Genomic DNA, 55964 nt, shown 5'->3' on the forward strand with positions numbered 1-55964 from the left:
GCAAGCCCACCCTGGCCTGACCTGCCTAGGCACCGGCGAGACCGTCTCTCCCACCCGCACCCTCCTGACCCTGCCCCCACAACCAGAACGGTACCTGATCCGGCTCCTGTGAGAGCAGATGCTTAGTATGGGGTAAGGGGGTATCAGACGGATTCATCCGTACCGAAGATACCTGCGCAGGCAGGTATCTGTGGGGTGAACTGGCAAAGAGTATAGCAGGGAGGGCGAGTAAAAAGCACTGGTTTTGTACTTACCTTAATCGACTTCAATATTGACCTACTAGCTTGTTTTTGTTAATAAGATTGGAGCTGGGTTTGGACCCCAGCTCCTTGGAGAGAATGCGGCTAGCGCCTAGGCGCTCGAGTCTCGGTTTGGACCCGAGACTCACCGCTCCTCATTAATGCCATTAAAGCCCCATAAGAGCAAGTCAGAAAGGGTCCCTTCTGGCCAAGGATGGTGCAATATCTTGCTTAAATATGTTGTTTCTGTTCTTGAGTCTTGCCCTAGCGCTCCGGGGCGAGAACAGAAGGTACAAAAAGAGATCTCTAAGTATTTGAAATATATGAAATAAATAAATTCGTGCTTATGAAGCGCTATTATGATAGAAAAGACGAGTACACGGAGAAAAAGAAATGGCACGTAGTCCATCGTACCCTCAAATTTCACTAGAGAATTGTATCGACCTTGTTCGAAAGGTGTACAAAGGCGCTCATACTGCCAGCGTTGATACGCAGGCGGTCATGAAAGAGATGGGTTATGCTGGGAGATCTGGCAGGTCGCTTGCGGCTATAGGTTCTCTAAAACAGTTCGGCCTACTTGAAGGTCGAGATGATGCAATTCGCGTAACGAAGGCTGCCTTAGCCTTATTGGAGCCGTTGAATGAGGCGGAGTTTTCTGAAGCAGTAAGAGATGCCTCAGTTCGCCCAGATCTATTCGCTGAGCTACATCGAGAATTTGGCGATCAACGACCATCAGAGGGCGTGATTCGTTCGATTGCAATTCGTAAATATGGTTTCACGGACACAGGCTCAGAGCGACTGGCCCGAAGCTACATGGAAACAATGGAGTTTGTGCAGCAGTACAAGAAAGCGCCCGAACCAGTAGATGAGACCCGTAGAAGTTCCGAAACAAAAGTACCAACGGAATCCCAGCCAATCATGAAGGAAGTTTCGCCAGGACTAAGCATATCTGAGCCGGTTACGCTTTCACACGCTAAGCCAACTGGCATGGCGCTAGTTTTTCAGTTGAGCCCAACGTCTTCGGCGCAGGTATATTTCAAGGGCCCAGTTACCCCAGCGGTAATTGAGCGCCTCATTAAACACCTTGAACTTTCGAAAGAGGCTTTTGTCGAGGAAGCTTAAGGATCAGCCGCTGTTCTGCTATCCCCTTGTTTCTTCGCACCTCGCCCCCTTCCAATTCCCCCTAAAATGAGCCATAAGCCGCCCCTTGTGGTGGGATATCGGGTCCTGACCCTGCTGGACGACATCCCGGCCGTGGCCTGAGACCGCAGATACTCACCCAAAAACCCCGCCAATTCAGGCGCTTAGATGAAACCCGCCATCAGGCGATTGCAAGAAAGATATACGATGTCGATTACCGCTGAGAAGAAGCAGGAACTGATCGAAAAATTCGCCACCAAGCCTGGCGACACCGGTTCCCCAGAAGTGCAGGTCGCGATCCTGACCGAACGGATCAACAACCTCACCGACCACTTCAAGACGAACAAGAAAGACAACCACTCCCGCCGGGGCCTGCTGGCCATGGTCGCGACCCGCCGGAAGCTGCTTGACTACACCAAGCGCAAGGATGAGGCGCGTTACAAGACCCTCATCGAAACCCTCGGCATCCGCCGCTAGGTAAAAAATCAAGCCCGCCGGGCATAGGGCCGCGGCGGGCTTTTCGTATGTGAAAAGAAAGACATTTTGATGTTTGACAAGAAAACTGTGTCGCTGGAATGGGCCGGCCGCACGCTGACAATCGAGACGGGCCAGGTGGCACGTCAGGCCGATGGCGCCGTCATGGTGACCTATGGCGATACCAAAGTGCTCGCGACCGCATGTTTTGCGAAAAGCGCGAAGCCGGGTCAGGACTTCTTCCCCCTGACCGTCAACTACATGGAAAAATATTACGCATCAGGCCGGATCCCCGGTGGCTTCTTCAAGCGTGAAGGCCGCCCGACCGAAAAAGAGACGCTGACGTCCCGCCTGATCGACCGCCCGATCCGTCCGCTGTTCGTCAAGGGCTTCAAGAACGAAGTCCAGGTCGTGCTGACCGCGATGTCGTATGACCTCGAAAACGATCCGGACGTGCTCGGCATGATCGGCGCCTCTGCGGCGCTGGTGCTGTCCGGCGCGCCGTTCATGGGCCCGATCGGCGCAGCGCGCGTCGGCTACAAGGATGGTGAGTACATCATCAACCCGACGATCGAAGAGCTGGAAGAGTCCGAACTGGACCTCGTCATGGCCGGCACCGCCGACGCCGTGATGATGGTCGAATCGGAAGCCTATGAGCTGTCCGAAGATGTCATGCTGGGCGCCGTCATGGCGGGCCACGAAGCCATCCAGCCTGTGATCGAAGCGATCATCGAGCTGGCTGAGCAGGCCGCAAAAGAGCCGTTCGACTTCGACGCAGAAGACCATTCGGCCGAGCTGGAGAAAATCCAGAACCTGGTCGGCAAGGATTTGTCGGCTGCCTACTCGATCACCGAGAAGCTGGACCGTCAGGCCGCTGTCGGCGAAGCCCGCGACAAGGCCAAGGCTGCTTTTGTCGGCACCGAGGAAGCGCCGGGCGAAATGTCTGGCGACGTCTTCAAGGCGGCCTTCAAGGAAGCCGAAGCGAGCGTTGTTCGCGGCGACATCCTGAAAACCGGCAAGCGCATTGATGGCCGTTCGCTCGATCAGGTTCGCCCGATCGAGGCGATTGCCAGCTTCCTGCCGCGCACGCATGGTTCTTCCCTGTTCACCCGCGGTGAAACGCAGGCGATCTGTGTGGCCACGCTGGGCACCAGTGATGATGAGCAGTTCATCGACGGCCTTGATGGCACGTCGAAGTCCAAATTCATGCTGCACTACAACTTCCCGCCATACTCTGTGGGCGAGACCGGTCGCATGGGCGGTACCAACCGCCGCGAAACCGGCCACGGCAAGCTCGCCTGGCGCGCACTGCAGGCTGTTCTGCCACCGCATGAAGAGTTTCCGTACACGATCCGCCTTGTCTCCGAGATCACCGAGTCCAATGGCTCGTCCTCGATGGCAACGGTCTGTGGTTGCTCGCTGGCCATGATGGATGCCGGTGTGCCGGTGACCCGTCCGGTGTCCGGCATCGCAATGGGCCTGATCAAGGAAGCTGACGGCGTGGCGGTTCTCTCCGACATCCTCGGCGACGAAGATCACCTCGGCGACATGGACTTCAAAGTGGCCGGTACCGAAAAAGGCCTGACGTCCCTGCAGATGGACATCAAGATCGCCGGTATCACCAAGGAGATCATGCACACGGCTCTGGAGCAGGCCAAGGGTGGGCGCATGCACATCCTCGGCGAGATGGCGAAAGCCCTCGACACGTCCCGCGACAGCCTGTCCGAGAACGCACCGCAGATGGAAATCATCAAGGTGCCAACCGACAAGATCCGTGACGTGATCGGCTCCGGCGGCAAGGTCATCCGCGGCATCGTGGAAGAATCCGGCGCCAAGGTGAACATTGATGATGATGGCACGGTGCAGGTCTCTGCGCTCGACAAGGAATCCATCAACAAGGCGCTGAAGATGATCAAGGAGATCGTCGCAGAGCCGGAAATCGGCGAGATCTACGAAGGCAAAGTTGTAGGCCTGAAAGATTTCGGCATCTTCGTGAACTTCTTCGGTCCGAAGGACGGCCTCGTGCATGTCTCGCAAATGGCGAACGAGCGCGTGAACCATCCGAAAGACCTCGTGAAAGAGGGCGACACCGTCTGGGTCAAGCTGATGGGCTTTGATGATCGCGGCAAGGTGCGCCTGTCCATGAAGGTCGTCGACCAGACCACCGGCAAGGAACTTGCCGGCGGTGAAGGCGGCGAAGAGGAATAGGCTCTTCTCCCTTCCGCAAAATCAAAGGCCGCCCCTCGGGGCGGCCTTTTTCGTCTGGGGACAGCCTAGAGACCCTGCCCACCGGAAACTTCGATCCGCTGGGCGTTGATCCAGCGATTGTCCGGCGACAGAAGCGTCGCAATCATCGGGCCGATATCATCCGGCACACCGACCCGGCCAAGCGCGGTCATGTCCGCGAGCTGCTGGTTGAGGCCGGGCGTGTCGCGCACGGCTCCGCCACCGAAATCGGTCTCGATGGCGCCCGGCGCAACCGTGTTGACCGCAATGCCGCGCGCGCCGAATTCCTTGGCCATGTAGCGCGTGAGCACTTCGACTGCGCCCTTGGCGGCGGCATAGATGCCATAGCCGGGAAACACCATGCGGGTCAGGCCGGACGAGATGTTTACGATCCGCCCGCCATCGGTGATCAGGGGCAGCAGGGCCTGGGTCAGGAAGACCACGCCCTTGAGGTGGACGTTCACCAGAGCGTCGAACTGTTCTTCCGTGAACTCGGCAATCGGGGCATTGGTGCCGTGCCCGGCATTGTTGACGAGATGGTCGAAACTGTCGCGCTGCCAGGTTTCCTGCAGGGCAGATTTCACGCTCTCCGCAAAGGCCGGGAAAGTACCGATCTTGCTGGTGTCGAGCTGGAAGGCGCGGGCCTTGCGGCCCATGCCCTCGATCTCGGCGACAAGGGTTTCGGCTTCATTGGCACGGCTGCGATAGGTGAACAGGACATCGCTGCCGCGACGGGCGATGCTGAGCGCGGTGTTGCGGCCGAGGCCGCGGCTGCCGCCGGTGATGAGGGTGATCTGGGACATGTCAGTCTCCTGCTTGGGTGGGACGGCTTATCTAGGCCTCCCTGGGTCAGGCGCGTTGCCGGAAGCTCGCCATTCCTTGCCTGATCCTCCAAATGAAGGTGTGGAGCCTGAAGAAATGAGATAGGGTGATCCGATGACAGACCCCACACTGACGACCGCCCTTCGCTATGCCGAAACCCATGCAGACCCGGCCGGGATCGCGGAAACGCCCATTCCCGGTTTCGTCATCATAAGGGCGACGCACCCGAGCGAATTGCAGCGCTCCATCCTGCAACCGGTCGTCTGCCTTGTCCTGCAGGGCAGCAAGCGCGTGATGATGGGCACCGATGTCTACGATTTCGCCGCAGGCGATTCCCTGCTGATTACGGCGGACGTGCCGACGATGAGCCAGATCACGCGCGCCAATCCTGCGACGCCCTATGTGTCACTGGCGCTTGATCTGGACCCGGCGCTGATCGCGGATCTTGCCGGGGAAATCAGGCCCATCCCGTCAAATGATGCGGCGCCGGTGCGCGTTGATCCGACGGATAGGGAAGTGGCCGATGCGGCCGCCCGGCTGGTGCGCCTGCTGGACCGCCCGGACTCCCTGCCGGTGCTGCAGGCCCAGCTCGTGCGGGAAATGCATTACTGGCTGATGTCGGGCCGTCATGGCGATGTGATCCGTCGGCTCGGTTGGCCGGACGGACATGTCCAGCGCATCGGACGGGCGGTGGCTGTGCTGCGGCGCGACTATGCGCAGACCATTCCGGTGGCGCAGCTGGCCGAGGCAGCCGGCATGAGCGTATCGGCCTTCCACCAGCATTTCCGCGCTGTGACCTCTCTTTCGCCCCTTCAGTTCCAGAAACAATTGCGCCTGATCGAGGCGCGCCGCCTGATGCGGGCCGAGGGCCGCTCTGCCAGTCATGTTGCCTATGCGGTCGGTTATGAAAGCGTGCCGCAGTTCACGCGGGAATATGGCCGCCTGTTCGGCCTGCCTCCGGTGCAGGACACCAAAGCCGCCCGGGACCGCGCCAGCGCCTAGCCCGCAGAGGCAGCATCACTGCATCTGGCGGGAGCTGGCGGCAATAATCCATTGAAGCGACAAGCTGTTTGCCGGTAGACCCTCCGCATCATGGCGAAAAAGAAACCCTTCCTTGTGGCAATGTCCGGTGGCTCAGGCTCGGGCAAGTCGACGCTGGCCGAGGCCTTGCTGGAGCATCTGCCGGATGGCCAGGCCGTCCTGTTCGGCGAGGACGCCTATTATTATCCGATGAGCCATTATGGCGAACCTGCCAACAAGGAAGAATGGACGGCCCTGGTCGGCGGTATCAATTATGATGCGCCGCGCTCAAAGGAAGCCGACCGGCTGGTCAAGGATCTGCGCGCGCTGAAGGCGGGCGAGACGATCCAGCAGCCGATCTATGATTATGAGCGCCATGACCGCAGCAAAGAGACACGCGAAATCAACTCTGCGCCGATCCTGATCCTGGAAGGCATCCATGCGCTGTCCTTCCCGAAAATCCGCTCGCTGATCGATCTGTCGGTCTATGTTGATACGCCGGACGATCTGCGCCTCGCGCGCCGTATCCGCCGGGATGTGACTGAGCGTGACCGATCGCTGGAAAGCGTGCTGCAGCAATATCTCGGCACGGTGCGCGCGGCGCATTACCAATGGACCTATCCGGCCAAATTCGAGGCCGACCTCGTGATCGCCGATGAGGGCCTGCCGGCCTATGGCAATGTCCGCCCGACCGAAGAAGCCATTGAGCGCATGATCGCGCCGGTGCTGGCCCGCCTGCAGAATTGCGGCGCCATCTGACACGTTCCCGGTTCGGGCCGAGTCTGATAGACCGGCTTCATCTGAACAGGAGACGATCATGACCTACAGGCTTTCACATCTTGCTGTTGCGCTGCTGGCGCCGCTGGCCCTGTCGGCCTGTACCGTCGTGGACCGGGACGCCGAACCTTTGCGCAATGTCACGGTCGAGCGCGAGGGGATCGTCGAAACGGGTACGCCGCAGGATGACCGGCTGAATGCGACGCTCTGGGCGCAGCAGGCGGTGGAGTACAAGGCCACAACAGACGGCATCTATGCGCTGGCCGCGATGCGGCTGGATGAGGCGCTGGCCGATCCGGACTGGACCGCTGCGCCGGACCTGCAGGGGGAGGCCTATCAGGATCTGCCGCCCGCGATCATTCTCGACGCCGATGAGACCGTGCTCGACAATTCGCCCTATGCAGCGGCGGGCATTCTCGCGGGCAAGGATTTTAAGTCCGACAGCTGGAATGCCTGGGCGAGCGCAGGCGTCGCGAAAGCCGTGCCCGGCGCGGTGGAGTTCACGCAGGCCGCGGCGGCCAGGGGTGTGAAAGTGTTCTATGTGACCAATCGCGATGCGGAGGTGGAAGAGGGCACGGCGCGCAACCTCGCGGCGCTCGGCTTCCCGATGGGCGGCAATGTCGACACGCTGCTGACCAAGGGCGAGCAGGCGGACTGGACGTCTGCCAAGTCAACGCGCTGGGCCGTGGTGGCGGCGGATTATCGCATTCTGCTGATGCTGGGCGACAATCTCGGGGATTTCACCGATGCCTACAAAGGCTCCCCGGCGGAGCGGCAGGCCGTCTATGAGGCCAATCAGGACAAATGGGGCCGGGAATGGATCGCGCTGCCCAATCCGGAATATGGCAGCTGGGAAAGCGCCCCGTTCGGGCATGATTACAGCCACACCCCGGATGAACGGCGGGATATGAAGCGCGAGGCGCTGCAGCCCTGGCCGCCAAAGCCGTAACACTTCTGTTCATGTTGGCGCCTGTAGACTGGCCGAGACATGATCCTGCGTGCGTTTTTCATCAGCCTTGTCGCGCTTGCGGCTGGCCTCCCGGCCTTTGCCTGTGACCTTGCCCTTACGGCGCGCGGTACGGCTGTGGCCGATTATGTGGAGCAGGTGCAGCCCTGTTTCGCGGACTTGCCGGATGGCTATGCCTTTGACGCGCATATGGAGCAGGAATTCCTGCGGCTGGTAAATGCGGCCCGGAAAGAGGAAGGGCTGCCGGCGCTGATCTATCGCCCGGCGCTGCGCAATACGGCGCGATTCCACAGTCTCGACATGGCCTATAATGATTTCTTCGGTCATGTCGGCCCGGACGGGCGCGAACCGCAGGACCGCGTCTCGGCCTTCGACCGGCGGGCGATCATCCAGTATTCCGCCGAGAATGTCGCCATGGTGGAAGTCGTGCGCGGCCGGTGGAATCTGAAGCGCGAGGCTGTGCGGCGCCTGCACAAGAATCTCATGGAGAGCCCCGGCCATTACGCAAACATCATGAGCGAAGAGGCGACCCATGTGGCGATGGGCGTCGTGCGCACCAAGACCGGGGTCTGGGTAACGCAGAGCTTCCTGAACCTGTCGGGCAGCCTTGCGCGGGATGTGCCGGTGCGGATGCATGCCGGGGACAGGGTGGCGCAGATGCCGGTGCTGAATGGCTGGCGATTCCGGCAGTTCGCCGCCGAATTGCCGAGCGGGGACGTGCTGCCAATGGGGCAGGGCATTCCGGACGGTGTCAGCGGTGACATCCACATTGCCGCCGAGGGCCGAAAGCCCGGCGAGAAACCGCGCAGTTTCTACACCATCCGCCTGCCCGGCCCCTCTGTGACCGTGGGCGGCTAGAGCACCTTCATGATCTGATCGAGCGGCTTTTTGACGAGCGCGTGCTTTGGCACCTTGGCGCCGTCTGCCGGGTGACCTGCGACGAGGATCAGGAAGGGTTTTTCCGTGTCCGGACGGTCGCAGAGGCGGTTCAGGAATTTCATCGGATTGGGCGTGTGCACCAGCGTGGCGACACCTGCCTGGTGACAGGCCGCCATCAGCAGGCCGGTCGCGATGCCGACGCTTTCATGGATGTAGTAATTCTTGCGGGTCTCGCCTTCATGCGCGCCGCCGCGGCGCTGGGCGAAGATGCAGATCAGCCAGGGCGCGGTCTCCATATAGGGCTTGTCGGCATCGGTGCCGATCGGGGCGAGGGCGTCGAGCCAGTCCTCGCCGGCGCGCCCTGAATAGAATTCGCGCTCCTCGGCTTCGGCAGCTTCGCGGATCTCGCGCTTTTTCTCGGCGCTGTTCACACAGGCAAAGAACCAGGGCTGGTGATTGGCGCCGGACGGGGCAGAGCCGGCGGTCGCGACACAGGCTTCGATGATTTCGCGGGGGATCGGCTGGTCAGAGAAGGCGCGCACCGAGCGGCGCGTCGCCATGCTGTCATGAAAAGCGCGGGCTCGGGCCTGCATCCCGGCCTCCGGATAATGCGGAAAGCCGGTGAGCGCGACGTGGGTGTCTTCGGTGGTCTTCATGATGCCCCTCCTTGATCGAAGAGGCATCATTGCGTGTCATCTGCGGTGTGTCAGCCCCGTTTGAAGCGGGCGACTGCATCGGAGACGGGTGTGTCGCCATTGGTCAGTTCGATGATCTCATTGGTGATCTCCGGCACTCCGATCAGTTCGGCGAGCGTGGCGGCGACATTGCCCCGGGCGACATCACCATAGGTGATCGCGCGGCCAGCCATCACTTTGCCATCGCCATCATCATCCTTCAGCGTGCCGGGACGGAGGATGACATAGTCGATTCCGCTGGTGGCGAGGGCCGCATCGGCGCGGCGTTTCATGGCCATGTAGTGTTCGAAGTCTTCCGTCGTGTCGCGGGCGCGACCGGCATCCATGATGACCGAGACGAGATAGATGCGCTTCACGTCTGTGGCGCGCGCCGCCTCGATCAGTTTCTCCGGGCCTTCGCCATCGATGGCCGTGGTCTTGTCGCGGCCACTGCCGGCGGCGCCTGCGGAGAAGACGGCGACGTCGCAGCCGGTCATGGCGCTGGCGAGATCGTCCGCGCTCATGTCGATGATGTTGCCGAAGACGGGCTCGACGCCCTGGTCGCGGAGGTCTCCTGCCTGTTCCGGCTTGCGGTGCAGGCCTTTGACCGTGTGGCCGGCGTCTACGAGTTTCGGGCCAAGGCGGCTGCCAACGCCGCCGGTGGCGCCGATGAGAAAGATGTTGGACATGGGGGAACTCCCGCGGGTGTGTGGATCTGTTCCATCAACAGACCAGCTCAGCGGGAGTTCCGGTTTGGTGGCATCCGTCAGCGATTGTCCATTTCAGGACGCACGAGCTGTAGGCCTCGGCGCGTGATGCGGTAAGGTGATCCGCCGCGTGAGGCGATGGCCCGTTTGCGTTTCAGCTTTCGGAACAATAACGGGTCCATTCCGGCATAGCGCCAGCCATCCCGTGTGAAGCAATTTATTTCCGAAGGCTTGCGCTGTTCGTCGCGAATGATTTCGATATGCCCGCCTTGGGCGAGCAGGTGAAGGATGCGCTGTTCGGCGCGTGAGATGTCCATGTGTAAAGGTCCGAAATTAGGGCGCGGCATGACGGGCATGCAGCGCGCAAAAACGTTTCCGGCACGGATGGCGTGCCAGGCGTCGTTCTTGCCGGCCTGCCTTGCGCTGGAAATCAGCGCCGAAACGGCAGGCCCCTTACCGGGACTCGGATATGGAATGGATCATCAAAACTCCGTTGAGACGGCAAGATGGTCTTGCGGTCTCAACGGGTCAAGATCGGAGTGAAGAAATCAGTCTTCCGGCAAATCCGGGACGCCGACGACGTGGAAGCCGGCATCGACATGGTGGACTTCACCGGCGACGGAGTGGCCGAGGTCTGACAGCAGGTATAGCGCCGCGCCGGCGACGCCTTCCATGCGCGTGTCTTCCTTGAGCAACGACCAGTCGCGGCCGGTCCCCATCAGGCTCTTGCCGCCGCGAATGCCTGCGAGGGAGAGCGTGCGCATCGCGCCGGCGGAGATCGCGTTGACGCGGATGCCCTGGGGCCCGAGGTCGCGCGCCGCATAGCGGGTCGCGGCTTCGAGGGCGGCCTTGGCAACGCCCATGACATTGTAGGAGGGCACGGTGCGCTCGGCGCCGAGATAGGTCATGCAGATCATCGCGCCCCCATCCGGCATGATCTCGCTGGCGCGGCGGGCGCAGTCGATGAAGCTGTAGACGGAAATGTCCATCGCGCGGCGGAAGCCCTCGCGGGTCGTGTTGGCGACCATCGATCCCTGCAGCTCGTCCTTGCCGGCAAAGGCAATGGAGTGGACGAGGAAATCAATCTTGCCCCATTTGTCCTTGATGGCGTCGAACGCGGCATCCATCGACGCATCATCGGTGACGTCGGCCGGGATCATCGTGTCCATGCCGATGGATTCGACCAGCGGGCGCACGCGGCGCTCCAAACTGTCGCCCTGATAGGTGAACGCAATCTCGGCGCCCTGGGCGGCCAGCTGGCGGGCAATGCCCCAGGCGATCGAGTTCTGGTTGGCGACGCCCATCACGATGCCGCGCTTGCCTTTCATCAGGTCGCCTGCCGGCGGGGTCCAGTCATCAGCCATGTGGGGAAGCCTCTCTTCGTGAATATCTGTTTGGTGAACCGCTAGGCATCGCCAGTCCTTCCGTCAAGATTCAGACCGTCTTTTCACCTTCCGCGACGGAATCCCCGCAGCGGCACGTTCAACCTTTCTGGGACGCATTTTGGAGGACGAACAATGAGACATGCAGGATTGGCGATGGCCGCCGCGATGATGGTGATTGCGGCATGTGCGAGCACGGAGCCGACTGCCCCGGCCGCGGCCGGATTGACCGAGCATCAGATGCTGAGCCGCGGGGCAGAGCGGTCTTACCTGACTTATACGCCGCGCAGCCTGAAAGGGCCGGCGCCTCTCGTCCTCATGCTGCATGGCGGCGGCGGCAATTCCGAGAATGGCATGACCATGTCAGGCTTCAATACGCTGGCGGAGCGGGAGGGCTTTGTTGCGGTTTACCCGGAAGGGTCAGGCAAGCGGCGCTTCAAGACCTGGAATGCGGGCCATTGCTGCGCCTATGCTCTGGAAGAGCGCGTGGATGATGTCGGCTTCATCTCAGACCTGATCGACCGGCTGGTTGCGGACGGCGTCGCGGACCCGTCACGGGTCTATGTGACCGGCATGTCGAACGGCGCAATGATGACGTATCGGATCGGGCGCGAGCTGCCGCACAAGGTCGCCGCGATTGCGCCGGTGGTTGGCGCGATGTTTGGCGATGAGGTGAAGGCGGGGTCGCCGGTTTCGGCGCTGATCATCACCGGGGAACAGGATGCGCGCGTGCCGGCGGCAGGCGGGAACGGGTCCGGGCGCGGGCTGAGGTCTGCGCCGAATGACCGGCCCTATGCGCCAGCAGACTATGCCTTGTCCTATTGGCTGAAATCAAATGCGTGCAGCGGTCAGGCGCAGGCGGTTTCGACGCCGGCCTATACGCTGCGCCAGGGTACGGGCTGCGAGGCGCCGACGCTCTGGTACAGCCTGCCCGAGGGCGGACATGCCTGGCCCGGCGGAGGCCGGGGCACACGGCGCGGCGACGTACCCGTCGAGAATTTCGACGCCAGCACACTCATCTGGGAATTCTTCAGCGCGCAGGAACTCCAGCGCTAGAGGACGTTCTTCAGGCCGACTTTCATGTCGAAGGCGGTGTAGACATGCTCATCGTCGACATAGACGCGGCCATCGGCGATGCCGAGATTGAGCTTGCCGCGGCGCACGCGCTTGATGTCGATGACATAGCGGACGAGCTTCTTGTCGGGCGTGATCTCGCCGGTGAATTTCACTTCGCCAACGCCGAGCGCGCGGCCCTTGCCGGGGCTGCCGGACCAGCCGAGCCAGTAGCCGACGGCCTGCCACATGGCGTCGAGGCCAAGGCAGCCGGGCATGACCGGGTCACCGGGGAAGTGGCATTCGAAGAACCAGAGGTCCGGGGTGATGTCGAGTTCGCCGATCACGCTGCCCTTGCCGAATTCGCCGCCATCCATGGTGATCTCGGTGATCCGGTCCATCATCAGCATCGGCGGGATCGGCAATTGCGCATTGCCCGGGCCAAAATAGCCGCCTGCACCTGACTTCAGCAGGTCTTCCTTGGAGTAGGAGCTTTGGGGCGTGTGGTAATCGTGCGGTCCGGACATGGCGGTTCCCTTGTTCAATCAGCGCAAGAGGCTTTACGAGCCTGTGCCGCGCGGCTTGTCAACAGGAAGGGGATGTCGGGCTAACCTGGATTACAGGGCAGCTTCGCTGGTCGTGACACCCCAGAGGGCTGTCACAGGGACGAAGCCCTTGTAATGGCCCGCCTCGATGCGGCACCAATTGTTCGCGCACTTGCCTAGTTCCACCAGGACCGTGGCCTCGATGCGGGCGATCTCTTCGCTGTCGGCGTCGGGCGCGTGATGCATAACCGTGTCCGTCTGGACCATCGCCTTGGTGTCCGGCTCCAGCATCCGGGCATGCACCCAGACTTCTGCGCCGGACGGGTCGCGCACGCGGCGCCAGGTCTGGCTTTCCTTGATGACCAGAAGTGGCAGCCCCTTGCGTTCATAGCGCCAGAGGATCGGATGGTCGCGGCTGGGCCCGGCCCGGCCATTGACGGCATTGTATTTCAGCGTCTCGAAACGCGGCACTTCCTTGCCGGAAAATTTGCTCACGCGGACAGGGGTAACGCTCTGCGCGAACGCCGAGGCGACGGCGAACAGAAGGCCTGACAAAATAATGGCTGCCCACTTCATGTGCAGTCTTTTCCCATGTCTGCGAAGGGCTAGAATTCCACGACCGAATGAATCTTGTGTAAAATATGAAGCGTTGGCGTGCTGTAATCCCTCTGCTAAGGCCCGAATGAGAATATTTGCAAAAAGAGTCCCTATGTCCGCGAAGAAACTGAAAGTCGTCGTCACCCGCAAACTCCCGGCGCCTGTCGAATTGCGCCTCAAGGAATTGTTCGATGCGCGGCTGAATGATGACGATCATCCCTTCACCCAGGATGAACTGGCCGAGGCGATGCAGACCGCCGATGTGCTGGTGCCGACGGTGACGGACAAGCTGGATGGACGGATCATGGCGCGCGCCGGCGAGCAATTGCGCCTGATCGCCCAGTTTGGCGCGGGCGTCGACAATATCGACGTGCAGAGCGCCGTGCAGCGCGGCATCACGGTGACCAACACGCCGGGCGTTCTGACCGATGATACGGCCGATGTCGCGATGGCGCTGATCCTGTCAGTCCCGCGCCGCCTGTTCGAGGGCGCGCAGATCATGAACACGGGCGGCTTTGATGGCTGGACGCCGACCTGGATGATGGGGCGTCGCCTCGCAGGCAAGCGGCTGGGCATCATCGGCATGGGCCGTATCGGCCAGGCGGTCGCGCGCCGCGCCAAGGCGTTCGGCCTGCAGATTCATTATCACAACCGCAAGCCGGTCAGCCCGCGCATCGAGGAGCTGCTGGAGGCAACCTATTGGGACAGTCTCGACCAGATGCTGTCACGCATGGACATCGTTTCGGTGAACTGCCCGCACACGCCGGCAACCTTCCATCTGATGAATGCGCGCCGGCTCGAGCTGATGAAGCCGGAATCCTATATCGTGAATACCGCTCGCGGTGAGGTGATCGACGAAGCTGCGCTGGCTCGCGCCCTGAAGGCCGGCAAGATTGCCGGGGCCGGGCTCGACGTGTTCGAGCGCGAGCCGACGGTCAACGAGGAATTGTTCGGCCTGCCGAATGTCGTGCTGCTGCCGCATATGGGCTCGGCCACGATCGAGGGCCGCACCGAAATGGGCGAAAAGGTCATCATCAACATCAAGACCTTCGCCGACGGCCACCGCCCGCCGGACCGGGTTATTCCCGCGATTCTCTGAGCTATCAGTCCAGCGCGCCAATATAGGGCAGGCCGCGATACTTGCCGGCATCGTCCATGCCGTAGCCGACGAGGTAGCGGCCCGGTGCGTCGATGGCGCAATAGTCGACGCCCTCGGCGCCGCGCGGGGCCCAGGGTTTCTGTGTCAGCGCGCAGGTGATGACTTCGCGGGCACCCTTGGCCTGCAAATGCGTCTTGGCGAAGGCCAGCGTCCGACCCGTATCGAACACATCATCCAGAATGATGACGCCCTTGTCCTTCACCGAGCGGGCAAGGTCGGCGCGCACAACCACGCGGCCGGAACTCTCGCGGGCATCGCGATAGGATTCCAGCCAGATCACGTCGAGCGTCGGATGGATATCGCGCCGGGCGAGGGCCTTCATCAGATCCGCCGTGAAGGGCGTGGCGCCGATCAGGATCGAGACAATGGTCCACTCCCCCGTCAGGCGCGGGGCCAGCGTCTCGGCCAGCTTGTCGATCTGGGCCAGCAGTTCGTCTTCCGGGACAATTACTTCGATCTTGGGCAGGTCGGTCATTCGGCAGGGGTTTCCGTTTCAGGGGCCATCAGGTCTTCGGCTGTGGGTGTTGCCGCTTCATCGCGGGGCGGCATGTCGGCGAGGTCAACGAATTTGAGTTCGATCTCGAAGCTTTCCATCGGCGCCTGTTCGACCACGACCTGGAATGACCCGGCGTCTCCGGCGGCCAGCCGGTCGGGCCGGATGCGGCCATAGGTGGTGGCGACAATGATGCCGCGCTCATCCTTCAGGTCCACGCGCACAGCAGGCGTGTCGACCGTGGAGCGGGAAATGTTGAGCGCCTTGCCGGCCACCGTGACAACGGGAACCGTGTCATTGAAGGTGCGGCTGCGCTGGATGTCTTCGAAGTCGAGCCCGAACCGGTTCACATTGAAGCCGATCTGCTTGTAGATGCTGCCGGCCTCGGGCCAGAGCTTCACCACTTCATTGCGGTACATGATGGCGGCGACGCCGAGCGCAAAGAAGACACCTGCGGTAACCAGCCAGGAGACTAGGGCGGCTGTGCGGCTCTTGCGGCGGCGCTGTTCGCGGACTTTCTCGCGATAGATTTCATGCGCGGCAGCCGGGGTACGCCGGACCGTCTCGTCCAGATGTTTCGGCTCAACGAACCAAGATCCGCCACAGGCCGCGCACTTCACAGTGCGTCCGCTTTCACCGATTGTTGAGTCATCGGCGAAATACTGGGTTTCACAATTGGGGCAGGTGAGGATCATGTCTTGGTGTTTCCCGCAATTCGCCCCAATAATCCATTCGCCCGCGCACAGGACAGGAGCCCATGACTCTTTCCCGCCACGACCTGTTTGACGATGTTGCCGTGCGCCTCGATGGTGTGTCGCTGCGCTATGACACGTCAGAGGATATCCTTAGCGGGATTGATCTGGTCCTGAAACCCGGATCATTCAGCTTTCTGACCGGCGCCTCTGGCGCAGGCAAGACCAGCCTGCTGAAGCTACTTTACCTAGCGCTGAAGCCCTCGCAGGGAGAAGTCTCCCTGTTCGGACGCCCGACCAGCCGCCTGACGCGCGACCAGCTGTCGGCGCTGCGCCGCCGGGTGGGCGTCGTATTCCAGGAATTCCGCCTGCTGGACCATCTCACAGCGTATGAGAATGTCGCCCTGCCGCTGCGCGTGCTGGGCCGGAAAGAGTCCACGTATCGCAGCGATGTCGAGGAATTGCTGGCCTGGGTGGGCCTGGGCGAGCGGATGCATGCGCGCCCGCCGACCCTGTCGGGCGGGGAGCAGCAGCGCGTGGCGATTGCCCGCGCCGTGGTGACCCAGCCCGATATCCTGATTGCCGACGAGCCGACCGGTAACGTCGATCCGGAAATGGGTTCGCGCCTGATGCGGCTGTTCCTTGAGCTGAACAAGCGCCGCGCGACCACCGTCATCATCGCCACACATGACCTGGGCCTTGTGCGCCAGGTCGAGGCACCGGTCTTCCGCCTGCAGCACGGCCTGTTGGTGCAGGATGTGGAATATGGCCCGGCGGCACGTCGCCGGACGGATATTGCGAAGGCGGCGGAATAGGCATGGCCAAGGAAACCCCGCTCCTGCCTGTTGAGGATGCGCGCGAAATGGCGCTGTTCTTTGTCGTGGGCGCCCTCTGCTTCCTGGCGGCGCTGGCAACCCTGTCGGCAAAATCCACCTATGGCGCGGCGCGCAGCTGGACGGCTGAGGTGGAGGGCGAGCTGACCGTGTCGCTGCCGGATGCGGACCGACGCGGCGCGGAATCGGCGCGCAAGCTGATCGAGAGTGCCGAGGGCGTGAAAGAGGCGCGCCTGTTGTCCAAGGCGGAGATCGACGCCCTGCTGGAGCCGAATTTCGGCAGCCGGGGCCTGCCGGAAAGCCTGCCCCTGCCGCAGTTGATCGCGGTGACCGCTGAGCCGGACGCGCAGTTCGTGGGGCCGACGCTGGAGCGGCGGCTCACAGAGGCCGGATTTGCGAATGCCGTGGACGAACATGCTGACTGGGCGGGCGATGTGCGCCGGATGCTGGCGATTGCGCGGCTGGTCGCGCTGACGGCAGTGGCCCTGCTGGCTTCAACGGCTATCGCCGTGATTGCGTTCGCGACACATGCAGCGCTTTTGGCGCGGCGAGACATTGTCGATGTGCTGCATCTGGCCGGCGCGCGGGACCGCTATATTGCCGGCCTGTTCGAGCGGCGCTTCTGGCTGCTCGGGCTGAGAGCCGGGGCCGTCGGGGCCCTGCTTGCACTCGGCGCCGCGGCCGCGATGATCTTTGCCGTACATTCCAGCGGTGCCCGGACCGGCCTGCTGCCCGAACTCAGCCTCGATTTCCAGGATTTGCTGATCCTCGTCCTGACCCCGGTGATCGCCGGGCTGGCGGCGCGGATTGCGGCGCGTATGACCGTCATCCGTTCCCTGAAGAGTGTCATGTGAGCGGTGAAAGACGGTTACGGAAGCGACGTTTCGGTGTGGTACCGGCGATCGTATTGGCCGCGCTGCTTCTGGCGGCGGTGGATTTTGTCCTGTTCGCCAATCGCGCAGCCGGGGCAGATCATTCGCCTGACGTAAATGCCGATGCCATTGTCGCGCTGACCGGCGGGTCGGGTCTGCGTATTGCGGCGGGCGTGGAACTGGTGACAGAAGGACGGGGCCAGCGTTTGCTGATCTCGGGCGTCAATCCGGATGTGCCTGTGGAAGACCTGATCGCGCTGGCGGGCGGCTCGGAAGAGGTCTGGGTCTGCTGCGTCGATATCGGCTATGTCGCTGAGTCGACACGGGGCAATGCAGACGAAACAGCGGCGTGGGCGTATGAGCAGGGCTACAAGAGCCTGATTATCGTCACGTCGGACTATCACATGGCGCGCAGCCTGATCGTGCTGGAGACGGCGATGCCGGATATCGAGCTGATTGCCTGGCCTGTGCGCACGGTGAACGACCCCGCCTCGATCTGGACCGATCCGGATTCCTTCCGGGGTGTTGTCCTCGAATGGGCGAAGTGGCGGGTGACGACCTTCGAATGATGACCTATCTGATAGCGCTATGATGATGTTTCGTTCGATCCTGTTCGTGATCTGGATGTACGGCCTGATGGCTGTGCTGGGGATCCTGTTCCTGCCAACCCTGATCCTGCCCAAGCCGGTGATCTTCTGGGGCATCCGCCAGTATGCAAGGGGCCTGATCTGGGGCCTGAAGGTGATTTGCGGGATCGAGGTCGAGATTCGCGGCCGCCAGAACATGCCGCGCGGAACGATCATCTATGCCGGCAAGCATCACTGCATGCTGGACGTGTTCATCCCGACACTCGTGACGCCGCAGCCCGCCATCATCCTGAAACAGGAATTGCTCTGGTATCCTTTCCTGGGCTGGTATGCGCTGAAAGCGGCGATGATTCCGATTGACCGGGCGGGGAACACGAAGACGCTGAAGAAGATGGTCACCGAGGCGAAGGACCGCGCGGAGGATGGCCGACAGATCGTGATCTTCCCGGAAGGGACGCGCACGGCCCCCGGCGCGGAACCGGCATATTTTGCCGCGGGGATCTCTGCGCTGGCGAAGGGAATCGAGGCGCCCATCGTGCCGGTGGCGACCAATGCGGGCCTGTGCTGGCCGAAGCGAGGCCTGAAACGCAGCAAGGGCAAGATCGTCTACGAAATCCTGCCGCCCATCCCGGCGGGCCTGCCACGCAAGCAATTGATGGCCCGGCTGCAATCGGAACTGGAGTCCGCCACAGACGCTCTTGTCGCTGAGGGGCGCACCGTGCAGGGTCGCCTCGCCCGATAACCCCTCCTGTCAGGACTTCTCAATGGTCGAACCCTCCACCACCCGGAAAAAATCCCGTTTCTGGCTGTACCTGCCCTTTGTCCTGCTTCTGATCCTTGTCGGCGCATGGACAGGCTATTGGCTCTTTGCAAAGGCGCAGATCGACAAGGGCATCGACCAGTGGATCGCGGATGAGCAGACACGCGGGGCGGTGGTCGAGTATACCGCCAAGTCGCTGGGCGGGTTTCCGTACCGGTTTGAACTGGTTGTTGACGATCCGGTCTACCAGCCGGTCGGCGCGTCGCGCTGGGAAGGTGAACAGCTGCGCCTCGTGATGCAGCCCTGGAACTGGCAGCATGTGATCGCCTATTCGCCGGGCCGCAATCTCGTGACCGAGACGGGCGGTCTGCGCCAGACGGTGACGGTGGACAAGACATCGGCGGCGAGCTTTTCCTGGAATTCGGAGACCATTGAGCGGATCGGGCTGCAATTGGGCAATGCCACGGCGCTGATTGATGGCGAGACCTATGCGGCCAGTGGCTTTTCCCTGAATCTGAAACCCCGCGACGGCGCCGAAGACGATCTCATGATCGCGGTGCAATGGGACCGGCTGGTGATCAATGCGGCGCCGCAAGGGGCCGAGTTCCTGGGCGACACGATCGGGCCGTCGCGCCTGATTGGGGAAGTGCGCAGCTTCTTCCCGGCATGGATCCGCAGCGGCGGCGATACGAGCCGGTTCCACCGCGCGCTGGTGGAGGAAGACGGCACGGTCGAGATTGCGCAGGCACTGCTGGATTGGGGCCCGCTGAATCTTGGCCTGAAGGGCGAGATTGCTTTTGACGATGGCCGGGCGAATGGCTCATTTGGCGTACGCATCGACGATGCGGATGAATTGCGCGACGCGCTGGAAGTGTCCGGCCGGTTGGGCCAGCAGGAGAATGCCATGCTGACCATGTTGGAAACCTCCTCCGCCGATGGGGGCTTCCTGACCTTCACCATCAAGGACAATGAGGTGAAGATGGGCCTGATCCCGCTCGGTACGCTGCCGGAGCCGGGCTATTGACCGCGCCCTCACGGCGGAAGCTGACAGCGGCGTGCAAGACGCTCGCCGCTGCAGACCCCGCGCTGGGACGAGCCTATGAGGAATTGGGCGTGCCGGAATGGCGGGTGGGTGACCCCTGCTACGCCGCGCTGAGCCGGTTGATTGCCTATCAGCAGCTTTCCACCAAAGCGGCGGGCACGATCTGGGGGCGGACCGAAGCGATGTTCGGCGAAGTAACGCCGGAGGCTGTGCTGGCCGCAGATCCGGAGGAAATCCGCGCGTGCGGCATGTCGCGGCCCAAGGTGCGTCACATGGTGTCCATTGCCGAGGCGATGACGACCGGCCTGCTCGATCTGGAGCGCGTGTGTACGTCAGACCTCGATCTGGCCCGCAAGGAACTCGTGTCCGTGAAGGGAATCGGCCCCTGGACTGCAGAATTGTTCCTGCTCTATTCGGTGGGCGCGATGGACGCCTTTCCGGTCGGCGATGTCGGCCTGATGGAGGCGCACAAGCTGCTCTCCGAGGCTGAAACCCGTATGGAAATCAAGGAATTCACGGCGCACGCAACCTGCTGGCAGCCTTATCGCGGCGTCGCGGCCCATATGCTCTGGGGCTGGATCAATGACCGGCGCGCCAAGGCGGCCCAGCCGAGCCCTCAGGCCTGACAGTCCGTAAAGCGTTGCAAAACGCCGGAACTGTCATAATCTCATTATGTGAATCACCTAAAGCAGGGGCGAGACGAAAAGGAGCTACGCCTTCAGTCGGTTCGAGCAAACATATTATCTCAGGCTTATGGAGGCGCTCCATGGCTGAGATCATTTCGGCCCCCCCGAGCGGCCGGCCCGCTCTGGTATTGAATGCCGATTTCAGACCTCTTTCCTATTATCCGCTATCGCTCTGGCCCTGGCAGGAAGTGGTGAAGGCCGTCTTCCTCGATCGTGTCGATATCATTGCAGAATATGATTATGTCGTACGCAGCCCGAGTACGGAATTCCGTTTGCCGAGCGTCATTGCGCTGAGGGATTTCGTCCGGCAGGACCGCCCGCCGGCCTTTACCCGCTTCAACGTCTTCCTGCGCGACGGGTTTGAATGTGCTTATTGTGGCACGTCCGAAAACCTGACCTTCGACCATGTCATCCCGCGCTCCAAGGGCGGTCGGACGACATGGGAAAACATCGTTGCGGCGTGCAGCCCGTGCAATCTCCGCAAAGGCGGCAAACTGCTCAAGCAGACGGACATGCATCTGATGCGGCGCCCGGCGCGGCCGAACAATTACCAGCTTCAGGAGATTGGCCGAAAATTCCCGCCGAACCACCTCCATGAGACATGGATGGATTATCTCTATTGGGATATCGAACTGGAAGGCTGATCCGTACGGTCAGGTCCAGTCATAGGCACGTCGTGCCTGCTCTATATGGGCGACCTTTCTTTCAAGCGCTGACCAGTCATCCGATTCCGCAATTGGTTCCCAGACCGCCTCGACCTCCTCAATCAGAAGGCTGACCGGGGCAGGGGCTTGAAAATAGGCGTGCTGCAGACGTTCAGGCCGGACCGGCGTCCGGGCCAGAAGGTCTTCGCGTACCGGGGTGAAGCGATCCTCCTTGTAGAGTGCAGCCTGTGGGGAGGCGGCGGCGCGTGATGCGCTCTCCCGACCGCCAAACCAGTCGAAGAAGGTTTGCGGCCAGCTTGCGCCGGTTTCGGTCATCCAGGCATAGAAGGCTTGCAGGAATTCGGTATCCGTCTGCGGATCGCCCAGCGGGGCGATGCCAAGGAGGGCGTGCGTGTGGGCGACGAAACTTTCCTGATACGCGCGTTCATACGGCTTCAGCCCTGAGGCGAGGTTTTCGGCCTCGGCCAGCGGCAACAGCGCCGAGGCGAGTTGCTGCAAGGCCCAGCCAGCCTGAAGAGGCTGACGGCCAAACCGGTAGAGACCCTGCTGGTCGAAATAGGCGGCGGTGAAGTTGGGGTCGGAGACAGGCAGGAAGCGCCACGGACCGAAATCAAAGGTCTCGCCCGTGACATTGAAATTGTCTGTGTTCATGACGCCGTGTACGAAGCCGGCGGCCATCCACTGGCCGATCATGTGGCCGGTCGCATGGGATATGGCGGAGAGCATATTCACGACCTGCTGGCCCATGTCTGCATTCTCTGCCTCCGGATGGAAATTCTTCACGACATAGTCGACCAGCCGGGCGAGGTCCTTGTCCTGTTCCAGATAGGCGAGGCGCTGGAAGCTGCCGAACCGGATATGGCTGTGGGAGAGGCGGGTGAGCACGGCGGAGCGTGTGGGGGACGGCTCATCATTGCGGGCGAGCTGTTCGCCGGTCTCGATCAGCGCGAAGGGCTTGGAAGTGTTTACGCCGAGCGCTTCGAGATAATTGGCAGCGAGGATTTCGCGGACGCCGCCCTTGAGCGTCAGCCGGCCATCGCCCTGCCGGCTCCAAGGGGTCTGGCCGGAGCCTTTCGTGCCGAGGTCCAGCAGACGGCCCTGATCGTCACGCATTTGTGCGAAGAGGAAGCCGCGACCGTCGCCGAGTTGTGGGTTGTAGGTGCCGAACTGGTGACCGTGATAGCGCAGGGCCAATGGGCGTTCGAGATTGCCGGGCAGGGGATCAAACCGGCCGAAATGTGCGCCCTGGCGCTCCGCATCGAGATCTCCCAGTCCGATGTCGGCAGCCCACCGCGCGTTCCAATAACGCACAGTGCGCTCAGGGAAATCGGCGGGATCGACCGGGTCTGCAATGAAATCGGCAATGTCGAGAATAGGGGAGGAAGAGGTCATGCGCTCTCACATAGGGGCTGAATGCAGAAAGGGCGACCCGCTGGGCCGCCCTTTCCAGGAAATCGCTGTAGAAGCCGATCCTAGTATTCGTAGGTCAGCTCGAGACCGACAAGACGGCCTTTCTTGAGCGGTGAGAAGGTGCCAAAGGCCGGGAGCGCCGGGTAGGAATAGTTCTGCCCGGTCGAGAGCGGGCCCGGGAATGGCAGCTGGGTGTCGTTACCCGCCTGAACTTCGTCGAGGAGGTTCTTGCCGTAGATCGAGGCGGCGAGGCCGTCGATCGGGGTTTCCCAGGTCAGGTTCGCGTCCAGCATATTGGCGGACTGAATCCAGCCAAAGTTGCTGTCGGTGTACGCGATGCGGTCACGATACTGGTAGTTGACCTGACCGACGAGCGCGCCGGAGTCACCCATATCGATGTCCTTGATCAGGCCGACGCCCCAAGTTGCCTGTGGCACGCGGGGGAGGTCGAGGGCCAGATCGCTGGAACCGACAACGCCGTCTGCATCGAGATCGAAGAAGACGTCATCATAGGACGCATCAATCATGCCGAGATTGAACGTGGCGAGCCAGGAGTCTGCGAAGGCGATACGTCCATCAACTTCAACACCGGTGATGGAGGCATCTGCCGTGTTGATGATGTTCTGGACAACACCGGACGCGCCGGCCGTGTTGACCTCACGCTGCATGTTCTGGATCGCGGTGTGGAACACGGCGCCATTGACCTGAATACGCCCATCTTCGCTGCTGGTCTTGAAACCAACTTCGAAGGCATCGACTTCTTCCTCGTCAAATCCGAAATCGCCGGTCTGGTTCACGAAGTCGAAGAAGATCGGGATATCGGTGATGCGGAAGTTATAACCACCAGAGCGGAAGCCCTTGGTGTAGTGACCATAGGTCTGGAGATTGTCAGTCCAGAAATACTGAAGACCGACTTTTGGTGTCCAGTTGGACCATTCATTGTCATCGCTGAAGCCATTTGGCTCCTGTGCCAAACCGCCGGTGATAAGCGAGATCAGGGCGTTGGTGCCGTCCGGCGAGCAGGTGCCGCTGACAACCGAACATTCACCGCGTGGGCGGATGTAGATGACGTCTGCGTCTTTTTCTTCATTGGAGTAGCGCAGGCCAAAGGTGGCCACCAGCTTGTCCGTGAAGGAATAGTCGACGTTCGCGAAGGCACCCCAGACGGTATGGTCCTGACGGCCACCGCCATAGAAGCCCCACGGGATCGTTGCTGGCAGCGCGGCCGGACGGGTCGTCGGCAGGTTACGCGTTTCGGTGTAGGCGATTTCCTGTTCGAAATAGTACAGGCCCGTCGTCACGTCGGCTTTGCCGAATGTACCGGCATAGCGCAGTTCGTCGGAAATCTGCTCCTGTGTGAATTCCGAAACGGAGTGGAACAGGGTGTAGGGCGTCGCATCAATGTCGCCGACCGAGCCGGAATCGAGGTCACGATAGCCGATGATGTTGGTGATGCGGCCATTGCCGAAATCAACATCATAATCGGTGCGCAGCGAGCCGAAGACCGTTTCGGCTTCTGCCAGGCCTGGCTCGTTGATCGAGAAATCGAACGAGTCCCGGTCGAAGTAAGACCGGTTCTGGCCGGACGGGCCGTCGCCGCGGCTGTCGGTGTACTCGATCTTGCCGAGGAAGGTCAGGCGTTCCGTTGGCGTGAATTCCAGGGCGCCGCGATAGGTTGCGGTCTGAAGTTCGCCGTGATTGTCGCCATTGTACTGGTTTTCGAAATAACCGGCATCGGTCGTGTAGGAGGCGCCGATCTTGCCGTTCAGCACGCCTTCGATCAGCGGGCCGGACACATAGCCCTGAACGGTGGCGCTGGCGCCGCCGCGGTCTTCATCAACCGGGCCGTCGACTTTCGCGCCGACCTTGTAGGTGAATTCGTCCGACGGATTGCCGGTGTTCACAACAACAGCGCCGCCGGTCGTGTTGCGGCCGAAGAGCAGGCCTTGCGGGCCGCGCAGGATCTCGATGCTGTCGACGTCAAACAGGTCGACCACCACGCCGGTGTTCACGCCGAGGTAGACGCCGTCGATGAAGACGCCAACGGCCGGATCGATGGATGGGATAGAGGAGTTCACGCCGAGACCGCGAATGGCGAAGTTCGCCGTGCCGCGGGACGTGCCGACATCATCCAGGGAGACGTTTGGGGAGGAGTAGGACAGGCTTTCCAGCGTGGTGACGTTCAGCGCGTCAAGCGTGTCGGAGTTGAAGGCGGTGACAGCGACGGGAACGTCCTGAACGTTCTCGACGTCTTTTTTCTTGGTGGCGGTGACGGTGACCGTTCCAAGCACGCGGTCGATCGCGGATTCGCGGTCGGATTCGGCTTCCTGAGCCTGAGCGTTGGTCGCAATGAGAAGGACGGCAGACGCCGTCGCAAACAACGAATGTTTGAGGTGCATAGCAGTTTCCTGATTGTGTTATTTATAGTTCCGGGAGGGTATTTCGGAGCCCGCTCTTCATGGCGGGTTGCTACAAAAGTAATCCTAATTTCGGCGGATTCAGCCTGAAAAGGGCAACAGGTTGAGGGTTTGTCGTAGACTGTAACATATACGCCACAATCAGGCCCGCTCTGGTGAAATTTGTTCAGAAACTAGGCAGCACTACCCCTGGGGAGACCTTACGACAACGTTGTAACATAAACTGACGTACATGTTTCAGAAGCGAAATATTGCGCTGCACAACAAGATTACCCTATTCCCCCGCGGAAGCAGACATATGCTGTTTCCGAGTGAGACAAGAACCGGACTTCAGATCCGGTCGCTCACATCACGGGAGGAAGTATATGAAACACCAATTTAGAATGTGGATGAGTGCGTCTTGCGTTGCGCTGGCAATCGGTATGCCAGCCGTCGCGCAGGAGGAAGAGACCGGGAGGGAGCTGCGGCAGTCGACCGTGACCGTGACCGGCTCGTTCATCGCGGGCACGCCGGAAGATGCGGCCCTGCCGGTCGACGTGCTGACCGCCGGAGACCTGAAACTCGAAGGCCAGCCTTCGATCACGGAATTGATCCGTAACCTCGGCCCGTCCTCGGGCGTGGATGGGCAGACCAATCAGTTCTCCTCGAACGGCCTGGAAGGTACGTCCAACATCAATTTGCGCGGCCTTGGACCGGCCCGGACCCTGGTCCTGATCAACGGCCATCGCCAGACTTATCACCCTTATTCGATCGGTGAGCAGGCGCAACTTTTCGTTGACACAAACAACATTCCGACTGCCGCTATCGGCCGGATCGAAGTGCTGAAAGACGGCGCGGCGGCCCTGTACGGCTCCGATGCCATTGCCGGCGTCGTGAACTTTATCACCAATCAGGACCTCGACGGGTTTGAAGTCGGCGGATCATATTCGCAATTCGATGGCTCGGATGGTGAGTATGACATCTCTGCCGCTTATGGCCTTCAAGGCGACAATTTCAACTGGGTGACGTCGGTCGGCTACAGCAAGCGCAGCGAAGTGCTGCTGAATGAAAAGGACTGGGCAGTTCTGCCTTATGATCAGAACCCGGTTGGGGGTTGGTCCTCGCTGTCCAATCCAGGGTATTACGCGGTAATCGGTCCACGGCCTGACTTACCGGGCGGCTACGGTGCAATAGGTTCGTTTAATGATTCTGGTTGTGAAGCGGTGGGTGGTACTAACGTTTCGGGAACCTGTCGCTTCCAGTTTACGAATTTCGACAATCTGGTCGAAGAAGAGGAACGTTATCAGGTCTTTTCCGAGTACAACCGCGATATGTCCAATGGAGCGACCCTGCATCTCGAGGCTCTCTATGCATATTCGGATGTGCCTAGCTGGAAAACGTCACCTTCCTATCCGCCGCAAGCACTGCTGAATCAAGATGTGCCTTTCGATCATCCTGGACTGCTGCAATATCTCGCTGAAAACCCTAGCACGACCATACCTAGCTCCGCAGTCGGCTTAAAATTCATCGGCCGTTCGTTCGGCTGGGGCGGCTTCCCCGGCACTGGTAGTTCGCAGGAAGGTTACCGCACGAATGAGACCTGGCGGGCGGCTGGTTCCTATGCCGGTGACTTCGACAATGGGGTCCATTATGATGCGGCGCTCAGCTATTCGGCCACGGAAAGCGAGCGCCTGACCAATGACACCTATATTGTTGGTCTAACCTCCGCGCTGCGTGGTTTTGGTGTCTGTACAGATCCGAATACAGGCGTCGATCCGGCCACGGGTACCGTGCCGTACGCGGCCGGATATACCGGCTCTCTCGTGGCCGGCGGCGGGTCGTGTGAATACTACAACCCGTTCTCGAACGCTATTCCGGCGAATGCCGCGACGGGACAGGCCAATCCGAACTATGTGGCAGGGCTGGAAAACTCCGTCACGCTGGCGGACTGGATCACCGATCCGAGCCTGACCGTCGCCAACACGGACCTTCTGGTCTTTGACGGCGTGCTGTCGGGCCAGAGCAATGTGCAGGCTGCAGGCGGTAGTGTTGGCTGGGCTGCGGGCGTACAGGTCCGCCGCGAAAGCTACAAGCTTGAGCCATCGGCCCTGACCGATCTGGACGTGACGCCGGGACCCGGCGGCACGGGGCCTTATTCGTTCCTTGCCGGGACGAATGCCGCAGATGAAGACCAGACCATCTTCGCCGTCTTCGGGGAATTGCAGGTGCCACTCTTCGAGACGGTCGATATGCAGTTTGCCGTCCGCTACGAGGATTATGGCGGTGACATCGGCTCGACCTTCGACCCGAAAGTGGCCGGCAAGTGGCAGGTGAATGACAGTTTCGCCCTGCGCGGTTCCGCCCAGACCTCGTTCAAGGGTCCGACGCTGAACCAACTCGGCGGGGTCGCGACGACGCTGCAGTTCGTTGCCCCAGCCTCGGCGTTCAAGGCGGTCGACACGTATGGCAACCCGGATCTGAAACCGGAATCGGCCTTCAGCTTTAACTTGGGCGGCATCTATGAAGTCGGCAACTTCTCTGCCTCGCTCGACTATTACAATTTCGACTTCTCTGATCCGGTCATCGTGGAAGAGCAGGCGAATATTGCGGCAGCCGCTGTGGCGGCTCTTCAGGCAGGTGACTTGTCGGCACCGATCCTGAACCGGATCACCTTCAATGATCCAAACAATATTGTCACCGGCACGCAGGCATCGCCCGCCGCCGGGTCGGACATCGCCCGTATCCGCACAAACATCACCAATGGTCCGGACATCCAGACCTCCGGTGTTGATCTGCGGATGCAGAATAGCTGGGATCTGAGCAACACAGCCGAGTTCACCCTGGGCACCGATGCGACCTACATTATCGAGTATGAGGTCGACCCTTACTTTGTTGAAGGTCTCGGTATCGGTGGCGGTGACTATGTCGGCCAGTTCAACCGGTCGAACTTCACCCGGTCCATGCCGCAGTGGAAAGCAAACGTGTTTGCGAACTACGCCCTCGGAGATCACAATTTCCGGGCGGTCATGCGTCATATCGACAGCTACAAGGACGAGCGCGCGGCTGCGGCCCGTGGCGGGGTTGGCGAGAATATCGACAGCCAGACCACATTCGACCTGTTCTACAATTTGCAGTCAGAGGCCTTCGGCGGCTTCGACTTCGGTCTGTCCGTGGTCAACGTGACTGATGAAGATCCGCCATTCGCGGCCTTCGACGTCAACTATGATCCATATACGCACAACCCCTTCGGTCGTACGTTCAAGATCAGCGTGACCAAGCGTTTCGGCGGCAGCAACTGATTGCCATCGAATGCAGCACTGGGGGCGGCCTTCGGGTCGCCCCCTTTTTTTATGTAGGGGTCAGATGGCGCCGAGCGCCCGGCCGGCTTCGACGCCGGCATCCCGGATGGCGATCCGGACAGCATCCGACAGGGCGGTCATGTTCATGAAGCCATGCACCATGCCAGGATGTTCGCGGACGCTGACGCGCACGCCAAAGCTCGCCATCTTGTCGGCATAGGCGAGGCCTTCATCCTTCAGCGGATCCCAGCCGCACAGGACAAAGTGCGCCGGTGGTAGCCCCTTGAAGGCGTTCGGCTCAGCAAACAGGGGCGAGACACGCGGGTCCATGCGCTCGGCATCCTGACCGATATAGGCGTCGCGGAAATATTCGAACAGGTTCGCCGAAATGAAGAAGCCGCCTTCCTGAAAGGTCATCTTCTTTGTGCGGATATCCACGAACTGGACGAGTGGGTAGAGCAGGAGCTGGAAGGCAGGGCCCTTCTTGCCGGTGCGCAACAATTCCTGGGCCAGGAAAGCAGACAGATTCCCGCCCGCGCTGTCGCCGCACACGGCCAGCCGACCGGGATCGATGCCGCAGGTGTCGGCATGGGTCGTGATCCAGTTCCATGCGGCCAGCGCATCCTCATGGGCGGCGGGAAATTTATGTTCCGGGGCGAGGCGGTAGTCGACGGCGATGACACGAGAGCGCGCGCCTTCGGCGAGCCGCTTGCAGATCATGTCATGGCTGTCGAGATCCCCCAGCACAAAGCCGCCGCCATGAAAGAAGACGATGCCGGGGCCGGGCGGAATGCCTGCGCCGAGGGGCGTATAGATGCGTGCCTTCATTGGCCCGCCGGGGCCGGGGATGGTGATCAGGGAGATGTTCGCCATTTCCGGCGCGTCCCGCTCGATGGCGCGGCTGGCGACATAGAATTGCTGACGCAGCCTGTCCACCGAACCTTTCCAGTCCATCGCGGAAAAGTCCGGTAACTGGAATTTGTCCATGAATTGGCGGAAGGTCTGGTCAAGGCTCATGACGGCTAAATGGGGGTAAAACGGGGCCTTGTGAAGACGTCAATACGCCGCCAAGGTGGCAGCATGAAAACCGTTGACGTCTTCTGGTCGTTTCGTTCGCCGTATTCCTATCTTGCAACGAAACGCCTGCGCGCCTTACAGGCGACATGGGATGTGCGGGTGCGCCCGCGCCCGGTCTATCCGATTGCCATACGCACACCGGAATTCTTTTCCGAAGTCCGGCCGCAATGGGTGCCCTATCTGATGCGGGACATTGTCCGCCTGTCGCAATATCTCGGCTTGCCGCTGGGCGCACTCAACCCGGACCCGGTGGTGATGAACATGATGACCCGCGAGATTTCCGCCGAGCAGCCGCATATCGGGCGGCTGACGCGGCTCGGCATCCTTGCCTGCGAGGCAGGCGATGAGGCGGGCTGGGCCTTTCTGGACGAGGTGTCGACCCTGATCTGGTCAGGCGGGGCGTGGACCGAGGGCACTGCGCTCAGCGATGCGGCCACGCGGGCCGGGTTTGACCTGGCGGAGCTGGATGCCCGGCAAGAGTCCGAAGCCGAGCGGCTGGAGGGCGTGATCTCCGAGAACCAGGCCGCGCAGGATCCGCATCATTGGGGCGTGCCGCTGATGGTGTTCGAAGGCGAGGCCTTCTTCGGACAGGACCGGATCGATGTGCTGGAATGGCGACTGGCACAAGCGGGCGCCACGAAGACATAGCCTAAAGCTTTGACAGGCTTTTCAGCTTGCTCAGATCCCCGTCATCGAAATCCGCAGACCGGATGATTTCGGCGAAGGCCCGGCCCTTCGTGCCCTGAGGCAGTGTCTTCAAGGCCGTAACGGCCGTCACGCCGAGCTGGCACATGTCGAGCGAGGCGAGCGCGGATTCCGGGGGGCCATCCGGCCCGGATGCCAGGATGAGCGGCATGATCTGCGGGTCCGACATCAGGGACATGGCGACGCCCTGGAGGGCGGCTTCGTCCTGATGCGTCAGCGCGCCATGTTTGACGGGCGCGGTGCGCGCATCCTCGATGGCCACGAGGGCAAAGCTGATCGTGTCGAAGGTGTAGTCTGACAATTCCGCGCCGAGATCGGCCAGATCGGACGCCGCTGCCATCTGGCCGGACAGGCCGGAAATGGTGTTGAAGTCCTGATACCGGCTTCCGGCACACCAACGATGCCTGGATCTGGACGCGCTTCTCAGCTGGCTGCGCGTCATGTCCAGCCATTTGTCGACATGGCGCATGTCTGCTTGCGCAAGCTTCGATTTGTGCCGGGCAAGTACCTCGCCGGCTGCTTCCATTGCGATCTGTATGTGGTCGTAAGGGTCTGTTATGGCGAGACGGCGATCGAGACTGGCATATGCGTCAGGATCGACCCGGTCGAGCGTGGTGAGAAAGTTACGTGCGGATTGTCCGGAAAAGGCCGCATACTGGGCCTCTATCGTGACTGTGGCGGCCTCTGTCTGCGCAAGCGTCAGGCGATTACCCGCATCCGGCTTTGGAAGGTTGAGGACAGCCAAAAAGGCGCCGGCCACGACGGTCAGCGTGATCGCGCCAAAGACGAGCGTGTTGCCACCTGATGATTTCTTTCCGCCACGTGCGTCAAACGTCATGGTACATCCCCCGATGAGACAAAAAATGTATCGGGAAAATCCTGACAAAGACTTATCGGGTCCATTTGGGCGGATATTCCGCCAAAAGACCAGTGGCTGCGGGACTATGCCGTCAGGCTTCGGCCTCTACCGCAGTCACCACACGCGAGAGGGCGCGCTGCATCAGGTCCTTGTCCAGTGCTTCGGCCATGACACGGATCAGGGGTTCGGTGCCGGATTTGCGCACGACCATCCGCCCACGGTCGCCCAGAATCTCGTCGGCCTCAGCCAGGGCGGCCCGCACCAAGTCCGTTTCCATCGGGTTTTTCCCGTTGAAGCGGATATTGACCAATTCCTGTGGCGCCGGATCGAACACGCGTAACACGTCGGAGGCGGGACGGTTCCTGGACGCTACGGTCTTCAGGACCTGCAGGGCGGCCAGCAAGCCGTCGCCCGTGGTGGAGACATCAGACAGAATGATGTGTCCGGACTGTTCGCCGCCGAGATTGAACCCGTGCTGGCGCATGTGCTCACCAACATAGCGGTCCCCCACCTTGGTGCGGGCGAGCGTCAGGTTCAGGCCCTTCAGATATTCGGCCAGACCCATGTTCGACATGATTGTCGCCACCATGCCTCCGCCGGTGAGACGGCCGGTGCGATGCAGTTCCCCTGCAATGAGCGCCATGACCTGGTCGCCATCCACTTCGGCGCCCAGCTCGTCGATCACGATCACGCGGTCGGCATCTCCGTCAAAGGCAATACCGATATCGGCACCGGACTGGATAACGGTGGATTTCAGATGGTCCGTGGACGTTGATCCAACGCCCGCATTGATGTTCAGGCCATCCGGCCTGTCCCCGATGATTGTCAGGTCTGCTCCGAGTCGGCGCAGGGCAGCCGGGCCGACCTCGAAGGCAGCGCCATGGGCGCAATCGAGGACAATCTTGAGGCCGGAGAAATCAATGTCCGTACCTACTGTTTCGAGGCAGCGTTCAAGGTAGAGCATGGTTGCCCCCGTCATCCGGTGAGGGGTGGCGATGGCAGGCGGTGCGGCGAAGCCCCCTTCGAAAGCGGTCGCCATGCCTGTCTCGATGGCTTCTTCCTCGGCATCGGCCAGCTTGATACCGTCAGGGCTGAACAGCTTGATGCCATTGTCGTCCGCCTTGTTGTGAGAGGCGGAGATCATCAGGCCAAGCGCGGCGCCGGCCTCCCGTGTCATTAGGGCAACTGTTGGGGTGGGGACAATCCCCAGCAGGACGGGTTTCAGTCCCATGCTTGTCAGGCCTGCGATCAGCGCAGCTTCGATCATGCCGCCCGAACGGCGCGTGTCACGACCGATAACGACTTCGCGGCCCCCGTCCGGCGCGAAGGTGCGGGCCGCCGCGATGGCCAGCCTGAGCGCGGTCTCTGCTGTCATGGGGGGCGTGTTGACGCGGCCGCGAATACCATCGGTCCCGAAATATCGACGTACCATGCTCTAAATCCTCCACCCGCGATTCTGGCAGGTTTACCGTGAAAAATCGAGATCGAGACTCAGGCGGGGGTCACATCGCCATAGACGATGAAGTGTGGGTTGTCATAGCCGCGCTCGGTCTTGCCATAGAGCAGGGGCGCGCCCTCTTCTGTCAGGACGCGACCACCCGCAGCTTCGACCACGGCGTGACCGGCCGCCGTGTCCCATTCCATGGTGCGGCCCATGCGGGGGTAGAGATCGGCTTCACCGGCCGCGATCAGGCAGAATTTCAAGGAAGAGCCCGCGCCGACCGTCTCAGCGACGTCGAATTTTTCGAGCCAGTCATTGGTTTCGGCAGAGCGGTGGGATTTGGAGGCAACAGCTGTCAGGCCTGCAGGCGGCGCTGGCCGGATCTTGATGGGCGCGCGGGTGTCGGGCACCGGCTGGCCGGGCGCGACCCTGGCCTGCCAGGCTGAATTGTGACTTTCGGCCACGAACAGCCGGTCCTTGGCCGGGGCGTACACGACCCCCATGACCGGGCGTCCATGTTCGATGATCGCAATGTTGACAGTGAATTCGCCATTCTTGTTGACGAATTCCTTGGTGCCGTCGAGGGGATCGACCAAGGCGAACCGGGCGCCATGTTCCGGCACTCTGCCTTCACTGAAGGATTCTTCCGCAATCACGGGCAGGCCGGGCTCGGCCTCGGCCAGACCTTTCAGGATGAGCACTTCAGCGCGCTGGTCGGCTTCTGTGACGGGGGAGGCATCGCCCTTCCGTTCAACATCGAAATCGCTCTCATAGATGTCCATGATGAGCGCTCCGGCATCGAGGGCAATCCGGGCAAGCTGGTCTGCTGTAATCGTCACTATCTCTGGTCCCCTGATCAAATTCCGGCTCTTCCTGTCAGCCGCCCCTGATGGAGGCAACCCAAAATGCGTGTGACGTTGACGCGGCCGGCTTGCATCGGCAACATCCACGCACTGGCCGCCACAGAGGGTGAAGATGATATCGCGTCGTCACATGCTACTTCTCGGAGGCGCTGCGGCCATGCCGTGGCCCGGTCGGACACAGGAAACCCCCGTCACGCCCAGGATTGCGCTGATCATGGGGAATGCGGCCTATTCCAGCGGCATTGGAACGCTGGCGAACCCGATCAATGATGCCCGTGTCGTAGCCGACGGGATTCGGAATTGTGGATTCCAGCTGGTGAGCGGCGACATTGTCCGCGACGCGGATCGGTCGTCCATGATGAGCGCGATTCGGGACTATGTGAATTTACTGCAGGCGGCCGGCCCGGACGCCTTGGGGTTCTTCTACTATTCCGGCCATGGAGCGGCCCGAGAGACAGGCGGCAATTACTTGATCCCGGTGGAAGAGGCCGACGTGCTGGATGACGGACTGTGGGACGATTCGGTCTCGCTTGATTGGCTGATGGAGAAACTGGACGCGCTGGAGGCGCCGAGCGTGGTGGCGATTGATGCCTGCCGGAACGTTTTGAAATTACCACAAGCTCAGCGGTCGCTTGGTGGGGGCGAATCTTTTCGGGGCCTTCGCCGGACTGCCGGCGGGGCAGGGGAGCGCAACATGTTCTTGTCCTTTGCTACCTGGGAGGGCGAGACAGCCAGCGACGGCCGCGCTGATGACGGCAATGGACCATATGCTGGCGCGCTCGGGACACGGCTCAATGAACCTGCAACCACCGTGCGCGACATGTTCGAACAGGTTCGTCTCGACGTGCTTGAGAAAACGCTGCAGCGGCAGGAGCCGATGAACCTTTCCCGCCTTCAGCGGCGGTCGTCCGATATCAAGATCGGATCCTGGACCTTGCAGGAGGAGGAGGGATTGCCTTCGCAGGATCGGCCGGTCTTGCGGCAGGCGCTGGTTTTCTCGAACGAGTATCGTGAGTCTGACGGATTTCGCCTGCCCAACACGATGGCCGATGGAGAGAAGGTGGCGACGAGCCTGCTGTCGAGCGGCTACGAAACCATGCATGTCCGAAACTCTGACCGGGGCGCCTTTCAGGATGCCGTCTCCGGATTTCAGAATCGCTTGAAGGCGGCGGGCCCGGCGGCCGTGGGCCTTGTCTATTTCGCCGGGTACGGCACTTCCCTGGAGGGCGAGAATTACCTGATCCCGGAGGGTCCAATCCCCTATGACAAGAGTGGGGTGCGGGAGGAGGCCATCAAGCTGGCCGAACTGGTGACACAGCTGGAGACCGCGGCGCAGGCCATCATGGTGCTGGTCGATTGCGGACGGCCGTTCAAGCTTGGAGGTCAAAAGGGCATCGAACCCGGATTTTCGGAAAGCTTTGGGCGTGACAAAGTCGTCATCGCCTATGCCGACGCGCCGGGCGAGCAGCATGATGATGGCGCGGCGGAGTCGCTGTTCGCAGATGCGTTTGCGCGCAATGTGTTGTCAGAAGACCGCATAGACATCGAAGCCGTGATGACACGCGTCTCCGAAGATGTCCGCGATGCAACGGATGGACAGCAAAGACCGTGGTTCCAGACGTCTCTGGAACTCCCGATCTTCTTCCGAGCGGATATTGTCGCGCCGGTAGAGCCCCTGCGAAAAACGCGGAAACCCTACCGAAAGCGCTAATTCATCACATCAAGCAGTTCGACTTCAAACATGAGGTCGGCATTCGGGGGAATGGGGCCGCCGGGCGTGCCCTGCGCGCCATAGGCGATGTCGGACGGGATATACATAAGCCAGCGATCACCGGGCTTCATCATGCCGAGCGCCTCGACCCAGCCGGGGATCAGCCGGTCGGAGGGGAACATTTCCGGCTGGCCGCGTTCGAACGCGCTGTCGAACATCTCGCCGGTCTCTGCGAGGCGGCCCTCATAGTAGACGGCGACCATCTGGCCATTGACCGGGCTGGCGCCGGCTTCATCACCGCTGTCCAGCACGACATATTGCAGGCCGGACTCCGTCTTCTTCACTTCCGGCAGGTCAGGGTTCCACGGTATGTACTTGTCCCACGCGTCGGTGTCGGCCGATTTCGGCTCCAGCACTTCGACGAGTTCGACCTGGAAGACGAGATCATCACCCGCCTTGATGACGTCGCCGCGATTGCGGTTGCCATAGGCGAGGGCGTTCGGAATGTAGAAGAGATAGACATCGCCCTCGGTCATCTGTTGCAGGCCCTGGGTCCAGCCCGGGATGACCTGATTGAGGCGAAACATGGAGGGTGAACCACGATCATAAGAGGAGTCGAACTTGTCGCCGGCCGCGGTGCGGCCTTCATAATGGACGCGCACCATGTCGGTCGGCACGGGGTTGGCGCCGCCATCGGGGCCTTCCTTCAGCACGATGTATTCCAGCCCGCCCATGCCCGTCTCCACACTGGAGCTATCGGAATCCCAAGGCAGGTATTTCTGGAACGTCTCGTCGAGATTTGCCGTGTCGGTACTGCTGCTGCAGGCAGCGAACAGAAAGGTGGCGGCGATAGCGGCTGTAATGGTCCGGATCATGTGACTCTCCAGTGAGCAGGGATGTTCAGTCTGGTTTAGGGGGGTCTCGCCGCCAAGTCACCTCGGCGACTGGTTATGGTCAGAGTGAGCGGGGCGGATAGCCGGCCAGTGCCAGGGCGTCGATGACTTCTTGGGTGTGCTGGGCGTCGCGCGTCTCGATGAGAATGTCGAATTCGGCGCCCTTGGCCGGCACATCCAGCGCGATACGATTGTGCGCGACTTCCATGATGTTCGCGCCCTGGTCCCCGATGATCTTTGAAACAAGCGCAAGCAGGCCCGGACGATCATCGCCAATGATGCGGATCGAGGCGAGACGATGCTCGCGGACCAGGGCGCGCGTCAGGACTGAGGACAGCAGCCGCGTATCGATATTGCCGCCGCAGAGGACAAGACCCACCTTACGGCCCTGGAAGCGCGAGGGGTGGGCAAGCAGGGCGGCGAGGCCGGCGGCGCCTGCACCTTCGGCAATCGTCTTCTCGACCTCGACATATAGCGTGATGGCGCGCTCGAGATGCTCTTCCTCGACGAGGACAATCTCATCAATCAATTCGGCGCAGATCTGGCGGGTCAGTTCGCCAGCTTCCTTCACCGCGATGCCTTCGGCAATCGTGGCGCCGCCTGTTTTGGGCGTCTCCCCGCGCAGGGCGGCATACATGCAAGGATACATGGCGGCTTCGACGCCGATGATCTTGATGTCTGGCTTCAGGGCCTTGGCGGCGATGGCAATGCCGCTGATCAGCCCACCGCCGCCAATCGGCACGACCAGCGTGTCGAGATCCGGGTTCTGCGCCAGCATTTCGAGGGCGATCGTGCCCTGACCTGCGATGATGTCGGGATCATCGAAAGGGTGGATGAAGGTGAGATTGTCGCGCTCGCACACTTCCATGGCGTGCTGCTTGGCCTCGTCGAAGATCATGCCTTCCAGCAGCACGCGGGCGCCATGGCCGCGTGTATGCTCCACCTTGCTGAAGGGGGTGGTCTTGGCCATCACGATGGTTGCCGGGATGCCGAGGCGGCGGGCGTGATAGGCCACGCCCTGCGAATGGTTGCCAGCCGAGGCCGCGATCACACCGCGTTGCTTCTCGTCATCGGTCAGTTTCGACAGCTTGTTCAGCGCGCCGCGCTCCTTGAAGGCGGCGGTGAATTGCTGGTTTTCGAACTTCACCCAGACTTCTGCGCCCGTAATCTGCGACAGTGTCCGGGACAGGTTCAGCGGCGTGCGAACGATCTGACCGTCGAGCAGGCTGGCAGCCGCTTCGATGTCAGCTAGGGTCACGGGCAGGTTGGGGGTCTGGGTATCGGGCATGATGAGCCATTCTTAAGGGTGCAAAACGCGCGCACCCTATGCCTGCGGTCCGGCAAGGGCAAGGCTGGAACTACTCCTGCACGTCGAGGCTGCCGATCCATTCCCGGACGAGCGCGAGGCCGTCTTCATCGACCACGCTGCGGCCGAGTTCCGGCATGGCGATGCCCGCCTCGTCAGAGCCCATGCGGAAGACGAGGATCGACTGGTCGGGTCGGCCCGGTTCCACGACCATGATCCGCCCGCCTGAGCCCCGCCCGGCTGCGGTCGGATGCTTGCCGAGGCCAATTTTAACAGGGTCGGATTCGTACCAGCCGAGCCAGAGGCCGGAATTGGAGGCGGACCCGTCTGCCTTGTGACAATGGGCGCAGTTTATATCGAGATAGGCGCGGGCCCGGGACTCGACCGGAAGTCGGGTGTCCCAGACGGCCGCAACGATGGGCGGATGAGCGGGTATGCCGTCAATCATGCCGCGGCGCTGCCAGTGGGCAAGCTGGTTGATGCCGGCCGGGCCGTCATGGTTCAGGTTTCGCGCCTTCGGTCCGATGGGCAGCACGGCGTCGCCGCTCTGGTGACAGGTCTTGCACTGGTTCTTGTTCGGGACAGCGTAGCGGATAGACAGCGGGGTGCCGGCGGGGTCGATCATGTCGAGATCCACCTGCTTACCGGCGGGTGCGTAGACCGCTTCGGTGCCGGCCGCATTCCAGACATAGGGAAAGGCGGCCCAGCCGTTTTCCTTGTGGATCAGGAGTCTTGTCTCGACCTTGTACTGGCCTGTCTCGGGCGCACGCATGTCTGGTGCAAAAGAGAACGTCTTTACCAGCACTGTGCCGACAGGAAAATCGAAGACGTCGGTTGCGGAATATTTCGCCTCCTGATCTCCGGGCACAAAGACAAAGCGGTGCTTGATCGCATGATCGGAGAACAGCGGATTGACGAGGTCGTAAGCGACGACGCCCTTTGCGGGCTGCGCCCTGGCCTGATCAGCAAACAATCCGTAGTCCGACAGCGCCTTCGCGGGTGTGTCACTCAGGATGATTTCAAGAGAAGGGGGTGCGACTTCGTCCGTGCGGCCGCTGCAGGCAGATACCAGCAGAAGGGCAGCAAGGACAAAGCGCGCAATCATCGGATCGAGGGCTAGCTTTCATCCTGCGGCAGAACGACCGCTGCAGGCCGCTCTACCGGCATGGCCGTTGGGCGTTGGTTCGAGGGTGCGATACTGGCCGGGTCAAAAGGGTACTTGCCGATGCCGAGGTCCAAGAAGCCGACGGACTCGTCTTCCTGGATGGAAATATTGGTGGTCGGAACACTGCCCGTTTCCCAGGTTGCGACACCATCGGCCACAATGGCCGGAAGCTGTCCGCCGATCGCTGCGGCGATCGGTTGCAGCATGCCCTGTGCATCATCGCCGCCGCCCGAATAGGAATTGCCGGTCAGCACGACATCGCGCGGGATCGGATTGTAGGTTTCGTCACTGAATGGCTCGGGATAGGCGGTCAGCAGGACATGCGCGGACCGGTTGTTGGAGAATGTGTTGGAGAATACATGTACGTTGCGGTTAGCCATGATGATGACACCGGTCCCGGACGGCACACCGGCCACGATATTGCCGGCGGGGGCGAAATTGCGTGTATTGTTGTCCATGATCTCATTGTCGAAGATGCGGGTCGAATGCCCACCTGTCTGTGGCAGGTCCGGCAGGTCGAAGACGAGGATGCCGCCCGTATTGTAGCGGGTCGTATTGCCATAGACGTCTGCATGCATCGAATTCTCGATCTCGATGCCCGCCACATTGAACTCTGCGAGAGAGTTACGGACGATGATAATATTGGACTGGCCGACATAGATGCCCGCATCGGAGGCGCCGCGCACAGTGACATTTTCGACCAGCACATCCTGCGATTCGACCGGATAGACGCCGTAGGCGCCGTTGGTCTCGTCAGGGTCGCCCGACCATTCGACGGTCAGGTCGCGATAGGTGATCCGGTCAGCCCCCTTGGACTTGATGCCGTCGCCCTTGGTGTCGCGGATGGCAAAGCCGGTCAGCGTGACCCCATCGGAGGTCACCAGCAGGCCTTCGCCCGCGCCGGTCTGTCCGGCGAAATCGAGAATGGTCTTGTCCTCGCCCGCGCCCATCAGAGTCACGCCGTTGACATCCAGCGACAGACCCGTCTCCAATTGGAAATGGCCTTCGGGGAGGCGGACCGTGCTGCCGGGTTCGGCTTCGATCAGGGCGGTCTGGAGGTTGGTGGCGAAGTCGCCCTCGACGGATACAAGGCCCGCGAGGTCAGGTCCGACCGCATCATCCTTTGAGGCCGGTTGGCCACAGGAGGCCAGAAAGGCCATGCTCAGACAGGCGGAGCCTAGAATGGTCCACTTCATAATCAAACCCTCCCCTTGGTTGATGAAGGAATTTCATACCAAGGGGAGGGAAAGGCAAGAATTAGTTTGGAATGCGTCCTAGTGCACGCTCAACGGTTTGAGGTCGTGCGACCGGGCGGCGGCAAAGGCGGCTTCGCGCCCCTGAACCACAGCCAGGTGGATTCCGTCGGCCGATGCCACGACGAACAAGTCTTCTGGTTCGTCGATCTGGTCGATCGTATTCGCGGGAAGAATTCCCGAAAGCTCTCCGGCATCAAGATGGCGGATGTACACGAAGGCATCGCTTTCAAACGGGTTCGTTTTCAGGTCTGTTGTCATCGTTCCAATCCTTTCCGTCACAAGAGACAGACATGCCGAACTACGGAACGATCTGTTCCACTGTTCCTAATAAAAATGGGGGATAAAGGTTCCCGTTCAAGGACCGGACTGGGGCATCTTGGAGGCAGGGCATCACGATAGTGTGCGGCCTCAGAGGCTAATATTCATGCAGGGTTCAGGAAGTATGACCTTCACGCGCGCCCGGTGCGGGGGCGGGGATGAAAATGGTGGAGCCAGACGGAATCGAACCGACGACCTCTTGCATGCCATGCAAGCGCTCTCCCAACTGAGCTATGGCCCCGAACCGGAAGCGACGCAGTTACATCCGCCGCTTCCGTGATTCAAGTCTATTTTTCATCTTCCTCGTCATCGAGAGTCAGATCGTCGTCGTCATCATCGCCATCGGCGTCGATTTCAAAGTCTGTATCCTCGTCATCGTCGAGCAGGACGTCATCATCATCATCGTCGACACCCTCTTCATTGAAGCCGGCCGGTACTTTGGCAGGTGTATCGCCGTCTTCGTCGTCTTCGGAGGCACCTTCGAGGATTACTTCCTCTTCGTCGCCGCCAAGTTCTTTCGCGGTTTCTTCGTCGGCTTCATCATCCTCGTCGTCATCGCCATCATCATTGCTGCGCGCGGCGGTGTCGTCTTCGTCCTCATCATCCTCGTCATCATCTTCGGTCTTGACCGCAGCCTTTGCGGCCTTGGCTTTCACCTTGGTGATGGTGGTGCGGATGACTTCGTCTTCGGGATCAAACTCCTCGCCGCATTTCGGGCAGGCACAGGGGCGTTTGTTGAGGTCGTAGAAGCGTGCCTCGCAGGACGGGCAGACCTGTTTGGTTCCAAGTTTGTCTTTCGACACGGGCAACAGCCTCCTTTTGGGTCTTCTCTGAATTTGATATGGGCGGGCGCTTGCCATGAACGCTGCACACTGTCAAAGCCCCATTTCACGTTATCAATCAACCATGGAATGTACCTGAAATGGTCTGGACCAGCAGTCCCGTAAAAAGTCTCAAGGGCGTAGTGCGCGCGCCGGGGGACAAATCCTGTTCTCACAGGGCTCTGATCTTTGGAGGTCTGGCGGCAGGAACAAGCCGGTTTTCCGGCCTGCTGGAAGGCGAGGATGTCCTGCGTACGGGGTGGGCTATGGAAGCTCTCGGCGCGACCGTGAAACAGACTGGACCGGGCGCGTGGGAAGTGACCGGCGTCGGGGAAAAGGGCCTCAACCAGCCTGACAAGGTACTGGATTTCGGCAATTCGGGCACGGGATCGCGCCTGATGATGGGTCTGGTCTCGGGCTATCCGATCAATGTGGAGATGACGGGCGACGAAAGCCTGCGCTCCCGTCCGATGAACCGCATCCTGAAGCCGCTGCGCCTGATGCGCGGCCTGGATACGGCCGGGCCGGATGGCAAGTTGCCCTTCGCCATTGTCGGAACCGAAAGCCTGAAGGCGATCACCTATGTGCCGCCGGTGGCCTCAGCGCAGGTGAAATCGGCCGTCCTGCTGGCAGGACTTAATGCAGTCGGGACGACCATTGTCGAAGAGACGCGTCAGACACGCGACCATACCGAACGCATGTTGAGAGGCTTCGGCGTCGAGGTCGGCACGGAGCGCATGTCGGGTGAAGGCGTGCGTGTGTCGCTGGCGGGCGGGCAGAAACTGACCGCGATCGACGCGGCCATTCCGGGCGATCCGTCTTCGGCCGCCTTCCTGGTTGCCGCCGGCATTCTCTCGCCGCAGGGCGATGTGATGGTCGAAGGGGTCATGTCCAATCTCACCCGGTCTGGCTTTTATGATGTCGCGAACCTGATGGGCGCCCACCTTGGCGCCGAGGAAGCTGGCGACGCAGCCGGCGAGCGGCTGATCAACATTCATGCGGGTTCTGCGCCCTTGTCCGGCAAGGCCGTGCCGGAGCGGCTGGTGCCGTCCATGATTGATGAATTCCCGATACTGGGCGTGATGGCGGCCTTTGCTAAGGGTGAAACCCTTGTGACCGGCGCCGAAGAGCTGCGCGTCAAGGAATCCGACCGTATCGGCGCGGTGGTCGCCATGCTTCGCGCCAATGGTGTCGAGGCCGAGGAGCGGCCGGATGGGTTCGCGGTACAGGGCTGTGGCGGACCGCCTCCGGGCGGCGGACTGGTCGAGACGCGCCATGATCACCGGATTGCCATGAGCGCCCTAATCATGGGGACAGCTGCGCAGAAGCCGGTCCAGGTTGACGATATCTCGATGATCGCGACGAGCTATCCGGACTTCCTGACTCATATGCGCGACTTGGGAGCAGACATTTCCGAAGGGTAATTGCCGCAGGGTCAAAATTGACGGGGCGGATCAAGGAGGCATTTAAAACGCATGACTGATCTCACATCCCCCCTGACCCTCGCGCACGGACCGGCCCTCAAGAACCGCTTCATGCTGGCACCCCTCACCAATCAGCAGAGCCATGCGGACGGCACGCTGAGTGCGGACGAGATCCGCTGGCTGTCCATGCGGGCCGAAGGCGGCTTTGGCCTGACCATGACAGCCGCCGCCCAGATCGATCCGCACGGCATCGGGTTTCCCGGCCAATTGGGTTGCTATGACGACGCGCACCTGCCGGGGCTCCGGGAGCTGGCTGCGAACCTCAATGCCGAAGGCAGCCATTCCGTGGTCCAGCTACATCATGCCGGCATGCGCACGCCCCACGATCTGATCGAGGGCAAGCCGGTCTGTCCGTCCGACAATGAGGAATTTGGCGCGCGGGCGATGACGCTGGCTGAGATCGAGAAGGTTTGTGCCGATTTCATCGCGGCGGCGGTGCGGTGCAAGGCTGCCGGATTTCATGGCGTCGAAGTACATGGCGCGCATGGGTATCTGCTCTGCCAATTCCTCAGCGCCGAAATCAACATGCGGGACGACCCGTATGGTGGCAGCCTGGAAAACCGCGCCCGGCTGACCTTCGAGATCATTGACGGCATTCGCGCCGCCTGTGGTCCGGACTTTTCGGTTAGCCTGCGCCTGTCGCCGGAACGGTTCGGCATGGATTTGGGGGAAGTCCGAATAGTGGCAGAGCGGGTCATGGCCGAAGCTCAGATCGATTATCTCGACCTGTCCCTATGGGATGTGTTCAAGACCCCCGTGGACGAAGCCTATCAGGATCGTCGCCTGATCGACTGGTTCACGGATATTGAGCGCGGTGACGTCCGCCTGGGAGCAGCTGGCAAGCTGACGACGGGCGCGAAGTGCCGGGAGGCGATGGAGGCGGGGCTCGACTTCGTCGTGGTCGGGCGCGGCGCCATCCTGCATCATGATTTTCCGCAGCAGGTGCTCGCCAATCCGGATTTTGAACCAGTCTCCTTGCCCGTTTCGCGTGCACATCTGCGTCAGGAGGGGCTGGGCGAGCGCTTCATAGACTATATGAGCGGCTGGAAAGGCTTCGTGGAAGTCCCGGAGAGCGTGGCGTCCGCAAGCCCTGCTTGACTTGGGCGGCGGCATCGGCCACGCCCCGCACCCATGATTATCGCCATTGATGGAACCACGGCGTCGGGCAAGGGCACGATCGCGAAACGGCTATCGGCCCATTACGGCCTGCCGCACATGGATACAGGCCGCCTGTATCGCGCGACGGGCGTGGCGGCGCTGCATGCTGGCGTGGCGCTGGATGATGCCGAGGGCGTCGCCAAGGTCGCCTGCAGCCTGGATCTGGCTGATTTCAACGAAGCCGACCTGCGCACGGCAGAGGCCGGCAAGGCCGCAAGTGTCGTCGCTGCAATCCCGGAAGTGCGCCAGGCCTTGTTCGAACTGCAACGGGCCTTTGCCACGCAGTCAATCGGCGCTTTGCTGGACGGCCGGGACATCGGCACGGTGATCGCACCGGAAGCGGACGCGAAATTGTGGGTGGATGCCAGCGTGGAGGTTCGCGGTCACCGTCGCTGGAAGGAACTTTGCGGGCAGGGAAGTGACATCTCGCTCGAAACGGTGATCGCGCAGTTGCGCTCACGCGACCAGCGGGACCAGTCGCGCAAGGATGCGCCGGCCGCGATGGCGGCAGATGCCGTCTTGATCGATACGTCCGACCTGACTATAGAAGCCGCAGTGGAAAAGGCGATTGCAGCTGTCGAGGCGGCACTTGCCCGTGGAAACCGCGCCTGAAGGGGCTTCTCTCTTAGTTGAGAGGCCTCAAATCCAAACAGGCCGCACCACTTCAAATTCAAGAGACCACGCTCTCGGGTCGTTCTGAGCAGGCTGCAATGGTGCACGCCTGCCTCGAGCCGTTCGACCCGCCCGAAGGAACCCAAATGTCAGATAACATGAACCCATCGACCGACGATTTCGCAGCAATGTTTGAATCGTCCACGGCGGCCAGTGCCATGCAGGAAGGCCAGGTCATCCCGGCCACCGTCATTCGCATTGATAACGACGCCGTGCTGGTTGATATCGGTCTGAAGACCGAAGGCCGTATCCCGGTCAAAGAATTCTCGATGGAAGACAAGGAGCCGGAAGCCGGCGACATCGTCGATGTCTACCTTGATCGCATCGAAAACGCCCTTGGCGACGCTGTTCTGTCCCGTGACAAGGCCCGCCGCGAAGAGCGCTGGATCAAGCTGGAAAAATGCTTCAACGCCGAAGAGCCTGTCAAAGGTGCGATCTCCGGCCGCGTCAAAGGTGGCTTCACGGTCGACCTTGGCGGCGTGAACGCCTTCCTTCCAGGCAGCCAGGTGGACATCCGCCCGGTTCGCGACGTTGGCCCGCTGATGGGCGAAATCCAGCCCTTCCAGATCCTCAAGCTGGACCGCGCCCGCGGCAACATCGTTGTCTCGCGCCGTGCCATCCTCGAAGAGAGCCGCGCCGAACAGCGCGCCGAGATCGTGTCCGACATGGCAGAAGGCGACGTCCGCAAGGGTATCGTCAAGAACATCACCGATTACGGTGCGTTCGTGGACCTCGGCGGCATCGACGGCCTGCTGCACGTCACCGACATGAGCTGGAAGCGGATCAATCATCCGTCGCAGGTTGTGGAAGTTGGTCAGGAAGTCGAAATCCAGATCATCAAGATCAACCCGGACACCCAGCGTATCTCGCTCGGCATGAAGCAACTCGGTTCCGACCCGTGGGATGGCATCGACATCCGTTATCCGGTCGGCGCGCGCCTCAAGGGCCAAGTTACCAACATCACCGATTACGGCGCCTTCGTGGAGCTGGAAGATGGTGTCGAAGGCCTGATCCACGTCTCCGAAATGAGCTGGACCAAGAAAAACGTCCATCCAGGCAAAATCCTCTCGACCTCTCAGGAAGTCGATGTGGAAGTCCTGGACGTCGATTCCGAGAAACGCCGCATCTCGCTCGGCCTGAAGCAGACCATGGACAATCCATGGACCGCCTTCCTCGCAGAGCACCCGATCGGCACGGAAATCGAAGGCGAAGTTCGTGGCATCACGGAATTCGGCCTGTTCGTTGGCCTCGGCCCGGACCTCGACGGCATGGTGCACATCAACGACATCGCCTGGGACAAGTCTGGCGAGCAAGCCATTGAAGCCTTCAACAAGGGTGACATGGTCAAGGCGAAAGTCCTGGACGTTGATGTTGACAAGGAGCGTATCTCGCTCGGCATCAAGCAACTGTCCGGCGATCCGATCGAAGCGCCTGCAGATGGCGGTTCCGGCGTGAAGCGCGGTTCCATCGTCACCTGTGCTGTCACCGAGATCACCTCGGGCGGTATCGAAGTCGAGTTCGGCTCCCCGGCGATGAAATCCTTCATCCGTCGCTCCGACCTGTCTCGTGACCGCGCAGACCAGCGTCCTGAGCGTTTCGCTGTTGGCGACAAGGTCGACGCGAAGGTGATGTCTGTGGACCGTTCGTCCCGCCGTGTTTCGCTGTCCATCAAGGCCCTCGAAATCGCGGAAGAGGCAGAGGCCGTTGCACAGTACGGATCGGCAGATGCCGGTGCATCGCTCGGCGACATCCTCGGCGCAGCGCTGGCATCGTCCGGCACTGGCAAGGAAACCTCGGAAAAGGTCACGCCGACCCCGCCGAGCACGGATGGCAAGGCTACGGCCGACGCATCTGCGCTGGACGAGTCCGGCCGCCTGTCCGGTCCTCAGGGCGATGCTGATGATCTGAAGCAGATCAAGGGCGTCGGTCCAGCCTTCGAAAAGAAGCTGAATGAAGCCGGTATCTACCACTTCTGGCAGATTGCAGCGCTGACGGATGCTCAGATTGCCACCCTCGAAGAGGAAGTCGGTACGTCCGGCAAAGGCGCTGAGTGGAAGGCCCAGTCTGAAGACCTGGCCAACGCCTGAGGCGGCTGATCCGGTCTCCGGATCAGTATTCTAAAATAGATGAAATGTTTGCGGCGGGGGCCTAGCGCTCCCGCCGCAAATGCGTGTAATATCAAAGACATGCTGAAGTCCGAATTGATTGCAAAACTCGCTGTGGAATACAACCATCTGCGCCAGGAAGATCTGGAACGGGTGGTCAATGTCATTCTTGACGAGATCGGATCTGCGCTCGCACGCGGTGATCGTGTCGAGCTACGCGGGTTCGGAGCGTTCTCCGTGCGCCAGCGGGATGCCCGCAAAGGTCGAAATCCACGTACCGGGGAATCTGTAGAAGTTCCGGCGAAATCCGTGCCCTTTTTCAAGGCGGGCAAGGAGTTGCGAGCCCGGGTAAATGGCGGCGAGGACCCTGAGGCGCGTTAGGTTCTATAGCAGTTCCAACTGAGTGTGACGTCTTGACGCGGCATTCAAATCCCCGGCGTATTTGCGTCATCGCTTAAATATCCTAGCAGAGAGAAGGGGCTTAGAATGCTTAAGGAATTCAAAGAGTTTGCCATGAAGGGCAACTTGGTCGACATGGCGGTCGGGTTTGTCATGGGGGGCGCATTCGCAACGGTCGTCACAGCATTTATTCAAGGCGTATTCCTGCCATTGCTGGCGCCGATCATGGGCGGTATCGACTTGTCCGCGATTGCCTATACGGTGTCGCCAGCTGAAGTGAATGCCGCAGGCGAAGTCGTCAAGGAAGCTGCCGTCGTTGAACTCGGTAACTTCATCGCCGCGATCATTTCCTTTATCATCGTGGCATTCGTCATGTTCATGATCATCAAGGGCATGAACAACATGCAGAAGAAGGAAGAGGAAGCTGCCCCGGCTGCGCCGCCGCGCCAGGAAGTGCTTCTGGAAGAAATTCGCAACCTGCTGGCCAAGCAAAGCTAGGCGTTGCGTCGACATATTCATGAAGGGTTAAGCACAGTTCGTGTACCTTCATGGATAGTAGAGTAACAGGTAGAGTATTGAGGGGCGGCCTGATTGGCCGCCCTTCTTTTTTTGCCGGGAAACGGGGCCAGCCCTGAAATGGCCCGCAAGGCAAAGTTAAGATCGGCCTGCCAGACTGGCGCGATGGAAACCCTTGCCGCCTTTACCGCCTATTTGACCGATGAGCGCCGCATGGCGGAAAAGACGGTCGAAGCCTATCGGAGCGATCTGGCCGGTTTCTTCGGGTTCCTGAACATACACCTTGGCGAAGCGCCGACGCCGCGCCGGCTCGGCAAGCTGAGGGCGCGCGATGTGCGGTCATTCCTGGCTCAACGCCGACGGGACGGCTTGTCAGATGCGTCGATTGCGCGGCTCTTGTCCTCCATCAAGGCCCTCTATCGCTGGCTCGGCCGGACCTATGACATCGAGAATGCCGAAATCGCCTATTTGCAGGGACCGAAACGCCCGCAGCGCCTGCCAAGGCCCGTGTCGATTGAGGCCGCCAAGGATCTGATCGAGGAAGCCGGCACGAATCCGGATTCCGAAGCGTGGATCAATGCCCGCGACGCAGCGGTGTTGTCGCTGCTCTATGGCGCGGGCCTGCGTATTTCCGAGGCGCTGAGCCTGACTGGCGCGGACAATCCGACGCCGGAGCGGCTGCGGATTGCCGGCAAGGGCGGCAAGGTGCGGATCGTGCCGCTGATCCCGGCAGTCCGCGAGGCAGTCGATGCCTATGCCGGGCTTTGTCCCTACAAGCTTGGCCGGAATGATGCGCTGTTCCGGGGTGCGAAAGGGGGCGCCCTGAACCCGCGCCTCATTCAGGGACTTCTCCAGAAATTGCGCGCCGTGCTGGGCCTGCCGGATACGGCGACGCCGCACGCCCTGCGCCATGCCTTTGCGACGCATCTTCTGGCGGCGGGCGCAGACCTCCGCGCCATCCAGACCCTGCTCGGCCATGCCTCGCTTTCGACCACGCAGGTCTATACCGGAGTCGATGCCGAGCGGTTGCGGGATGTGCATGCCGCCGCGCACCCCCGCGCCTGAATAGCCTTAGGAAACTCTTTCAAATTGCCCAATACCGCCTCAATTCGCGGTAATCTTGATGCTGTACTCTGGGGAGGTAGGCAGAAAGGACTGACGCCATGGGTGTCAAAGGGAACGCAATACTTGGTCTGATCACGCTGGCGGCCTTCATTGGATGCGGGTTGATGGCCCAAGCCCAGGAAAGCCAGGTCGATTATGACGGCTTCGTCGAGCTTTCAGCTGAAATCTCGCACTATCGGTCTTCCCGTCTGGTCGCTCTCGATACGTTCAACGAGATGAAGGCGGAGCCCGGCACAATTGTACTGGATACGCGTAGCGCCGAAGCGTTCCTGATGGGGCATATCGACGGCGCCGTCCATTTGAACTTTTCTGACTTTACCGATGACAAGCTCGCCAAGGTGATTCCCTCCAAAGACACGCGGATCCTGATCTACTGCAACAACAATTTCACGGACGATGTCGCGCCCGTTCCGGTCAAGCGGATCGAGCTGGCCTTGAACGTGCCGACCTTCATCAATCTCTATGGCTACGGCTATGAGAATATCTATGAACTGGACGGGGCCTATCCGACGGCGGAACCGGCCATTCAATGGGTGGGTGAGGCCTCTCCGCTCTAGGCTTTCCCAAGCGCCGACTCTTCAGTAAAACTCAACTGATCATCTGACGCATTGCATTCAGCGCGAGCTGACGTCATGTGACGTCGCGAGAGAATGCAAGAGCGAGAGCCCTGATATGACTGCAGATGCGACGCCCGTTGCCGCCAAGAAGGTCAACCCGAACGCGCCTACCGAGGAAACCGTCCTCGAGGTGAAACACTATACGGACCGCCTGTTCCGGTTCCGGCTGTCGCGCCCGTCGACTTTCCGGTTCCGGTCGGGGGAGTTCGTGATGATCGGGCTCTACAAGGATGATGGCCGTCCGCTGCTGCGCGCTTATTCCATCGCCAGCCCGAGCTGGGACGAGGAACTCGAATTCTATTCCATCAAGGTCGCCGACGGTCCGCTGACCTCACGCCTGCAGGCCATCCAGCCGGGTGACAAGGTGCTGCTGGGCAAGAAGCCGACCGGTACGCTGGTGCATGATGCGCTGGTGCCGGGCAAGCGGCTCTATTGTTTCTCCACCGGCACGGGCTTTGCGCCCTTTGCCAGTGTCGTGCGCGATCCTGAGACATATGAGAAATTCGACGAAGTGATCGTCACTCACACCTGCCGGGAAGCCGCAGAACTCGACTATTCGAAAGAGATTGTCGAGGAGACCTTGAATCATGAATTCCTCGGCGAACTGGCTGAAGGCAAGCTGCGCCGCTATGGCAGCTGCACGCGTGAAGCGTATGATAACAAGGGCCGGATCACCGATCTGATTGAATCCGGCAAATTGTTCGAAGATCTTGGTGTGCCGCCGCTGAATCCGGAAACCGACCGGGTCATGATCTGCGGCTCCATGGAAATGATCCAGGATGTCAAAGACCTCATGATCAAGGCTGGCCTGACCGAAGGGTCGAACGCCTCACCGGCCGAATTCGTGATCGAAAAAGCCTTCGCAGGCTAGATCCAGCCCGACAAGCATATTGGCGCTTTCGCATCGGCATGGTTAATCATCCCGAACGGGAGGACGACCTATCATGCGTAGAGTTTCAGGTTTGATCGCGAGCCTTCTGGCCGTCGCCATTTCATCGGGGCTGAGCGCTTCTGCGCAGGAGCGTGCCTGCCGCGTAGAGGATACGCCAAATGGCGCCAAGGTGGTCGGCGGCGTCAACGCCCACCTCGCCAATTGGCCCGGCATCGCCTCAATCCAGTTGAACATGCAGCAGGGCGCTTTCCATGTCTGCGGCGGCGCGGCGATCTCGAAAGACTGGATCCTGACGGCGGCGCATTGCGTCGAAGGCTTCAAGGTGTCGGAGCAGAGCGGGCGGGTGTTTGCGTATGAAGAGGCGGGCGATGGCGGGCCGGAACGAAAGATCGCCGCTATCCGGATCCAGCTTGGGACAGGAGACCTCGGGCGGAAGCCAGACGGCTCTCAAGCAGCCTTTGTGACGGAAGTGATTACCCATCCTGCCTATGCGGGCGCCGAGGACATCTACAAGGGCGCGGACATCGCCTTGATGAAGCTCGACACGCCCTGGGAAGGTCCGCTTGCAACGCTCTCGGCAGATGCGACGACAGACCGGCTTTCCAAAGCAGGAGAAGAAGCCTGGGTCGCAGGGTTCGGCAATTTGCTGGAGCTCGAACCCGGCCAGCGCACGAAATGGCAGAATGCGCGCAATTTCGCGCTCGCCGCGCCAAGTCTCGTCCTGCAGGAAACGTCCGCTCCCACAGTGGCGGCATCGGTCTGCCAGTCACGTTTGCGCAAGGCCTCCATGCTGGAAGGCTATCCGGCAGATTACCAGTCGCTGATCGTGGATGACACGCTGCTCTGCGCCGGTCTGGAGCAGGGCGGGCAGGATGCCTGCCAGGGCGACAGTGGTGGGCCATTGGTCAAGTATGACAAGAATGGCTGTCCCTACCAGATCGGCGTGGTCAGCTGGGGCGTTGGGTGTGGCCGTCAGGAAAGCCCCGGCGCCTATACGCGGGTGTCAGCCTATGCGGACTGGATCCGCACTTATGTGCCGGATGCCAATTTCGTTCAGTATGCGCAGGTGCCGCCCCCGACGCGCGGCGTGCCGGACCTTGTTTCCAGCGTGCAGCATGATTTCGATTCCATTGTGGCAGAGATGCCGATCACGCTGGTGAATGTGGCGGGCCAGACGATGTCGGTCGTCGAGAATGGCCAGATGGTCGACCTGAAAGTCACGTTGCCCGTGCGCGGCAAGCTTGTTCTGTTCGACTATAATGCGGACGAAGTGCTGACCCAGCTCTATCCGAACCCGATCGAGGCGGCAGGAAGCTGGCCCGTCCGCGAGGCAGGAGAGACCGTGTTCCTGGCTAAGGACATTTTTGGCGAACCGGGCCTGCAGGCAGGTCCGCCGCTCGGGCCTCAATCCATGATTGCCATGGTCGTGCCGGAAGATGCGCGCCTGCCGGTCTCGCCTCAGCAGGGGTTTCAGGAGATCGATGCGCCGGTCGACTACATCATGCGTCTGGTGCGTACCGCCTTGCGTGAACAGCAGACCGTGCGGGGTCTGTTCCGCATCGCCGCAGTTGAGGCAGAGCGTGTGCCGGACAGTAACTCCGAGGCCGAAACCGAGGCGGCTCCTCAGGAGCCCAAGCTGGCGATGGGTGTGCTAAACTATTGCATCGATTCCCGCATTTGCGGCGCGGATACATCCGCCTCCGAATGACCTGCCCCGAAGGCTCTAGGTGCGCAGTTTCTCGCGCTGATCCTTCCAGCGTTTGCGAAGGGTGGCGACTCGCTCCGGGAATCGCTCATCCAGCATTTCCTGTCGCTTCACCCGGTCTGTCCGGAAGTGACGGAAATCCTGTCGGAGTTCGCACCACGCGCACACCATTCTGATGTCTTCCGAATAGGCGATGAGGAACGGCCAGACGGTTCGCCGAGTGATGTTTCCTGTCTCATCGCCATAATCCATCAGCACCTTGGCTTGCCCGCGAATAGCCTGGCGCACGATGCTGACATCGAAACTGTCCTCCGCGCGCGGCTTGAAACTGACCGGGACCAGGCCCGCATCCACAATGACGGGTTGCAGGTCACGAGGGACCGCGACGGTAAGCTTTGCGATCAGGTCCCGTGCGCCCCGCGCCAGGGCTTCATCGCCGCGCACCGCCACCCATTGCGCGCCCAACACCGCCGCTTCCAATTCGTCCGCCGTCAACATCAGCGGCGGCATGTCGTAACCGGTGTCGAGCACATATCCGGTCCCGGCTTCACCCCGTATGGGCACGCGTTGGGCAATCAGTTCCGCCATGTCGCGGTAGAGGGTGCGAAGCGAGACTTCCAACTCTTCTGCCAACGCTTGCCCAGTCACCGGCGCGCGGTGACGGCGCAGGATCTGGATGATCTGGAACAGGCGTTCGGTGCGTCTCATTTTCTGGAACCTACTGCCACGCTGCTGACACCATGCTGTCAGCAGGCCTCATCTATCAAGCCTTCATCACAAGCAAGACATGGAGACAGACAATGATTACGCTTTTTGGATGGGGCCCGATGTTCGATTGTCCATCACCCAGCCCCTATGTGATGAAATCGGACATACAGCTACAGATGCTCGGGGTCGATTTCGACCGCGCGATTGCGGACCTTGATGCCGTGCCAAAGCACAAGGCGCCTTATGTGATGGATGGCGACCTGCTGGTTGAGGACAGCAATTTCATCCGGGCTCATTTTGAACGGAAACTCGGCAAGTCGCTCAATGACGGCCTCAGCGATGACCATCGCGCGGCCTCATGGGCCTTCGAGCGTATGGCGGAAGATCATATCAACAGCGTGCTGGCCATGGAGCGCTGGCTGAAGGACGAGAATTTCTTTGAAGGCCCGATGCTGTTCTTCAACGATGTTCCGCCGCTGGCCCGGGACGCCATCGTCAAGGAAATACGCGATGGTATGGCACAGACTTTTTACGCCCGTGGCCTGGGACGCCATTCCGAGGACGAACGCATGCGGCTCGTCGCATTGGATCTGGAAGCCATCGCCATCCAGCTTGGGAGCAAGCCCTACCTGTTTGGCGATGCGCCCAGCGTCGCAGATGCCAGTGTCTCGGCCGCCCTTATCAGTGCTGGCACCGAATATTTCGATACACCGCTGACGGGACTTGTGCGCGGGCATGGAAATCTCGTGGATTATATGGACCGCATACAGGACCGGTACTTCGCGAAGAATCTCTGGCCGGTCGCCGAGCTGGTCTGATCCGGGATGCCGGCGGGTCGCCCGGAGCGGTGGGCCCGCCGGCAAATTGATCAAATTTGCAACATCGTGTTCAGCGGGCAGTTACCCTGTCCATGCTACGCGAAAAAATGCTTCGCCGCCTGATTGCCATCCTCCTGACCGTGTATGCGATCGCCTTTGCCTTTGGCGCGCTGACGGCTGTGCGCTGGCCCTCGATCATGATGGCGCTGAGTTGGGTGGTTCAGGACGATATTACGGGCGGACTTGAAAGCGTCGACTGGCGACAGCTCGGCATCGCCTATGGCGGACCCTATCTGCTCGCCGCCCTCTGTTTCTATTGTTCAGCCGCAATGATCGCCGCGAAACGGCCTGGCGGTGTGCTCTGGTATCTGATGGGGGTCGTAGCAGGCATCCCGTGCCTCTATCTCGTGACGTTCGAGCCCGGCTGGTGGAATGACCCCAGCGCGGCCGAAGGGGCCATCGCCGGTGTTTGCGCCGGCGCGTTGCTGTTGATGCTCGCCGTCTGGGAATTGCGGCTGCGGGCGCCCCGCCAAGCAGAGTCGTCGACGCAAGATGTTCCCTTGGTCCTCTCGAAGCCCGTGCTCGTCAGTGAGCCCTTGCCGGAAGCACGTCAGCGCCCGGTTCCGGCCAAACCCTCCCGTCCAGCCTTTGTGCCCGCCGCGATTGCGCGCCAGCGTGCGAGTTTCGCGATGCATGGCCGCAAGATGAACGCCCGGCGCCGCCGCGCGGTCTGAGACTGTCCTGGCAGATTGCGTTTGCTGGCATGCCGGCATGAGCCTACCTTCCTTTGAAAAGGGATGAGAAGGAAACGGGATGAGTATAAGACGTGTCATTGGATTGGCATTGGCCCTGGTGGGCGGCTGGCTGTTCTGGGGCGGCGCCGCGACCGTCAATATTCTTGTGAACCGGGGTAGCAGCCTGTCAGACGCCCTCATGCAGCCCCCGACCAGTCTTGTGCGACTGGTGGCGACGGGCCTTGTCCTGCTGGGCGGTCTGGCGATCATGGCGGGGAAGGGATCCGGGCGCTGGATTGCGCTCGCGGGAATCCTCCTGTTCACCCTTCTCGCCGGATTGATGGTGGCATCTGGCGCCGATCCGATCCTCTGGACTGATGAGGCGGTGATCAGCGGCGTGCTTTGGGTGCTTTTCGTGGGTCTTGTCGTGACGAAACGCAGCTAATCCAAACTTGCAGGCCCCGCCGCATTGATTTCAGAAGCAAAATGCCTAGTTTGGCGGCTCATTCCTACTGGGCCCTCTAAGCAAGGCAGATTTCCCCATGGCTGAGACATACGACGTCGTCATTATCGGTGGCGGCCCCGGCGGCTACAATTGCGCAATTCGTGCCGGACAACTCGGCCTGAAAACGGTCTGTATCGAAGATCGCGGTGTGCTGGGCGGCACCTGCCTGAATGTCGGGTGCATCCCGTCCAAAGCCCTGCTGCACGCCTCGGAACTCTATGCCACGGCGCAGAATGAATTTGCCGGCATGGGCATCAAGACCGGAAAACTGGAAATCGACCTGGACCAGATGATGGCGCAGAAGACCGAAGCGGTCGACGGCCTGACCAAGGGAATCGAATTCCTCTTCAAGAAGAACAAGGTCGATTATATCAAGGGCCGCGGCAAGATTCTCGGCAAGGGCAAGGTTGAAGTCAAAGGCCTCGACGGCAAGACCCAGACGCTGGACACGAAGAATATCGTGATCGCGACTGGCTCCGAGCCGACCAGCCTGCCAGGCATCGAGATCGATGAAGAGCGTGTCGTTACCAATACGGGCGCTCTGTCGCTGACCTCCATTCCCAAACGCCTTGTCCTGATCGGCGCCGGCGTGATCGGCCTCGAAATGGGCTCGGTCTGGGCGCGTCTCGGTGCGGACGTGACCGTGGTGGAGTATCTTGATCGCATCATGCCGGGCGCCGATGCGGACGTCGCTAAGGAAGCCCAGAAAATCTTCAAGAAGCAGGGCCTCAATTTCCGCCTTGGCATGAAGGTGACGGGCGTTGAGAAACTCAAATCCAAGTTGAAGCTGAGCATGGAGCCAGCGGCAGGCGGCGAGACGGAAGTGCTGGATGCCGATGTTGTGATTGTTGCGATCGGTCGCAAGCCGTACACGGAAGGCCTCGGCCTGGAAGCCGTTGGCGGCACGACCGACAAGCGCGGTGTCATCCAGGTCTCCGATGGCCATTTCAAGGTCACAGAGGGCGTGTGGGCGATCGGTGATTGCATCCACGGGCCGATGCTTGCGCACAAGGCCGAGGATGATGGCACTGCCGTGGCCGAGCTGATTGCTGGCAAGGCGGGTCATGTGAATTACAATCTCGTGCCGAGCGTGGTTTACACCAAGCCGGAAATGGCTTGGGTCGGGCAGACCGAGGAACAGCTCAAGGAAGCTGGCGTGGAATATGTGAAGAGCAAATTTCCCTTCATGGCCAATTCCCGTGCCCGCACGAACCATGAGACCGATGGCTTCGTGAAAATGTTGGCCGACAAGAAGACCGACAAGATCCTTGGGGTACACATGGTGGGTGTCGGGGTGGGCGAGCTGATCGCGGAGGTCTGCGTTGCCATGGAATTCGGTGCGGCGTCGGAAGATATTGCCCGCACTTGCCATGCTCACCCGACCCTGTCGGAGGCCGTTCGTCAGGCCGCAATGGGCATTGAAGGCTGGACGATGCAAATGTAGGCATTCGGCCAATTGTCGAAATATGTCTGAGATAAAGAGTGGACCTGATCCCGCATCAGGCCCACTCTTTTCACATGTACACTCATTCCGGAGCAGGCTGGCATATCCGCGACTTTGAGCGTCGGGACTATCGCCCGTGCTATCAATTGTTTCGTGACTGCCTGCAGGAGTTTCCGTGGCGCGGCCCGGCAGCGCCCTATTTGCGGCAATTATTCAATTCATTGCCGACGGCGCGGGCCTGGGTGGCTGAGGAACCGCAAGCTGGAATTGT

General features: G+C 60.9%; 55 protein-coding genes, 1 tRNA gene and 1 pseudogene (1 of these 57 cut by a window edge). 34 read left to right on the forward strand and 23 right to left on the reverse strand.

Translation table 11 applies throughout. The features are described from left to right. Window positions 1-632 precede the first annotated feature (632 nt). From V7660_RS00465 to pnp, 3 genes are all read left to right on the forward strand, one after another. Window positions 633-1361, forward strand: a complete 729-nt coding sequence (locus V7660_RS00465; protein ID WP_335601147.1) for a hypothetical protein — start codon at window positions 633-635, stop codon at window positions 1359-1361. Between the two features lie 225 nt (window positions 1362-1586). Next, on the forward strand, window positions 1587-1856 hold the full coding sequence (gene rpsO / locus V7660_RS00470; protein WP_335601148.1) for a 30S ribosomal protein S15: 270 nt from the start codon (window positions 1587-1589) through the stop codon (window positions 1854-1856). Between the two features lie 69 nt (window positions 1857-1925). Beyond that, window positions 1926-4061, forward strand: coding sequence for a polyribonucleotide nucleotidyltransferase (gene pnp / locus V7660_RS00475; RefSeq protein WP_335601149.1), 2136 nt, complete (start codon window positions 1926-1928; stop codon window positions 4059-4061). Between the two features lie 65 nt (window positions 4062-4126). Here pnp and V7660_RS00480 read toward each other — a convergent pair whose 3' ends face one another. Then, complete coding sequence (locus V7660_RS00480) at window positions 4127-4882, reverse strand: SDR family NAD(P)-dependent oxidoreductase (protein ID WP_335601150.1); 756 nt, start codon at window positions 4880-4882, stop codon at window positions 4127-4129. Window positions 4883-5015: 133 nt separating this feature from the next. On the opposite strand from V7660_RS00480, the gene V7660_RS00485 reads away from it, so the two are divergent. The 4 genes from V7660_RS00485 (at window position 5016) to V7660_RS00500 (ending at window position 8523) form a co-directional block, all read left to right on the forward strand. Further along, entirely contained in the window at window positions 5016-5903 is an 888-nt protein-coding gene (locus V7660_RS00485; RefSeq protein ID WP_335601151.1) for an AraC family transcriptional regulator, read from the forward strand. Window positions 5904-5993: 90 nt separating this feature from the next. Beyond that, on the forward strand, window positions 5994-6680 hold the full coding sequence (gene udk / locus V7660_RS00490) for a uridine kinase (protein WP_335601152.1): 687 nt from the start codon (window positions 5994-5996) through the stop codon (window positions 6678-6680). 58 nt (window positions 6681-6738) lie between these two features. Next, the gene (locus V7660_RS00495; protein ID WP_335601153.1) at window positions 6739-7647 is read left to right on the forward strand and encodes a 5'-nucleotidase, lipoprotein e(P4) family; all 909 of its coding nucleotides are present in this window, start codon (window positions 6739-6741) and stop codon (window positions 7645-7647) included. 39 nt (window positions 7648-7686) lie between these two features. Further along, complete coding sequence (locus V7660_RS00500) at window positions 7687-8523, forward strand: CAP domain-containing protein (RefSeq protein WP_335601154.1); 837 nt, start codon at window positions 7687-7689, stop codon at window positions 8521-8523. Here the strand turns inward: V7660_RS00500 and V7660_RS00505 are convergent. From V7660_RS00505 to V7660_RS00520, 4 genes are all read right to left on the reverse strand, one after another. Continuing rightward, on the reverse strand, window positions 8520-9200 hold the full coding sequence (locus V7660_RS00505) for a nitroreductase family protein (RefSeq protein ID WP_335601155.1): 681 nt from the start codon (window positions 9198-9200) through the stop codon (window positions 8520-8522). The two genes, V7660_RS00500 and V7660_RS00505, sit on opposite strands and share 4 nt — an antisense overlap. A 50-nt stretch (window positions 9201-9250) precedes the next feature. Beyond that, window positions 9251-9907, reverse strand: a complete 657-nt coding sequence (locus tag V7660_RS00510) for an SDR family oxidoreductase (RefSeq protein ID WP_335601156.1) — start codon at window positions 9905-9907, stop codon at window positions 9251-9253. Between the two features lie 77 nt (window positions 9908-9984). Then, the gene (locus V7660_RS00515; protein ID WP_335601157.1) at window positions 9985-10242 is read right to left on the reverse strand and encodes a YjhX family toxin; all 258 of its coding nucleotides are present in this window, start codon (window positions 10240-10242) and stop codon (window positions 9985-9987) included. 231 nt (window positions 10243-10473) lie between these two features. Then, on the reverse strand, window positions 10474-11289 hold the full coding sequence (locus tag V7660_RS00520; RefSeq protein ID WP_335601158.1) for an enoyl-ACP reductase FabI: 816 nt from the start codon (window positions 11287-11289) through the stop codon (window positions 10474-10476). 153 nt (window positions 11290-11442) lie between these two features. Here V7660_RS00520 and V7660_RS00525 point away from each other — a divergent pair, with 153 nt between their 5' ends. Continuing rightward, entirely contained in the window at window positions 11443-12363 is a 921-nt protein-coding gene (locus V7660_RS00525; RefSeq protein ID WP_335601159.1) for an extracellular catalytic domain type 1 short-chain-length polyhydroxyalkanoate depolymerase, read from the forward strand. Here V7660_RS00525 and fabA read toward each other — a convergent pair. Both fabA and V7660_RS00535 read right to left on the reverse strand, forming a co-directional pair. Then, window positions 12360-12887, reverse strand: a complete 528-nt coding sequence (fabA, locus tag V7660_RS00530; RefSeq protein ID WP_335601160.1) for a bifunctional 3-hydroxydecanoyl-ACP dehydratase/trans-2-decenoyl-ACP isomerase — start codon at window positions 12885-12887, stop codon at window positions 12360-12362. The two genes, V7660_RS00525 and fabA, sit on opposite strands and share 4 nt — an antisense overlap. Window positions 12888-12977: 90 nt before the next feature. Beyond that, complete coding sequence (locus V7660_RS00535) at window positions 12978-13481, reverse strand: SH3 domain-containing protein (protein ID WP_335601161.1); 504 nt, start codon at window positions 13479-13481, stop codon at window positions 12978-12980. A gap of 133 nt (window positions 13482-13614) precedes the next feature. Here V7660_RS00535 and V7660_RS00540 point away from each other — a divergent pair, with 133 nt between their 5' ends. Beyond that, window positions 13615-14601: a 2-hydroxyacid dehydrogenase gene (locus V7660_RS00540; RefSeq protein WP_335601162.1), complete on the forward strand. Its 987-nt coding sequence runs from the start codon at window positions 13615-13617 to the stop codon at window positions 14599-14601. Between the two features lie 4 nt (window positions 14602-14605). Here V7660_RS00540 and V7660_RS00545 read toward each other — a convergent pair whose 3' ends face one another. After that, a complete protein-coding gene (locus tag V7660_RS00545; RefSeq protein WP_335601163.1) occupies window positions 14606-15136 on the reverse strand; it encodes a phosphoribosyltransferase in 531 nt (176 codons plus the stop codon). Next, window positions 15133-15849, reverse strand: coding sequence for an MJ0042-type zinc finger domain-containing protein (locus tag V7660_RS00550; protein ID WP_335601164.1), 717 nt, complete (start codon window positions 15847-15849; stop codon window positions 15133-15135). Before V7660_RS00550 ends, V7660_RS00545 begins: the two co-directional genes overlap by 4 nt. A 62-nt stretch (window positions 15850-15911) precedes the next feature. Here V7660_RS00550 and ftsE point away from each other — a divergent pair, with 62 nt between their 5' ends. From ftsE to V7660_RS00585, 7 genes are all read left to right on the forward strand, one after another. After that, complete coding sequence (ftsE, locus tag V7660_RS00555) at window positions 15912-16661, forward strand: cell division ATP-binding protein FtsE (RefSeq protein WP_335601165.1); 750 nt, start codon at window positions 15912-15914, stop codon at window positions 16659-16661. A gap of 2 nt (window positions 16662-16663) precedes the next feature. Further along, a complete protein-coding gene (locus V7660_RS00560) occupies window positions 16664-17533 on the forward strand; it encodes a cell division protein FtsX (protein ID WP_335601166.1) in 870 nt (289 codons plus the stop codon). After that, complete coding sequence (locus V7660_RS00565) at window positions 17530-18120, forward strand: YdcF family protein (protein WP_335601167.1); 591 nt, start codon at window positions 17530-17532, stop codon at window positions 18118-18120. Before V7660_RS00560 ends, V7660_RS00565 begins: the two co-directional genes overlap by 4 nt. A gap of 19 nt (window positions 18121-18139) precedes the next feature. Then, on the forward strand, window positions 18140-18880 hold the full coding sequence (locus tag V7660_RS00570) for a lysophospholipid acyltransferase family protein (protein WP_335601168.1): 741 nt from the start codon (window positions 18140-18142) through the stop codon (window positions 18878-18880). Between the two features lie 22 nt (window positions 18881-18902). Next, complete coding sequence (locus V7660_RS00575) at window positions 18903-19922, forward strand: DUF2125 domain-containing protein (protein WP_335601169.1); 1020 nt, start codon at window positions 18903-18905, stop codon at window positions 19920-19922. Beyond that, window positions 19919-20566, forward strand: a complete 648-nt coding sequence (locus tag V7660_RS00580) for a DNA-3-methyladenine glycosylase family protein (protein WP_335601170.1) — start codon at window positions 19919-19921, stop codon at window positions 20564-20566. The genes V7660_RS00575 and V7660_RS00580 overlap by 4 nt, the downstream gene beginning before the upstream one ends. A gap of 140 nt (window positions 20567-20706) precedes the next feature. Beyond that, entirely contained in the window at window positions 20707-21270 is a 564-nt protein-coding gene (locus V7660_RS00585) for an HNH endonuclease (protein WP_335601171.1), read from the forward strand. A 9-nt stretch (window positions 21271-21279) separates the two neighbouring features. Here the strand turns inward: V7660_RS00585 and V7660_RS00590 are convergent, their stop codons facing one another. Further along, a complete protein-coding gene (locus V7660_RS00590) occupies window positions 21280-22683 on the reverse strand; it encodes a protein adenylyltransferase SelO family protein (protein ID WP_335601172.1) in 1404 nt (467 codons plus the stop codon). A gap of 80 nt (window positions 22684-22763) precedes the next feature. Further along, on the reverse strand, window positions 22764-25100 hold the full coding sequence (locus V7660_RS00595) for a TonB-dependent receptor (RefSeq protein ID WP_335601173.1): 2337 nt from the start codon (window positions 25098-25100) through the stop codon (window positions 22764-22766). A 383-nt stretch (window positions 25101-25483) separates the two neighbouring features. Here V7660_RS00595 and V7660_RS00600 point away from each other — a divergent pair, with 383 nt between their 5' ends. Beyond that, window positions 25484-28396: a TonB-dependent receptor domain-containing protein gene (locus V7660_RS00600; protein ID WP_335601174.1), complete on the forward strand. Its 2913-nt coding sequence runs from the start codon at window positions 25484-25486 to the stop codon at window positions 28394-28396. 60 nt (window positions 28397-28456) lie between these two features. Here the strand turns inward: V7660_RS00600 and V7660_RS00605 are convergent, their stop codons facing one another. Further along, the gene (locus tag V7660_RS00605; RefSeq protein WP_335601175.1) at window positions 28457-29413 is read right to left on the reverse strand and encodes an alpha/beta hydrolase; all 957 of its coding nucleotides are present in this window, start codon (window positions 29411-29413) and stop codon (window positions 28457-28459) included. 63 nt (window positions 29414-29476) lie between these two features. Between V7660_RS00605 and V7660_RS00610 the strand changes: the two genes are divergently transcribed. Next, entirely contained in the window at window positions 29477-30121 is a 645-nt protein-coding gene (locus tag V7660_RS00610) for a 2-hydroxychromene-2-carboxylate isomerase (protein ID WP_335601176.1), read from the forward strand. 1 nt (window position 30122) lies between these two features. Here V7660_RS00610 and V7660_RS00615 read toward each other — a convergent pair whose 3' ends face one another. From V7660_RS00615 to cysQ, 3 genes are all read right to left on the reverse strand, one after another. Further along, window positions 30123-31016, reverse strand: a complete 894-nt coding sequence (locus tag V7660_RS00615) for a hypothetical protein (protein WP_335601177.1) — start codon at window positions 31014-31016, stop codon at window positions 30123-30125. Between the two features lie 112 nt (window positions 31017-31128). Further along, a complete protein-coding gene (glmM, locus tag V7660_RS00620; protein ID WP_335601178.1) occupies window positions 31129-32469 on the reverse strand; it encodes a phosphoglucosamine mutase in 1341 nt (446 codons plus the stop codon). A 59-nt stretch (window positions 32470-32528) separates the two neighbouring features. Continuing rightward, entirely contained in the window at window positions 32529-33320 is a 792-nt protein-coding gene (gene cysQ, locus V7660_RS00625; protein ID WP_442910014.1) for a 3'(2'),5'-bisphosphate nucleotidase CysQ, read from the reverse strand. Between the two features lie 151 nt (window positions 33321-33471). Here cysQ and V7660_RS00630 point away from each other — a divergent pair, with 151 nt between their 5' ends. Beyond that, the gene (locus V7660_RS00630; RefSeq protein WP_335601180.1) at window positions 33472-35052 is read left to right on the forward strand and encodes a caspase family protein; all 1581 of its coding nucleotides are present in this window, start codon (window positions 33472-33474) and stop codon (window positions 35050-35052) included. Here the strand turns inward: V7660_RS00630 and V7660_RS00635 are convergent. From V7660_RS00635 to V7660_RS00665, 7 genes are all read right to left on the reverse strand, one after another. Beyond that, window positions 35049-35927, reverse strand: a complete 879-nt coding sequence (locus tag V7660_RS00635) for an FKBP-type peptidyl-prolyl cis-trans isomerase (RefSeq protein ID WP_335601181.1) — start codon at window positions 35925-35927, stop codon at window positions 35049-35051. The genes V7660_RS00630 and V7660_RS00635 overlap by 4 nt on opposite strands. 79 nt (window positions 35928-36006) lie before the next feature. Continuing rightward, a complete protein-coding gene (locus tag V7660_RS00640) occupies window positions 36007-37209 on the reverse strand; it encodes a threonine ammonia-lyase (RefSeq protein ID WP_442910015.1) in 1203 nt (400 codons plus the stop codon). Window positions 37210-37303: 94 nt separating this feature from the next. Further along, window positions 37304-38356: an SO2930 family diheme c-type cytochrome gene (locus V7660_RS00645; RefSeq protein WP_335601183.1), complete on the reverse strand. Its 1053-nt coding sequence runs from the start codon at window positions 38354-38356 to the stop codon at window positions 37304-37306. Window positions 38357-38367: 11 nt separating this feature from the next. After that, window positions 38368-39612: a parallel beta-helix domain-containing protein gene (locus V7660_RS00650; protein ID WP_335601184.1), complete on the reverse strand. Its 1245-nt coding sequence runs from the start codon at window positions 39610-39612 to the stop codon at window positions 38368-38370. A gap of 78 nt (window positions 39613-39690) precedes the next feature. Then, window positions 39691-39930, reverse strand: a complete 240-nt coding sequence (locus V7660_RS00655; protein WP_335601185.1) for a DUF1150 family protein — start codon at window positions 39928-39930, stop codon at window positions 39691-39693. 225 nt (window positions 39931-40155) lie between these two features. Further along, window positions 40156-40231: transfer RNA gene (locus V7660_RS00660), tRNA-Ala, on the reverse strand. A 46-nt stretch (window positions 40232-40277) separates the two neighbouring features. Then, window positions 40278-40793: a TIGR02300 family protein gene (locus tag V7660_RS00665; RefSeq protein WP_335601186.1), complete on the reverse strand. Its 516-nt coding sequence runs from the start codon at window positions 40791-40793 to the stop codon at window positions 40278-40280. 119 nt (window positions 40794-40912) lie between these two features. Here V7660_RS00665 and aroA point away from each other — a divergent pair, with 119 nt between their 5' ends. The 10 genes and pseudogenes from aroA to V7660_RS00715 all read left to right on the forward strand — a co-directional run bounded on the left by aroA (window position 40913) and on the right by V7660_RS00715 (window position 51487). Further along, complete coding sequence (aroA, locus tag V7660_RS00670) at window positions 40913-42235, forward strand: 3-phosphoshikimate 1-carboxyvinyltransferase (protein ID WP_335601187.1); 1323 nt, start codon at window positions 40913-40915, stop codon at window positions 42233-42235. Window positions 42236-42286: 51 nt separating this feature from the next. Then, window positions 42287-43393, forward strand: a complete 1107-nt coding sequence (locus tag V7660_RS00675) for an NADH:flavin oxidoreductase (protein ID WP_335601188.1) — start codon at window positions 42287-42289, stop codon at window positions 43391-43393. Window positions 43394-43426: 33 nt separating this feature from the next. After that, the gene (gene cmk, locus V7660_RS00680) at window positions 43427-44065 is read left to right on the forward strand and encodes a (d)CMP kinase (RefSeq protein WP_335601190.1); all 639 of its coding nucleotides are present in this window, start codon (window positions 43427-43429) and stop codon (window positions 44063-44065) included. A gap of 146 nt (window positions 44066-44211) precedes the next feature. Next, window positions 44212-45891: pseudogene (rpsA, locus tag V7660_RS00685) on the forward strand (30S ribosomal protein S1); the annotation flags it as partial. 420 nt (window positions 45892-46311) lie between these two features. Continuing rightward, the gene (locus V7660_RS00690) at window positions 46312-46611 is read left to right on the forward strand and encodes an integration host factor subunit beta (RefSeq protein WP_335601193.1); all 300 of its coding nucleotides are present in this window, start codon (window positions 46312-46314) and stop codon (window positions 46609-46611) included. A gap of 105 nt (window positions 46612-46716) precedes the next feature. Further along, window positions 46717-47127 carry a large conductance mechanosensitive channel protein MscL gene (gene mscL / locus V7660_RS00695; RefSeq protein WP_335601195.1) on the forward strand — a complete coding sequence of 137 codons (411 nt, stop codon included), beginning with the start codon at window positions 46717-46719 and terminating at the stop codon, window positions 47125-47127. A 138-nt stretch (window positions 47128-47265) separates the two neighbouring features. Beyond that, window positions 47266-48210: a tyrosine recombinase XerC gene (locus V7660_RS00700; protein ID WP_335601196.1), complete on the forward strand. Its 945-nt coding sequence runs from the start codon at window positions 47266-47268 to the stop codon at window positions 48208-48210. Window positions 48211-48308: 98 nt separating this feature from the next. Continuing rightward, the gene (locus V7660_RS00705; protein ID WP_335601197.1) at window positions 48309-48827 is read left to right on the forward strand and encodes a rhodanese-like domain-containing protein; all 519 of its coding nucleotides are present in this window, start codon (window positions 48309-48311) and stop codon (window positions 48825-48827) included. A 115-nt stretch (window positions 48828-48942) separates the two neighbouring features. After that, the gene (locus tag V7660_RS00710; RefSeq protein WP_335601198.1) at window positions 48943-49758 is read left to right on the forward strand and encodes a ferredoxin--NADP reductase; all 816 of its coding nucleotides are present in this window, start codon (window positions 48943-48945) and stop codon (window positions 49756-49758) included. Between the two features lie 73 nt (window positions 49759-49831). Continuing rightward, window positions 49832-51487 carry a serine protease gene (locus V7660_RS00715; RefSeq protein ID WP_335601199.1) on the forward strand — a complete coding sequence of 552 codons (1656 nt, stop codon included), beginning with the start codon at window positions 49832-49834 and terminating at the stop codon, window positions 51485-51487. Between the two features lie 15 nt (window positions 51488-51502). On the opposite strand, the gene V7660_RS00720 is transcribed toward V7660_RS00715, so the two are convergent. Continuing rightward, window positions 51503-52192, reverse strand: coding sequence for a helix-turn-helix transcriptional regulator (locus V7660_RS00720; RefSeq protein WP_335601200.1), 690 nt, complete (start codon window positions 52190-52192; stop codon window positions 51503-51505). A 92-nt stretch (window positions 52193-52284) separates the two neighbouring features. Between V7660_RS00720 and V7660_RS00725 the strand changes: the two genes are divergently transcribed. From V7660_RS00725 to V7660_RS00745, 5 genes are all read left to right on the forward strand, one after another. After that, window positions 52285-53010, forward strand: coding sequence for a glutathione S-transferase family protein (locus V7660_RS00725; protein ID WP_335601201.1), 726 nt, complete (start codon window positions 52285-52287; stop codon window positions 53008-53010). A 92-nt stretch (window positions 53011-53102) separates the two neighbouring features. Continuing rightward, entirely contained in the window at window positions 53103-53744 is a 642-nt protein-coding gene (locus tag V7660_RS00730; protein WP_335601202.1) for a hypothetical protein, read from the forward strand. A 79-nt stretch (window positions 53745-53823) separates the two neighbouring features. After that, window positions 53824-54189 (forward strand): hypothetical protein, encoded by a 366-nt coding sequence (locus tag V7660_RS00735; RefSeq protein ID WP_335601203.1) that lies wholly within the window; start codon window positions 53824-53826, stop codon window positions 54187-54189. A gap of 97 nt (window positions 54190-54286) precedes the next feature. Then, window positions 54287-55693: a dihydrolipoyl dehydrogenase gene (gene lpdA / locus V7660_RS00740; protein ID WP_335601204.1), complete on the forward strand. Its 1407-nt coding sequence runs from the start codon at window positions 54287-54289 to the stop codon at window positions 55691-55693. 74 nt (window positions 55694-55767) lie between these two features. Beyond that, a protein-coding gene (locus V7660_RS00745) for a GNAT family N-acetyltransferase (protein WP_335601205.1) crosses the window boundary here: on the forward strand, window positions 55768-55964 show its 5' portion. Its footprint extends 247 nt past the window's final position; 197 of the gene's 444 nt are visible here — the first part of the coding sequence; it begins with the start codon at window positions 55768-55770; its stop codon lies beyond the right edge, outside the window.

This window comes from Hyphomonas sp. (assembly GCF_036964145.1).
Classification (GTDB): Bacteria; Pseudomonadota; Alphaproteobacteria; order Caulobacterales; family Hyphomonadaceae; genus Hyphomonas.

Excerpts from the sequence above, each read along its gene's own strand:
- V7660_RS00465 (WP_335601147.1), top strand. The coding sequence starts at position 633 with ATGGCACGTAGTCCATCGTACCCTCAAATTTCACTAGAGAATTGTATC.
- rpsO (WP_335601148.1), top strand. The coding sequence starts at position 1,587 with ATGTCGATTACCGCTGAGAAGAAGCAGGAACTGATCGAAAAATTCGCC.
- pnp (WP_335601149.1), top strand. The coding sequence starts at position 1,926 with ATGTTTGACAAGAAAACTGTGTCGCTGGAATGGGCCGGCCGCACGCTG.
- V7660_RS00480 (WP_335601150.1), bottom strand. The coding sequence starts at position 4,882 with ATGTCCCAGATCACCCTCATCACCGGCGGCAGCCGCGGCCTCGGCCGC.
- V7660_RS00485 (WP_335601151.1), top strand. The coding sequence starts at position 5,016 with ATGACAGACCCCACACTGACGACCGCCCTTCGCTATGCCGAAACCCAT.
- udk (WP_335601152.1), top strand. The coding sequence starts at position 5,994 with ATGGCGAAAAAGAAACCCTTCCTTGTGGCAATGTCCGGTGGCTCAGGC.
- V7660_RS00495 (WP_335601153.1), top strand. The coding sequence starts at position 6,739 with ATGACCTACAGGCTTTCACATCTTGCTGTTGCGCTGCTGGCGCCGCTG.
- V7660_RS00500 (WP_335601154.1), top strand. The coding sequence starts at position 7,687 with ATGATCCTGCGTGCGTTTTTCATCAGCCTTGTCGCGCTTGCGGCTGGC.
- V7660_RS00505 (WP_335601155.1), bottom strand. The coding sequence starts at position 9,200 with ATGAAGACCACCGAAGACACCCACGTCGCGCTCACCGGCTTTCCGCAT.
- V7660_RS00510 (WP_335601156.1), bottom strand. The coding sequence starts at position 9,907 with ATGTCCAACATCTTTCTCATCGGCGCCACCGGCGGCGTTGGCAGCCGC.
- V7660_RS00515 (WP_335601157.1), bottom strand. The coding sequence starts at position 10,242 with ATGGACATCTCACGCGCCGAACAGCGCATCCTTCACCTGCTCGCCCAA.
- V7660_RS00520 (WP_335601158.1), bottom strand. The coding sequence starts at position 11,289 with ATGGCTGATGACTGGACCCCGCCGGCAGGCGACCTGATGAAAGGCAAG.
- V7660_RS00525 (WP_335601159.1), top strand. The coding sequence starts at position 11,443 with ATGAGACATGCAGGATTGGCGATGGCCGCCGCGATGATGGTGATTGCG.
- fabA (WP_335601160.1), bottom strand. The coding sequence starts at position 12,887 with ATGTCCGGACCGCACGATTACCACACGCCCCAAAGCTCCTACTCCAAG.
- V7660_RS00535 (WP_335601161.1), bottom strand. The coding sequence starts at position 13,481 with ATGAAGTGGGCAGCCATTATTTTGTCAGGCCTTCTGTTCGCCGTCGCC.
- V7660_RS00540 (WP_335601162.1), top strand. The coding sequence starts at position 13,615 with ATGTCCGCGAAGAAACTGAAAGTCGTCGTCACCCGCAAACTCCCGGCG.
- V7660_RS00545 (WP_335601163.1), bottom strand. The coding sequence starts at position 15,136 with ATGACCGACCTGCCCAAGATCGAAGTAATTGTCCCGGAAGACGAACTG.
- V7660_RS00550 (WP_335601164.1), bottom strand. The coding sequence starts at position 15,849 with ATGATCCTCACCTGCCCCAATTGTGAAACCCAGTATTTCGCCGATGAC.
- ftsE (WP_335601165.1), top strand. The coding sequence starts at position 15,912 with ATGACTCTTTCCCGCCACGACCTGTTTGACGATGTTGCCGTGCGCCTC.
- V7660_RS00560 (WP_335601166.1), top strand. The coding sequence starts at position 16,664 with ATGGCCAAGGAAACCCCGCTCCTGCCTGTTGAGGATGCGCGCGAAATG.
- V7660_RS00570 (WP_335601168.1), top strand. The coding sequence starts at position 18,140 with ATGATGATGTTTCGTTCGATCCTGTTCGTGATCTGGATGTACGGCCTG.
- V7660_RS00575 (WP_335601169.1), top strand. The coding sequence starts at position 18,903 with ATGGTCGAACCCTCCACCACCCGGAAAAAATCCCGTTTCTGGCTGTAC.
- V7660_RS00585 (WP_335601171.1), top strand. The coding sequence starts at position 20,707 with ATGGCTGAGATCATTTCGGCCCCCCCGAGCGGCCGGCCCGCTCTGGTA.
- V7660_RS00590 (WP_335601172.1), bottom strand. The coding sequence starts at position 22,683 with ATGACCTCTTCCTCCCCTATTCTCGACATTGCCGATTTCATTGCAGAC.
- V7660_RS00595 (WP_335601173.1), bottom strand. The coding sequence starts at position 25,100 with ATGCACCTCAAACATTCGTTGTTTGCGACGGCGTCTGCCGTCCTTCTC.
- V7660_RS00600 (WP_335601174.1), top strand. The coding sequence starts at position 25,484 with ATGAAACACCAATTTAGAATGTGGATGAGTGCGTCTTGCGTTGCGCTG.
- V7660_RS00605 (WP_335601175.1), bottom strand. The coding sequence starts at position 29,413 with ATGAGCCTTGACCAGACCTTCCGCCAATTCATGGACAAATTCCAGTTA.
- V7660_RS00610 (WP_335601176.1), top strand. The coding sequence starts at position 29,477 with ATGAAAACCGTTGACGTCTTCTGGTCGTTTCGTTCGCCGTATTCCTAT.
- V7660_RS00615 (WP_335601177.1), bottom strand. The coding sequence starts at position 31,016 with ATGACGTTTGACGCACGTGGCGGAAAGAAATCATCAGGTGGCAACACG.
- glmM (WP_335601178.1), bottom strand. The coding sequence starts at position 32,469 with ATGGTACGTCGATATTTCGGGACCGATGGTATTCGCGGCCGCGTCAAC.
- V7660_RS00630 (WP_335601180.1), top strand. The coding sequence starts at position 33,472 with ATGCTACTTCTCGGAGGCGCTGCGGCCATGCCGTGGCCCGGTCGGACA.
- V7660_RS00635 (WP_335601181.1), bottom strand. The coding sequence starts at position 35,927 with ATGATCCGGACCATTACAGCCGCTATCGCCGCCACCTTTCTGTTCGCT.
- V7660_RS00645 (WP_335601183.1), bottom strand. The coding sequence starts at position 38,356 with ATGATTGCGCGCTTTGTCCTTGCTGCCCTTCTGCTGGTATCTGCCTGC.
- V7660_RS00650 (WP_335601184.1), bottom strand. The coding sequence starts at position 39,612 with ATGAAGTGGACCATTCTAGGCTCCGCCTGTCTGAGCATGGCCTTTCTG.
- V7660_RS00655 (WP_335601185.1), bottom strand. The coding sequence starts at position 39,930 with ATGACAACAGACCTGAAAACGAACCCGTTTGAAAGCGATGCCTTCGTG.
- aroA (WP_335601187.1), top strand. The coding sequence starts at position 40,913 with ATGGTCTGGACCAGCAGTCCCGTAAAAAGTCTCAAGGGCGTAGTGCGC.
- V7660_RS00675 (WP_335601188.1), top strand. The coding sequence starts at position 42,287 with ATGACTGATCTCACATCCCCCCTGACCCTCGCGCACGGACCGGCCCTC.
- cmk (WP_335601190.1), top strand. The coding sequence starts at position 43,427 with ATGATTATCGCCATTGATGGAACCACGGCGTCGGGCAAGGGCACGATC.
- V7660_RS00690 (WP_335601193.1), top strand. The coding sequence starts at position 46,312 with ATGCTGAAGTCCGAATTGATTGCAAAACTCGCTGTGGAATACAACCAT.
- mscL (WP_335601195.1), top strand. The coding sequence starts at position 46,717 with ATGCTTAAGGAATTCAAAGAGTTTGCCATGAAGGGCAACTTGGTCGAC.
- V7660_RS00700 (WP_335601196.1), top strand. The coding sequence starts at position 47,266 with ATGGCCCGCAAGGCAAAGTTAAGATCGGCCTGCCAGACTGGCGCGATG.
- V7660_RS00705 (WP_335601197.1), top strand. The coding sequence starts at position 48,309 with ATGGGTGTCAAAGGGAACGCAATACTTGGTCTGATCACGCTGGCGGCC.
- V7660_RS00710 (WP_335601198.1), top strand. The coding sequence starts at position 48,943 with ATGACTGCAGATGCGACGCCCGTTGCCGCCAAGAAGGTCAACCCGAAC.
- V7660_RS00715 (WP_335601199.1), top strand. The coding sequence starts at position 49,832 with ATGCGTAGAGTTTCAGGTTTGATCGCGAGCCTTCTGGCCGTCGCCATT.
- V7660_RS00720 (WP_335601200.1), bottom strand. The coding sequence starts at position 52,192 with ATGAGACGCACCGAACGCCTGTTCCAGATCATCCAGATCCTGCGCCGT.
- V7660_RS00725 (WP_335601201.1), top strand. The coding sequence starts at position 52,285 with ATGATTACGCTTTTTGGATGGGGCCCGATGTTCGATTGTCCATCACCC.
- V7660_RS00730 (WP_335601202.1), top strand. The coding sequence starts at position 53,103 with ATGCTACGCGAAAAAATGCTTCGCCGCCTGATTGCCATCCTCCTGACC.
- V7660_RS00735 (WP_335601203.1), top strand. The coding sequence starts at position 53,824 with ATGAGTATAAGACGTGTCATTGGATTGGCATTGGCCCTGGTGGGCGGC.
- lpdA (WP_335601204.1), top strand. The coding sequence starts at position 54,287 with ATGGCTGAGACATACGACGTCGTCATTATCGGTGGCGGCCCCGGCGGC.